The organism is Streptomyces sp. NBC_00457, from assembly GCF_036014015.1.
In the GTDB taxonomy this organism is placed as follows: domain Bacteria; phylum Actinomycetota; class Actinomycetes; order Streptomycetales; family Streptomycetaceae; genus Streptomyces.
This window is the reverse complement of the sequence record NZ_CP107905.1, coordinates 5,442,259-5,497,783: the sequence shown is the minus strand read 5'-3', so window position 1 is coordinate 5,497,783 and position 55,525 is coordinate 5,442,259. Positions and strand designations below refer to the sequence as shown.

Sequence of the window (55,525 nt, the reverse complement as noted above, 5' to 3'; positions counted from 1 at the left end):
GTGGGTGTCGGTGTCGCCTTGGACGTGAAGGAGGAACGGGTGGTTCCCGTGGTGCCTCCGGCCTCGCCCTCGCCGGTCTTGGAGTTGTTCTCGCTCTGGGTCGCCTGCTGCTCGGACCGCTTCTTGCACGCGGACGCCTGCACGGCCAGTTCGTCGATCTTCTTCTGGGCCTGTTTCAGGTCGCCCTCGGCGATCGTGCCCTCGACGAGCTTCTGCTGGTACGGCGGCAGGTACTTGAGTTCGATCTCGGGGTGGTCCTTCTCCACGTCCGACAGCGAGACCCAGGCCAGGTCCTGGCTGATGCCGCGGTACAGGGCGACATGCTCGTCGTTGACGCCGACGTAGTACTGCGTCTGCGTCCAGCGCCAGCCGCCGTAGAGCCCGCCGCCGATGACGGCGAGCGCGAGGACGCCGTAGAGGGATCTTTTCAGCCACCTGCCGCGCCGCCGCGGCTTGATGAAGTCGTCGTCGGTGTAGTCCCCGAAGCTGCCCTCGGGGATGTAGCCGGTGGTGTCGCCGGAGCCGGGCGGGCCGAACTCGCCGCCGCCCTGGCCGGGGACCTGACGGCCGAGTCCTGAGGCGCGTCCGGCCGGGGTCTGCATGATGCCGTTGTCGTGCAGCTGATGCTGGTTCTCGGCGACCGCGCCGACCACGACCGGGGTGTCGGAGAGCTGCCCGGCGAGGGTGTCGCCGGTGTCCAGGTCGAGGACATCGGCGACGATGACGGTGATGTTGTCGGGGCCGCCGCCGCGCAGCGCGAGCTGGATCAGCTCCTGCACGGTCTCCTGGGGGCCCTGGTAGCTGGCGAGGGTGTCCTCGAGCGTCTGGTGGGAGACGACGCCGGAGAGGCCGTCGGAGCAGATCAAGTAGCGGTCGCCCGCGCGGACTTCGCGGATGGAGAGGTCGGGCTCGACGTGGTCGCCGCTGCCCAACGCCCGCATCAGCAGGGAGCGTTGGGGGTGGGTGGTGGCTTCCTCTTCGGTGATGCGGCCCTCGTCGACCAGCCGCTGCACCCAGGTGTGGTCCTGGGTGATCTGAGTGAGGACGCCGTCGCGGAGCAGATACGCGCGCGAGTCGCCGACGTGGACGAGACCGAGCCGCTGCCCGGTCCACAGCAGGGCGGTGAGGGTGGTCCCCATGCCCTCCAGCTGCGGGTCTTCTTCGACCATCGCGCGCAGCTGGTCGTTGGCGCGCTGTACGGCCGTACCGAGCGAGGTGAGGATGTCGGAGCCGGGGACGTCGTCGTCGAGGGCGACGATCGTGGAGATCGCCTCGGAGGAGGCTACCTCGCCGGCCGCGGCGCCGCCCATGCCGTCGGCGATGGCGAGCAGCCGGGGACCGGCGTATCCGGAGTCCTCGTTGCCTTCCCGGATCATGCCTTTGTGCGATCCGGCGGCGAAGCGCAAAGACAGACTCATGCGCACCTCGCCCGTCGGCTCCGGGTACATCCGCACGGTGCCCACCCTCCGGTCGGGAGCGCGCCGGGGTCCGGGGTGTGGACCGCCGCTGCGTGCTCGCTCCGCTCGCTCATTGTCGTACTACTTCCGCAGCTCGATGACGGTCTTGCCGATGCGGATCGGCGCGCCCAGCGGGATCGGTGTGGGGGTCGTCAGCCGGGACCGGTCCAGGTACGTGCCGTTGGTGGAGCCCAGGTCCTCGACGATCCACTGGCCGTCGCGGTCCGGATAGATCCTGGCATGGCGGCTGGAGGCGTAGTCGTCGTCCAGCACGATCGTGCTGTCGTGCGCCCGGCCCAGGGTGATGGTCTGGCCCTGCAGCGCGACGGTCGTGCCGGTGAGGGTGCCCTCGGACACGACGAGCTTCGTCGGGGCGTTACGGCCCCTGCGACCGCCGGTGGCGGGTTGCTGGCGCTGCTGCGGAGGCGCCGCCTGACGGGCGGCGGCCTGCTGCTGCCGGCCCGCTTCCCGCCGTGAGCCGCGCTGCGTGACACGCGTTCCGAACAGGTCGCTGCGGATGACCTGCACGGCCACGATCACGAACAGCCACAGTACGGCCAGGAAACCCAGCCGCATGACCGTGAGGGTCAGCTCTGACATTGCCCCCGCTTCACCCTTCGGCTTGCCGGTAAATGATGGTGGTACTGCCCACGACGATCCGCGAGCCGTCGCGGAGCGTAGCGCGGGTGGTGTGCTGCCCGTCCACCACGATGCCGTTGGTGGACCCGAGATCCTGGATCGTCGAGGGCGTTCCGGTCCGGATCTCGCAGTGCCGGCGGGAGACGCCGGGGTCGTCGATCCGCACGTCGGCCTCGGTGCTGCGGCCCAGCACCAGCGTCGCGCGGGAGATCTGATGGCGGGTGCCGTTGATCTCGATCCAGTAGCGGGTGCGGCCGCCGGCCGCGGGGGCGGCGGGACGCTGGCCGCCCGCGGGCTGCGGGTAGCCGTAACCGCCGGGGCGGCCGCCGGGCGGCGGCGCGGCCGGCATGGGCGGGGCGCCCGCGGGCGCGGCGGGCTGCGGGTAGCCGTACCCGCCGCCGGGGCGTCCGGCGGCCGGCGGGGCCGCGGGGGCGCCTGCCGGGGCCTGCTGGTCGGTGGAGGACGCGAGCGTACGGCTGCGCACCCGGTACAGACCGGTGTCGAGGTCGTCCGCCTTCTCCAGGTTGACCTTGATGGGGCCCATGAAGGTGTAGCGCTGCTGCTTGGCGTAGTCGCGCACCATGCCGGCGAGCTCGTCGCCGAGCTGGCCGGAGTAGGGGCTGAGCCGCTCGAAGTCGGGCGTGCTCAGTTCCACGATGAAGTCATTGGGTACGACGGTGCGGTCGCGGTTCCAGATGGTGGCGTTGTTGTCGCACTCGCGCTGGAGCGCGCCCGCGATCTCCACGGGCTGCACCTCGGACTTGAAGACCTTGGCAAAGGTGCCGTTGACCAGACCTTCGAGACGCTGCTCGAACTTCTTCAGGACTCCCATGGGGCACCTCCTCCTAGGCTGTCGTCCTGTGTACTGCTTCTTACCTGGTACTGCTTACTGATCGTATCCACGCGCCGGTGAATCGGCTGGTTCCCCCTGTCGGCCCAGTCGGCGGTTGTCGACGCCTGACGAAGTTCCCTCCTCAGGTCCCCTTCGAACTCCCTCGGGGACACAGTCCTGACAAGGATCGTAGAGGCGGCCGCAGACAAGTGTCCCGCACCTGACTGTGGACCCCGACCGGCTCCTGGGGAGACGGCCGGTACCGGTACGAGGTTGATACGTGAACCGGTACACGTTGATACGTAGCCCGGGGTTCGGAGGTTTGCCGCCCGGTCCGGCCGACGGCACAGACGTCGCTGGTCGGCGGCTTCCCCGGGATAAGGGATGTGAACCCACCCTGGCCGGCGTGCTAATGTTCTGCGTGTCGGAGGGCGCCAAACCCCATGGGGGAAGGGCCCGAGGACACACCCAATGCGCGGGTGGCGGAATAGGCAGACGCGCTGGATTCAGGTTCCAGTGCCCGCAAGGGCGTGGGGGTTCAACTCCCCCCTCGCGCACATCAGACAAAAGCCCCGCAGGTCTCGGACCTGCGGGGCTTTTGCGTTCCCCGGACGGGCGGGACGAGGGGCCGCGGGTGAGAGGACAATCACACCGCGGACTCACCCTGTGGACGCCCTCGAAGGCTGTTACGCGGCGAAGCGCTGCGCCAGCCTCTTGGCCTTGGCGGCGGCGTCTTCGAGGGCGCGTTCGCGGGAGGCCTCGAAGAGGGGGACCAGCTCGGCCATCGCCGGGTTGTGCGGGGCCATGGTGAGCTCCGGGACGATGAAGTCGAGGTCCATGGCGAGGGTGTCGGCGAAGATCGCCGACAGGTAGTTCTGTACATACTCGGAACCCGCGCGCGGGGTGCCCGGAGCGTAGGAGCCGCCGCGGCTGGCGACCACGGTGACCGGGGTGCCCTTGACCTTCGAGTCCTCGGTGGCCGAGGTGCGGCCCATCAGGATCACATGGTCAAGCCAGGCCTTCAGGGTGGACGGGATCGCGTAGTTGTACATCGGGGCGCCGATCAGCACGGCGTCCGCCTGCTCCAGCTCCTCGATCAGCTGCAGGCGCTCCGCGAACGCGGCTTCCTGCTCGGGGCTGTGCGCGGCCGGGTCGGCGAAGCCGGCGGTGTGGGCGTCGGCGGTGATGTGCGGCACGGGGCTCACGGAGAGATCGCGGTAGATCACCGTGCCCTCGGGGTGCTGTTCCTCCCAGGTCGTGCGGAAGGCGTCCGTGACGGCGCGGGACGCGGAGGCGCCGCTGGGGAACACGGACGAGTCGATGTGGAGCAGCGTGGCCATGGGGTCTCCAAGGAGAGCGGTGCCCGCACGGGAACGGCGGGCTAAGTTTTCGTACTCAACTATGGATAACACAGGTACTTACTTTTTTTCATCCCCGTACGTCGGGGCAGTACCCTGAACCCATGGCGGGTGAGCGGATTCACGACGAATCGATGTGCAAGCAGGTGGACGGCGGCATCAGCCGTGTCTTCCAGCTGCTCGGCAAGCGCTGGACCGGCCCGATCGTGTCCGTGCTGGTGGAACAGCCCACGCACTTCGCCGATCTGCGCCGGGCCGTCCCCGGGATCAGCGAGCGCATGCTCTCCGACCGGCTCACCGAACTCGGCGCCGCGGGACTCCTGGTGCGCGAGGTCGACGAGGGCCCGCCGCTGCGGGTGTCGTACCGCCTGACGGAGGCAGGAGCGGCGCTGGGGCCCGCCCTGCGGGAGCTCGGCGAGTGGGCGGAGAAGCATCTGCCGGAGGGCGAGCGGGGCGGCGGCTGTTAGCCCCGGGCGCGGATGACGGGTTTTCCACAGCTGTGGAGTTGTCCACAGGGTCTGACGCGTTCTGGCTGCCGGTTGTACGGTCGGCACGAGTTGATGTTCGTGCGCGTGCGGGGGAGGCGGTCGTTGTGACCCAGGTGGATGCGGGTATGGCTGAGGCGGTCCAGGGGGCTGCCGTGGAGGCCGGGGCGGTGCGCCGGCTGCCGCGCGTGCGGGGTTTCGGCCAGTGGTCCGCCGCGGGGACTCAGTCGCCGAAGGAAGAGGGCAAGGCGCTGCGCAGGCTGGTTCCGCGGAGCACACACGCCGCGCTCGACCTGGACGGCTCCCGCCCCGACGCGGTGAGCGCGGTCGAGGAGTCCAGCCGCGGCCGGCTTCCCGAACTCACGCCGCTGCGGATCGGCCGCATGGCGGCGACCCCCTTCGCCTTCCTGCGCGGCTCCGCGGGCCTGATGGCCTACGACCTGGCCCGCACCCCCATGACCCGGATCCGCGCCCAGATCTGCGGCGACGCCCACGCGGCCAACTTCGGGCTCTACGGCGACGCGAGCGGCCGCCTGGTCATCGATCTGAACGACTTCGACGAAACCGTCCACGGCCCCTGGGAGTGGGACCTCAAGCGGCTCGCCGCCTCGCTGGTGCTCGCGGCCCGGGAGGCGGGCGCCGACGAGGACACCTGCCGCAAGGCGGCGCACGACACGGTGGGCTCCTACCGCCGCACCATGCGGCTGCTGGCCAAGCTCCCGGTCCTGGACGCGTGGAACGCCATCGCGGACGAGGAACTCGTCTCCCACACCGACGCCCATGACCTGCTCGGCACGCTGGAGCGGGTCTCCGAGAAGGCACGTGCCAACACCAGCGGGCGCTTCGCGGAGCGGTCGACGGTGCCGACCGAGGACGGCGGACGGCGGTTCGTCGACGCCCCTCCGGTGCTGCGGCAGGTGCCGGACGCGGAGGCGGCAGCCGTGGCGGTGTCCTTGGAGGAGTATGTGACGACGCTCTCCGAGGACCGCCTCCCCCTGCTGGCCCGGCACACGGTGCACGACGTGGCCTTCCGGGTGGTCGGCACGGGCAGCGTGGGCACGCGGTCGTACGTCGTCCTGCTGCTGGACCACCGGGGCGAGCCGCTGGTGCTGCAGGTGAAGGAGGCCAGGGCCTCGGTGCTGGTTCCGCACCTGGTGACGGCGGGGTTCGAGGCGCCCCAGGTGGACCACGAGGGCCGCCGTGTGGTGCTGGGCCAGAAGCGGATGCAGGTCGTCAGCGACATCCTGCTGGGCTGGACGACGGTCGAGGGCCGCCCCTTCCAGGTACGCCAGTTCCGCAACCGCAAGGGCAGCGTCGACCCCGCCGCCCTCTCCACCGACCAGATAGACGACTACGCCCGTATGACCGGCGCCCTCCTGGCCCGCGCCCACTCCCACAGCGCCGACCCCCGCCTCATCTCCGGCTACTGCGGCAAGAACGAGGAACTGGACGAGGCGATGGCGACGTTCGCGGTGGCCTACGCCGACCGCACGGAGGCGGACCACGCGGAGCTGGTGGCGGCGGTGCGGGCGGGGCGGCTCAAGGCGGAGACAGGGGTGTGACCGCGCCCCGCAAGGGGCGCGGGGCTGTGTCGATATGCGGCTCCGCCGCGATGGGGGCCCCGCTCGAGCGAAGCCGAGAGTGGGGGAGCGACCAGCCCCCACCATCCCGCGGCGAACGAACCGCATATCCAGCGGAGCGCTGAGGCCGTCGGGGTCGGTCGAGGCGTGGCCTACGCTGGTCGCGTGACGAGGTCGGAAGCTGAGCAGGGTGGCGTCGCCGGAGAGGCGGGCGTGACGCCGGACGACGGCCTGCCCGGGGCCGAGGACAGTGCGGCCGGGCTCGAAGACGCCGGTGCCGCGTCCGAAGACACTGGTGCCGCGTCCGAAGATGCCGCTCCCCGCCCCGAGGAGCGGCTGGAGCGGGCCGTGCGCGCTGCTGAACAGGCGCTCATCGAGTATGAGATCGCGGTGGAGACCTTCCGGGTGGAGGTGGAGAACTTCTCGCGGCTGCACCATCAGAGGCTCGGCCCGATGTACGCCCGGCTCGACGAACTGGACGCACAGATCGCCGAGGCCGTGGCCGCCCGCACCGGCGACCCCGAGGACGTGCGCAAGGCGGACGAGGCACGGGCGCGCGTCATGCCGATGCCGGGCGTCGAGGAGCTGTTCCACGGCTGGATGGACGGGGACGGGCTGTCCCCGGAGGCCACCGCGATGCTCACCGAGCAGCCGGTACGGCCCCCGCAGCGGGTGCGCCCCAGCGACGAGGCCCGCAAGCTCTACCGCGAGCTGGCCCGCAAGGCCCACCCCGACCTGGCGCAGGAGGAGGGCGAGCGCAAACGGCGTGAGGAGTTCATCACGCGGGTCAACGCCGCCTACGGCCGTGGCGACGAGGCGCTGCTGCGGGAGCTGGCCGCGGAGTGGGCCGCCGGGCCGGTCCCCGAGGAGCGGCAGGCGAGCCCCGCCGAGGAGCTCTACGCCCGCCTCGAATGGCTCGCCCAGCGCAAGGAACTGATCGCGGTCGTCGCCCGCGAACTGGAGGAGAGCGCGATCGGCGCCATGCTCCGGATCGCCCCGGACGACCCCGACCGCCTTCTGGAGGAGGTCGCCGAGCAGCTGCTGGCCCAGGTCGCCGAGCGCGAGGCGAAGCTGGTGGAGCTGCTGCGGTAGCCGCGTCGGGCCGTGCGGGCGGTCCGGTAGCGTCGGGGGCATGAGTTTCGGAGCTGGTGTGCCCACGGTCGAGGTCTCAGACCTCAAGGACGGCGACTTCCTGCTGGACGTCCGCGAGGACGACGAGTGGCAGGCGGGTCACGCCGAAGGGGCACTGCACGTCCCCATCAGCGAGTTCGTGGCCCGGTACGGCGAGGTGACCGAGGCGGCGCCGCAGGACGGCAGGGTCCATGTGATCTGCCGTTCCGGCGGGCGTTCGGCCCAGGTCACGATGTACCTCGTCCAGCAGGGCATCGACGCCGTGAACGTCGACGGCGGCATGGAGATGTGGGCCCACACGGGCCGACCGGTCGTGACGGACCAGGGACAGCCTGGGTACGTCCTCTAGGGGCTGGCCTGCAGGAACGGGCGCTGGGGCTGCGGGCCCTCGGGTTCCTGGCCTTCGGGTTCCTGGCCTTCGGGCTCCCGGCCCTGAGTTCCGGGCCCTCAGGCTCCGTGACGTGGGCGCGGGCCTTCGGGCTCCGTGACGCGGGCGCGGCGGTCGTCCTGGTATCGCTGCCCGGGCTGCCCTCGCCAGGGCTCTGCGCTCGGGCTGTGGCCGCCATGGCTGTGCGGCACCGTCGGCGGTCGCCGGGGCTTTGCGGCTCGGGCGGCCGTGTCGGCGTGTCAGCCCAGCGGATGCGCCGCCAGCAGATCGCCCAGTGCCTCCTCGTGTGCCGCCGCCGGGCCGAGCGACAGCTCCAGGTGCTTGGCCCAGGCGTGATACCGGTGCAGCGGATAGTCGGTGTCGGCACCGAAACCGCCGTGCAGATGCTGCGCGGTCTGCACGATGCGCCGTACGCCGTCCCCCGCCCAGATCTTCGCGACGGCCACGTCCCCGGCAGCAGGCAGTGCCCCCGGCGCCCCCGACGCGATCCGCCATGCGGCCTGCCACAGCGTGGCCTCCATCGCGCGCAGGTCGATATAGCGGTCGGCGGCCTGCACGGCGACCGCCTGGAACGTGGCCACCGGGAAGCCGAACTGCTCGCGCTTGCCCGTGTATTCACTGGTCATCCGCAGTACCTGGGAGCCGAGCCCGAGGGCCAGCGCGCAGGTCCCGGTGGTCAGGAGATCGCGCAGCCACTCCCAGGCGCCGTCGGCGTCGATGACATCGCGGGCCGCGATCCGCGCGGAGTCCAGGCGCAGTTCGGCCAGCCGCTCCCCGTTCGTGGAGAACTGCTCGGCGAGCACGACCCCCTCGTGGAGCCGGGGCACCACCGCGAGGACGGTCCGGTCGGCGTCCGTCCGGGCCGGTACGAGGATGAAGTCCGCGTTGTATGCCCAGGGCACCGCCGTCTGCAGCCCGTCCAGCGTCCAGTGGTCGCCCTCCTGGCGTGCGGTGACGGCGAGTTCGGCCGGGTCGTGCCCGGTACGGCCGGCGGCGGCGACGGTCAGGACCACCTCACCCCGCCCCGCCCGCGCCGGCAGCTCGGACCTCAACTCCTCGCCGCCATAAGCCTGTACGGCCGCGGCGGCCGCGCAGCTCTCCAGCAGCGGCACCCTCGCCAGCACCTTCGCCGACTCCCGCAGGACGAGGCACAGCGCGACGGCGTCGAGGCCCGCCCCGCCGTACTCCGGGGCGAGGAGCAGGCTCAGCAGGTCCGCGTCGGCCAGCCTCGCCCACAGCTCCCGGTCGAAGTCGTCGGCCACGGCGCCCAGGGTGAGCGCCGGGCTGGGCACGGCATCCGGCGCGACCCCGCCGAACACTCCCCGCGCCGCCTCGGCCGCCGCCTGCTGCTCCTCGGTGAAGGTGAAGTCCACAGTCCCTGTCCCTCCGGCGCATCCGCTGACCTGACGGTGCGTCAAGATAGAACAGGTTCTAGGAGAAGGGAACGGGTGGGTGGCGCCGGGTAAGGGTGACGGCCCTGACGAAGGAACGGCCGGGCAGCGCCCGACACAGCCGGCGGAGCGCTCAGCGGTCGAAGTCCAGCTCCACCTTCTCCGTCACCGGATGCGACTGGCACGCCAGCACATACCCCGACTCCGTCTCCTCCGGCTCCAGCGCGAAGTTGCGGTCCATCCGCACCTCGCCGGAGACCAGGAAGGCCCGGCATGTCCCGCACACCCCGCCCTTGCAGGCGTAGGGCGCGTCGGGCCGGTTGCGCAGGACCGTCTCCAGCAGGGACTCGCCGTCCTGGACGGGCCAGGTTCCGCCGCGGCCGTCGAGCCGTGCCGTCACGGCGCTGTGGGCGGGGGCCGGGACCTGAGTCGCGAGGGTGGTCAAGGGGTCCACGTGGAAGATCTCCTCGTGGATGCGGCTCCGCGCCACTCCGAGTCCGCGCAAGGCCCGCTCGGCCCCCTGCACCAGCCCGTACGGCCCGCACAGGAACCAGCCCGCCACGTCGTCCACCGGCAGCAGCGCCGGCAGCAGCCCGGTGAGCCGGTCCTGGTCGAGCCGCCCGGACGGCAGACCCGCCTGCTGTTCCTCCCGGGAGAGCACCGTCACCAGCTGCAGCCGCTCGGGGTAGCGGTCCTTCAGGTCGGCGACATCCTCCAGGAACATCGTCGAGGCGGACGTACGGTCGCTGCGGATCAGGCAGAACCGGGCCGCGGGCTCACGCGCCAGCAGCGTCGAGACGATCGACAGGACCGGGGTGATGCCACTGCCGCCGACGATCGCGGCATACAGACCGGGCGCGGGCTCCAGCGTGAAACGGCCGGCCGGGGTCATCACCTCCAGCTCGTCACCGACGTTGATCTCCTTGAGCGCGTACGTCGAGAAGGCCCCGCCCTCCACCAGCCGCACCCCCACCCGCAGGGTCCGTGGACCCTCGGGGCCGGGCGCCGGGGAGCAGATCGAGTAGGTGCGCCGTATCTCCGTACCGTCGGCCCTGCGGCGCAGCGCGAGATGCTGGCCCGGGGAGTGGCGGTACTCCTCCTGCAGTTCCGGCGGCACGGTGAGGGTGAGGGTCACCGAGTCGTCGGTGAGCCGGTCGACGGCGGCCACCGGGAGCGTGTGGAAGCGGGCCATCACAACTCCTTGAAGTGGTCGAACGGTTCGCGGCAGGACAGACACCGTCGCAGCGCCTTGCACGCGGTGGAGGAGAACCGGCTGAGCAGCTCGGTGTCCGCCGATCCGCAGTGCGGGCAGAGAACGGGATCCGTGGTGCGGGTCGGGCCCAGCTCGATCAGCACCGGCTCGGACGCCTCCCGCACCCGCGGCGGTGCGATGCCGAACTCCCGCAGTTTGCGGCGCCCTTCGGCCGAGATGTCGTCCGTCGACCAGGCGGGCGAGAGCACCGTACGGACCGACACCTGCCCTATGCCGTGCTCGTGCAGCGCCCGCTCTATGTCCAGGGACATCGCCTCGATCGCCGGGCAGCCGGTGTACGTCGGGGTCAGCTCGACCTCCACCGAGTCCGTGCCGCGCACGTGCACCGCGCGCAGGACGCCCAGCTCCTGGAGGGTGAGCACGGGCAGTTCGGGGTCGGGCACCGCACCGGCGACCTCGAGGAGTTCTGCCTCCAGGGCAGTGAGGGTCACCATGACGCCCCCGGGTGGCTGCGGTGCAGATGCTGCATCTCGGCCAGCATCCGCCCGAAGGGCTCGGTGTGCAGGCCCTGACGGCCCGCCCCGGCGGTCCACGCACCGGACCGCGGCCCTTCCGGCACGATCAGGGTGGCGCGGTCGAGGATGCTCGACACGGACTTCAGCCAGGCGGCCTGCAACTCCTCCGCGTCCACATCCAGGCCCTCGACCGGCCGGAACATCTCGCCGGTGAACCGCCACAGCGCCTCGCACGCGCGCTGCGTCCGCTCATGGCTGACCTCTGTGCCGTCGCCGAGCCGAAGCGTCCACTGCTCGGCGTGGTCGCGGTGGTAGGCGACCTCCTTGACGGCCTTCGCGGCGAGCGGCGCGAAGGGGCCGTCCGCGGTGGCGAGGCGGGCGTAGAGCAGGTGCTGGTAGGTGGAGAAGTACAGCTGGCGGACGATGGTGTGGGCGAAGTCGCCGTTCGGCTGCTCGACCAGCTGGAGGTTGCGGAAGGCGCGCTCCTCGCGCAGATAGGCCAGCTCGTCCTCGTCGCCGACCATCGACAGCAGGACCCGGGCCTGGCCCAGCAGGTCGAGGGCGATATTGGCGAGGGCGACCTCCTCCTCGAGCACGGGAGCGTGGCCCGCCCACTCGCCCAGGCGGTGGGAGAGCACCAGCGCGTCGTCGCCGAGGGCGAGCGCGGCCGTGGTGGGAACGGCGACGGTCACAGGTGCTTCACCCCTTCCGGGATCTCGTAGAACGTCGGGTGCCGGTACGGCTTGTCGGCGGCCGGCTCGAAGAACGGGTCCTTCTCGTCCGGTGAGGACGCCGTGATCGCGGACGACGGCACGACCCAGATCGAGACTCCCTCGCCGCGCCGGGTGTACAGATCGCGCGCGTTGCGCAGGGCGAGCTCCGCGTCCGGCGCGTGCAGGCTGCCGGCGTGGGTGTGCGAGAGGCCGCGGCGGGAGCGTACGAAGACCTCCCACAGGGGCCAGTCGGTGTTCGTCATGCGTGTGCCGCTCCCGTCTCATGGGCGCGCGAGGAAGGGGCCGTGTGCTTGGCCGCGTACGCCGCGGCGGCCTCCCGGACCCATGCGCCTTCGTCGTGCGCCTGCCTGCGCTGGGTGATGCGCTGTTCGTTGCACGGGCCGTTGCCCTTGAGGACGGCCCAGAACTCCGACCAGTCGATCGGGCCGAAGTCGTGGTGCCCCCGCTCCTCGTTCCACCTCAGGTCCGGGTCGGGGAGCGTCAGGCCCAGGGACTCGGCCTGGGGCACGCAGATGTCGACGAAGCGCTGGCGCAGCTCGTCGTTCGAATGGCGCTTGATCTTCCACGCCATCGACTGCGCGGAGTGCGCTGACTCGTCGTCGGGCGGGCCGAACATCATCAGGGACGGCCACCACCAGCGGTCCACCGCGTCCTGCGCCATGGCGTGCTGCTCCGGGGTGCCGCGGCCGAGGGCGAGCAGCAGCTCGTACCCCTGGCGCTGGTGGAAGGACTCCTCCTTGCAGATGCGGACCATCGCGCGCGCGTACGGGCCGTATGAGCAGCGGCACAGGGGAACCTGGTTGGTGATCGCGGCGCCGTCCACCAGCCAGCCGATCGCGCCGACGTCCGCCCAGGTCAGAGTGGGGTAGTTGAAGATCGAGGAGTACTTCTGGCGGCCGGTGTGGAGCTTGTCCAACAGCTCGTCGCGGCCGGTGCCGAGGGTCTCGGCCGCGCTGTAGAGATACAGGCCGTGCCCCGCCTCGTCCTGGACCTTGGCCATCAGGATGGCCTTGCGGCGCAGGGACGGCGCGCGCGTGATCCAGTTCGCCTCGGGCTGCATGCCGATGATCTCGGAGTGCGCATGCTGGGCGATCTGCCGCACCAGCGTCGCGCGATAGGCGTCCGGCATCCAGTCGCGCGGCTCGATGCGCTCGTCGGCGGCCACCGCGGCGTCGAAGGCGCGCTCGTACGCCGCCGTGCCGACGGTGCCGTCTTCTGCGCCGTACGCCTGTGTGCCGGCCGTCTGCTGCGCGGCTGCTGTCGCCATGGGGCCCCCTCGACCTTGGGCTCTGCCTGGAACCTGCTCCCGACCGATCGTTCGGTTCGTGCGATTCCATGGTGTGACGGCCGCCGTAAGGTGTCAACCGCTGTGGATAACCTGCCGGGACCACCTGTGGACAACCGGCCCGACCGGCGGACGGGCCGATGGGGGTGTGCCGGGCGCGCGGGGCTGAGTACCGTTCCCGTCCAGACGGCCGGAAGACTGAGCGGAATCGGGAACGGGGCGGAATGGACGACGCGTACGACGGTGGCTCGAACGCCCCGGACGGGGCGGGCGGGGTGGTCGAGCCGGACGGGCGCGAGACGTCCGGCGAACCGGCCGCCGGCCCCCGCACCGCTGTCGCCGCGCTCTCCCTCCGCTACCAGATCGGTGTCGCGCTCGCGCTCGCCTGTGTCGCGGTCGCCGTCTGTGTCCACATCGGCATGGTGTTCCTGCACGTCGCCCCGTCGAACACGGTCACCAAGCAGCACGGCCGCGCGATAGACGACTGGATCTACCCCGAGTTCGAGCAGAACTGGAAGCTCTTCGCGCCCAACCCGCTGCAGCAGAACATCGCCGTCCAGGTCCGCGCCCAGATCGGCAGGCCGGACGGCGGCAGGGAGACCACCGGCTGGTACGACCTGTCCGCTCAGGACGGCCGGGCCATCGACGGCAATCTGCTGCCGAGCCACACCCAGCAGAACGAACTGCGCCGTGCGTGGGACTTCTTCCTCGCCACCCACGACGCCGAGAACCGCCCGTCGGGCCTGCGCGGCGCCCTCTCGGAGACCTATCTGCGCCGGATCGTGCTGCTGCGCCTCGACCGCGATGACGTGGCCGGGCGGGGCGAGACGATCGAGCGGGTGCAGCTGCGCTCCCGCACCACCAACGTCCGCCCGCCCGAGTGGAGCACGGAGCAGGTCTCCGACCAGCCGGTGCTCCGGGTGCTGCCCTGGTGGTCGGTCTCGGCCGGCGACCTCGAGGGAGGCGCCCGGTGAACCGCTACGCGCAGGCCGTCGCGGGCGGCATCGCCCGTGTCACCGGGGCCGCCCTCGGCCCGTACCAGACCGCTGTGATCCGTATCGGGTTCAGCGCGACCTGGCTGCTCTTCCTGCTGCGGGAGCTGCCCCACCGCCGGGAGCTGTACGGCCCCGACGGCCCCTGGGCATTCGGCCTCGCCGAGCAGCTGATCTCGACGAACGGCGCCTTCACGGCCCTGATGTGGTCCGACGGCCGACTCTGGTTCGAGGCCGTGTACGCGCTCGCCGTCCTCACGAGCGTCCTGCTGCTGCTGGGCTGGCGCACCCGCACCATGTCCGTGCTCTTCATGGTCGGCGTGCTCTCGCTGCAGAACCGCAGCATCTTCATGGGCGACGGCGGCGACAACGTCCTGCACCTGATGTGCATGTACCTCGTCTTCACGCGCTGCGGCCAGGTGTGGTCGCTGGACGAGCGCCGGGAACGGCGTGCGCGTGCGGCACGCGCGCGTGGAGAGCGTGTGGTGGACCGGGTGGGGCCCGCCCTGTGGGGGGTGCTCGGGCTGGTGCTGGTCGTGGTGACCGCGGCGGGCAAGCTCGACGGCGACCGGACCGTGCCGGTGATCATCTGGGCTGTGTGGGTGGCCTTGGCCGTGTGGTGGGTCGTCGGACGCCTGGCCAGGAGCGACGAGCCGCGGATCATGCTCGATGTGGTCGGCAACATCGTCCACAACGGCGCCCTGCTCGTGATCATGGCCGAGGCTTGTCTGATCTACGCGACGGCAGGCTGGTACAAGATCCAGGGCTCCCGCTGGCAGGACGGCACCGCCGTCTACTACCCCCTGCACCTCGACTACTTCTCACCCTGGCCCGCCCTCGCCGACCTGCTGTCGGCCAGCGGCACGGCGGTGATGCTCGTGACGTACGGGACCGTGGCCGTCCAGGTCGCCTTCCCGTTCACGCTGTTCCATCGACGCGTCAAGAACGTCCTGCTCGCCGCGATGATCACCGAGCACGCCGTGATCGCCGTCGTCCTCGGACTGCCCTTCTTCTCCCTGGCGATGATCGCGGCGGACGCGGTCTTCCTGCCGACGTCGTTCCTGCGCCGGCTGGGCGACTGGGCCGCACGCGCGCGTGGACGCGTGTTCCGGGGCAAGGACGGCCCCAAGGTGCCGGGCCAGCGGACCGGGGACGCGTCGGCCCCGGACACCCCGGAGAACCCCGAGCACACGCACGTAGGCTTCACGGCATGACCGCCGCCGATCCCGTGACCTCCTGGCACCGGCTCGCCGACGCCTCCGTCCTGCTCGACGGCTTCCACGCCCTCAAGCACGCGGTGCGTTTCAAAGCCGCTGTCCCGGTCGCGGTGGCCGTCGACCGGGCGGCGACGCTCGCCCTCGCCGACGAGCTGGCTCCGGACGTACGAGACACCCTGGACGCCCTGCTCACGGAGGTCCCGGAGCCGACGTACAGGTCCCTCGTGCCCCGCCCGCATCCGACCGCGGTGGCGGCCCTGGCCGTACGACCGCCCCGTGCCGCCAACCTCGAGAAGCTGGCGCACTCTCCCCGCACCGCACCCGTCGTCGTCCTCGACAACCCGCGCAACCTCGGCAACGTGGGCGCCGTCATCCGTCTGGCCGCCGGTTTCGGCGCGACCGGAGTGGTCACCACCGGCACCCTCGACCCGTGGCACCCCACGGTCGTACGCGGCGGAGCGGGCCTGCACTTCGCGACCGCCGTGGAGCGGCTGACCGTCGACGAACTGCCGTCCGGGCCGCTGTTCGCCCTGGACCCCGAGGGCGACGACATCCGGGGCGTGAAGCTCCCGGACGACGCCGTCCTCGCCTTCGGCTCCGAGCGCAGCGGCCTGTCGGCCGACCTACGCGCGCGTACCGACCATCTGCTGTCCCTGCCGATGCGCCCGCAGGTCTCCAGCTACAACTTGGCGACGAGTGTTGGAATGACCCTTTACCACTGGAGCACGGCCACTGGAGCGCCCCTCTAGGGGCGCGGGGAACTGCGCGACCAGCCACAACGCACCGGTAGCCGCGCAATCACCGCACCCCCCGAGCTCTCAGGCTTCCCGACGGACCTCAACAACCCGGAACCGGCTAGCGACAAACGCCCCATCACACAACGCGGCGTTCGCTGCCGGGTTGCCCCCCGACCCGTGGAAGTCGGAGAACGCGGCCGTCTGGTTCACATACACCCCACCCGTGAGGTTCAGCGACAACTGCGCCGACTCCTCCAGGCAGACCTCGACGACCGCCTGCTCGACCTCCTCGTCAGAGGTGTACGCACCGACGGTCATCGCACCCTTCTCGCGGATCGTCCGCCGCAGCAACTCCACCGCGTCGGACGCCGAGTCGACCGCGACGGCGAAGGAGACGGGCCCGAAGCACTCGCTCATGTACGCGGCCTCGGCGTCCGGCTTGGCTCCGTCCAGCTTCACGATCACCGGCGTACGGACGACCGCGTCCGGGAACTCCGGGTTGCTGATCTCCCGTGAGGCGAGGGCGACTTCGCCGAGGCTCGCCGCCGCCTCCAGCCGAGCCTTCACATCGGGATTGACGATCGCGCCGAGCAGCGCGTTGGCGCGCGCGTCGTCGCCGAGCAGGCCGTCGACCGCGCGGGCGAGGTCGGCGACGACCTCGTCGAAGGTCCGCGGGCCCTCCTCGGTGCGGATGCCGTCGCGCGGGATGAGCAGGTTCTGCGGGGTGGTGCACATCTGGCCGCTGTACAGGGACAACGAGAAGGCCAGGTTGGACAGCATCCCCCTGTAGTCGCCGGTCGACTCCACGAGCACCGTGTTGACGCCCGCCTTCTCCGTGTAGACCTGCGCCTGGCGGGCGTTGGCCTCCAGCCAGTCACCGAAGGCCGTCGAACCGGTGTAGTCGATGATCCGGATCTCCGGGCGCACGGCCAGGGTCTTGGCGATGCCCTCGTCCGGGCGCTCGGCGGCGAGCGCCACCAGGTTCGGGTCGAAGCCCGCCTCGGTCAGCACCTGGCGGGCGACCTGCACGGTGAGCGCGAGCGGCAGCACGGCGCGCGGGTGGGGCTTGACCAGGACCGCGTTTCCGGTGGCCAGGGAGGCGAACAGGCCCGGATAGCCGTTCCACGTCGGGAAGGTGTTGCAGCCGATCACCAGGGCGATCCCGCGCGGGACCGGCGTGAACTGCTTGGTGAGCGCGAGCGGGTCGCGCTTGCCCTGGGGCTTGGTCCACTCCGCGGTGTCGGGGGTGCGGACCTGCTCCACATACGCGTACGCCACCGCCTCCAGGCCACGGTCCTGCGCATGCGGGCCGCCCGCCTGGAACGCCATCATGAAGGCCTGGCCGGAGGTGTGCATGACCGCGTGCGCGAACTCGTGCGTCCGGTCGCTGATGCGCTTGAGGATCTCCAGGCAGACCACGGCCCGGATCTCCGCGCCTGCGTCCCGCCAGGCGCGCTGGCCGGCCTTCATCGCGGGCAGCAGGACCTCGATGTCCGCGTGCGGGTAGGTGACGCCCAGCTCGATGCCGTACGGCGAGACCTCGCCGCCCGTGAAGCCGTCCGTGCCGGGCTGGCCGAGGTCCAGGCGGGTGCCCAGAACGGCGTCGAAGGCGGCCTTGCCGGCTGCCGCGTCCAGACTGCCCTGCTCGCCGTAGGCCTTGGGGTGCTCGGGGTGCGGAGACCAGTACGCGCGCGTGCGGATCGCTTCCAGCGCCTGGTCGAGGGTGGGCCGGTGAGCGGCGATCAGCTGGTGCGCGGTGAGTTCGGCGGCCATACGGGACCAACTCCTCGTCTCAAGAACTCTTCTTTGAGCTCATGACCTGGGCGGAAACAGCCGGACAGAGTTAGAGTAACCGAACGATCGGTCGGGACAAGGGGGTCCGCCGCATCTGTGGAAAACCCCGTGCGGGAGGATCGCGCACATGACAGCACTCGACCTCAGCAGCCCCGTGGCCGTCGTCGGCACCGGCACCATGGGCCAGGGCATCGCCCAGGTCGCGCTGGTCGCCGGCCATCCCGTGCGGCTGTACGACACCGTCCCCGGACGGGCCCAGGAGGCGTCCGCCGCGATCGGCGCCCGCCTCGACCGGCTCGTCGAGAAGGACCGGCTCACCGCCGCCGACCGGGACGCGGCACGCGCGCGTCTGCTGCCCGCCCAGAGCCTCACCGACCTCGCGGACTGCGCCCTGGTCGTCGAGGCCGTTCTGGAGCGGCTCGACGTCAAGCAGGACCTCTTCCGCGAGCTGGAGGGCATCGTCGGCGAGGACTGTCTGCTCGCCACCAACACCTCGTCCCTGTCGGTGACGGCCATCGGCGGCGCGCTCGGCAACCCCGGCCGTCTCGTCGGCCTGCACTTCTTCAACCCGGCCCCGCTGCTGCCACTGGTCGAGGTCGTCTCCGGGCATGCCACCGACGTCACGATGGCCACGCGCGCGTACGAGACGGCGCGGGCCTGGGGCAAGACCCCGGTCGCCTGCGCCGACACCCCCGGCTTCATCGTCAACCGCATCGCACGGCCCTTCTACGCCGAGGCCTTCGCGGTCTACGAGGCCCAGGGCGCCGACCCCGCCACGATCGACGCGATCCTGCGCGAGTCCGGCGGCTTCAAGATGGGCGCCTTCGAGCTGACCGACCTCATCGGCCAGGACGTCAACGAGTCGGTCACGCACTCCGTGTGGCAGTCCTTCTTCCAGGACGTGCGCTTCACGCCCTCGCTCGCCCAGCGGCGCCTGGTCGAGTCGGGCCGGCTCGGCCGCAAGACCGGACAGGGCTGGTACGACTACCGGGAGGGCGCCGAGCCCGCCGAGCCGCACACCGCGGAACGCGCCCGGCCGCCCGCGTACGTCGTCGCCGAGGGCGATCTGGGGCCCGCCGCCGAACTGCTCGCGCTGATACGCGAGGCGGGCATCGCCGTCCGCGAGGAGGACGAGGACCACGGCACCCGCCTGGTGCTGCCGGGCGGCGGACAGCTGGCGCTCGCCGACGGCCAGACCTCCGTGGAGTTCCGGGACGTCGTCTACTTCGATCTCGCGCTCGACTACCGCAGGGCCACCCGTATCGCCCTGTCCGCCTCCCAGGACACCGCCTCGCAGACCCTCACCGAGGCGATCGGCCTCTTCCAGGCGCTCGGCAAGGACGTCAGCGTCATCGGCGACGTACCCGGCATGATCGTCGCCCGCACGGTCGCGCGGATCGTCGACCTGGCGCACGACGCCGTCGCCAAGGGGGTGGCCACCGAGGAGGACATCGACACCGCGATGCGGCTGGGCGTGAACTATCCCCTGGGCCCCTTCGAATGGAGCCGCAGACTCGGCCGCAACTGGGCGTACGCCCTGCTCGACGACCTGCACATGCGCGAGCCCTCGGGACGTTACGCGCCCTCGCTCGCGCTCTACCGCCATGCGTACGCCTCGGACAAGCGGGAGGGCAGCACGTCATGACCACCGCGAAGCGGGACACGTACACCCCGGAGTCGCTGCTCACCGTCGCTGTGCGGGTCTTCAACGAGCGTGGCTACGACGGCACCTCCATGGAGCACCTCTCCAAGGCGGCCGGCATCTCCAAGTCGTCGATCTACCACCACGTCGCCGGCAAGGAGGAGCTGCTGCGCCGCGCGGTGAGCCGGGCGCTGGACGGGCTCTTCGGGATCCTCGACGAGGAGCACGCGCGCGTGGGGCGTGCCGCCGAGCGCCTGGAGTACGTCGTGCGGCGCATGGTCGAGGTGCTGATCGCCGAACTGCCGTATGTGACGCTGCTGCTGCGCGTGCGCGGCAACACGGACACCGAGCGGTGGGCCCTGGAGCAGCGCCGCGACTTCGACCACCGGGTCGCCGAGCTGCTGAAGGCGGCGGCCGCCGACGGGGACGTGCGCGGTGATGTGGAGGTGCGCCTGGCGACCCGGCTGGTCTTCGGGATGATCAACTCGATCGTCGAGTGGTACCGGCCGGACGGGCGCGGCATGAACGAGCGCGAAGTGGCCGACGCGGTCGCGCAGCTGGTGTTCGGGGGACTGCGCAAGTCCTCCTAGTGTCCTGCGCCAGAGATCCGTCGGCAGAGGCGGGCGAGGGAGTCGAGGATCTCTTCGGCGGTCTTGGTCCAGATGAACGGTTTAGGGTCTTCGTTCCAGTCCTTGACCCAGGCGCGGATGTCGGCCTCGAGGGCTTGGATGTTCTTGTGTGCGCCGCGGCGGATCATCTGGTGCGCGAGGTAGCCGAACCACCGCTCGACCTGGTTGATCCACGAGGAGCCGGTCGGGGTGAAGTGCAGCTCGAAGCGCGGGTGTCTCGCCAGCCAGGCCTTGATCGCTGGAGTCTTGTGGGTGCCGTAGTTGTCCACGATCAGGTGGACCTGCAGCTGTGCGGGCACCTCCTTGTCGATCCGGATCAGGAACTTCTTGAACTCCGCAGCCCGGTGCCGACGGTGCAGGGCGGTGATGACTTCACCGGTGGCGACGTCGAAGGCAGCGAAGAGGGTGGTCAGCCCGTTGCGCACGTAGTCATGGGTGCGCCGCTCGGGCATGCCCGGCATTATCGGCAGCACCGGCTGGGACCGGTCCAGGGCCTGGATCTGCGACTTCTCGTCCACCGACAGCACCACCGCCCCCTCGGGCGGGTTGAAGTACAGGCCCACGACGTCGTAGACCTTCTCCACGAACAACGGGTCGGTCGACAACTTGAAGGTGTCCGCCAGATGCGGCTTGAGCTGGAACTGCCGCCAGATCCGGCCGACCGTGGACTTCGACAGGCCGCTGTGTTGCGCCATCGATTTCCGCGACCAGTGGGTGGCGTTCTTGGGCAGTTGTTCCAGCGTGGTGACCACGACGGCTTCCACCTGATCGACGCTGATGGTGGGCGGCCGGCCCGGTCGGGGCTCGTCGACCAGTCCGTCCAGCCGCTGGGTGAGGAAGCGCCGCCGCCACTTGCGGACCGTGTCCGCGGCCACCCGCAACTCGCGGGCGACCGCGACAATCGGCGGTACTTCCGGCCCCGCGCACGCCAGCACGATCCGCGCTCGCAGGGCCAGGGCCTGGGCCGATGTTGCCCGACGCGTCCACCGCTCCAACACCGCCCGCTCGTCATCAGACAGCAGCAACGGCTGCAGCTTCGGGCCCCGACGAGGAACTGACGCACCAGCAGTAGAAGTCACACACCAACTAACGATCAACTACTGGCGCAGGACACTAGCCGGACGCCAGGGTCAGGCCTGCGGCTCCAGGTCCTCCTCCTCGAACACCAGCAGCGTGCGAGTGCTGAGTACCTCGGGGATCGCCTGGATGCGGGTCAGTACCAGCTCCCGCAGGGCCCGGTTGTCGGACGTGTGGACCAGCAGCAGCACGTCGAAGTCTCCGCCCACCAGGGCGATATGGGCTGCCCCGGGGAGCTGCTTGAGCTGCTCGCGCACCGTGCGCCAGGTGTTCTGGACGATCTTCAGCGTGATGTATGCCGACGTCCCCTGGCCCGCGCGTTCATGGTCCACGCGGGCCCCGAAGCCGCGGATGACGCCGTCCTCGATGAGGCGGTTGATGCGCGCATAGGCGTTGGCGCGCGAGACATGGACCCGTTCGGCGACCGACCGTATCGACGCGCGGCCGTCCGCCTGGAGCATCTGCAGGATGTCCTGATCGATGGCGTCGAGGGGCCGCGCGGGCGGCAGGGGGCTGCCCTCGGGACCTTCGGCCATTTGTTCAGGTGCCATGTCCCCCCGCCTCTCTACCATGGACGTACTGCGTCCATCTCAGGCTGTGGAGAACCGTTTGTCCACAGCCTGAAGGTGCCTGTAGCCAAATTGTGCCGACGACCGAACAATCGGTAGGTGAGGCGCATCACATCCGACGCGCCTCTCCAAGCCACTCCCATGAGGAGGTGCCGTGATGACGGTCATGGAGCAGCGGGGCGCATATCGGCCAACGCCGCCGCCCGCCTGGCAGCCCCGTATGGACCCCGCGCCGCTGCTGCCCGACGCGGAGCCGTACCGCGTGCTCGGCACGGACGCCGCCGCGAAGGCCGACCCCGCCCTGCTGCGCCGGCTCTACGCCCATCTCGTGCGCGGACGTCGGTACAACGCGCAGGCCACCGCCCTCACCAAGCAGGGCCGCCTCGCCGTGTACCCCTCCAGCACCGGCCAGGAGGCCTGCGAGGTGGCCGCCGCACTCGCCCTCGAGGAGCGCGACTGGCTCTTCCCGAGCTACCGCGACACGCTGGCCGCCGTCGCCCGTGGCATGGACCCCGTCCAGGCTCTGACGCTTCTGCGCGGTGACTGGCACACCGGCTACGACCCGCACGAGCACCGCGTCGCCCCCCTGTGCACCCCGCTCGCCACCCAGCTCCCGCACGCCGTGGGCCTCGCGCATGCCGCCCGCCTCAAGGGCGACGACGTGGTCGCGCTCGCGCTGGTCGGCGACGGCGGCACCAGCGAGGGCGATTTCCACGAGGCGCTCAACTTCGCCGCCGTATGGCAGGCCCCGGTCGTCTTCCTGGTCCAGAACAACGGCTTCGCGATCTCCGTCCCGCTCGCCAAGCAGACCGCGGCCCCGTCGCTGGCCCACAAGGCCGTCGGCTACGGCATGCTCGGCCGCCTGGTCGACGGCAACGACGCGGCCGCCGTGCACGAGGTCCTCAGCGACGCCGTACGGCACGCGCGCGCGGGCGGCGGTCCGACGCTGGTCGAGGCGGTGACGTACCGCATCGAGGCCCATACGAACGCCGACGACGACAAGCGCTACCGGGCCGACACCGAGGTCGAGACCTGGCGCGCACACGACCCGATCGCCCTCCTGGAGCGGGAGTTGACCGAGCGGGGCCTGATCGACGAGGACGGCATCCGGCACGCGCGCGAGGACGCCGAGCGGCTCGCCGCCGACCTGCGCGAGCACATGAACCAGGACCCGGCGCTCGACCCCATGGACCTGTTCGCCCACGTGTACGCCGAGCCCACACCCCAACTGCGCCAGCAGCGGGAGCAGTTGGCGGCGGAGCTGGAGGCCGAACGGGAAGGGACGCACCCATGACCACCGTCGCCCTCAAACCCGCCACCATGGCGCAGGCCCTCACGCGCGCACTGCGCGACGCCATGGCCGCCGACCCCGCCGTGCACGTCATGGGCGAGGACGTCGGCACCCTCGGCGGGGTCTTCCGGGTCACCGACGGCCTCGCCAAGGAGTTCGGCGAGGACCGCTGCACGGACACGCCCCTTGCCGAGGCGGGCATCCTCGGCACGGCCGTCGGCATGGCGATGTACGGCCTCAGGCCGGTCGTGGAGATGCAGTTCGACGCCTTCGCCTACCCCGCGTTCGAGCAGCTGATCAGCCATGTGTCCCGGATGCGCAACCGCACGCGCGGGACGATGCCGCTGCCGATCACCATCCGGGTCCCCTACGGCGGAGGCATCGGCGGCGTCGAGCACCACAGCGACTCCTCCGAGGCGTACTACATGGCGACTCCGGGGCTCCATGTCGTCACGCCCGCCACCGTCGCCGACGCCTACGGCCTGCTGCGCGCCGCCATCGCCTCCGACGACCCGGTCGTCGTCCTCGAACCCAAGCGGCTGTACTGGTCCAAGGATTCCTGGAACCCCGAGGAGCCGACGGCCGTTGAACCGATAGGCCGCGCGGTGGTGCGGCGCTCGGGCCGGAGCGCCACGCTGATCACGTACGGGCCGTCCGTACCTGTCTGCCTCGAAGCCGCCGAGGCGGCGCGGGCCGAGGGCTGGGACCTCGAAGTCGTCGACCTGCGCTCCCTGGTGCCGTTCGACGACGAGACGGTCTCCGCTTCGGTGCGGCGGACCGGGCGCGCGGTGGTCGTGCACGAGTCGGGCGGGTTCGGCGGACCGGGCGGGGAGATCGCGGCCCGTGTCACGGAGCGCTGCTTCCACTACCTGGAAGCGCCGGTGCTGCGCGTGGCCGGGTTCGACATCCCCTACCCGCCGCCGATGCTGGAGCGTCACCACCTGCCTGGCGTGGACCGGATCCTGGACGCCGTGGGGCGTCTGCAATGGGAGGCCCAGAGCTGATGGCACAGGTGTTGGAGTTCAAGCTTCCCGACCTCGGCGAGGGGCTCACCGAGGCGGAGATCGTGCGCTGGCTGGTCCAGGTCGGCGACGTGGTCACCGTCGATCAGCCGGTCGTCGAGGTCGAGACGGCCAAGGCGATGGTCGAGGTGCCCTGTCCGTACGGCGGCGTCGTCACGGCCCGGTTCGGCGAGGAGGGCACGGAACTTCCCGTCGGGGCGCCGCTGTTGACGGTGGCCGTGGGGGCGGCGGCCTCCGGCGGTCCGGCCACGGGATCGGGATCGGGCGATGGCTCGCGTGAGGACGCGCACGTGGGTTCCGGTGAGGGCTCAGGCAACGTGCTCGTGGGTTACGGCACCGGCGCCGCCCCGGCCCGCCGCCGGAGGGTACGGCCGACGGCTCGCACGGCTTCGACGGATCCGTCCGCTCATACGGCTGCGGCTGAGGCTCCGGCCTCGCCGATGCCCGACGTCCCCGATATCGCCCACGCCACCCCCGACATCGCGCCCGATTCCGGCAACGGCCACCGGGCCGACGGTCCCGTCCCCGTGATCTCGCCCCTGGTGCGGCGGCTCGCTCGGGAGAACGGGCTGGATCTGCGGGAGTTGACGGGCTCGGGACCGGACGGGCTGATCCTGCGGGCCGACGTGGAGTACGCGCTGCGGGCGGCCGCCGCGTCGTCCGCCCGGCCGTCGCCGCATGCCTCCATGCCGTCCGCCACCACACCTTCCTCGGCCGCCCCGACGGCCGCCGCCCCGTCCGCCCCCACCGACTCCCCGCTCGCCCCGGTCACCCCCCTCGTTCCCACGCCCGCCGAATCCCTCGTCGCCCGGGTGACGCACGCGCCCGCCGGGGCCCCGGTCACCTCCACGCCCGGCGGCACCCGTATCCCCCTCAAGGGCATCCGGGGCGCAGTCGCCGACAAGCTGTCGCGCAGTCGGCGGGAGATACCGGACGCGACCTGCTGGGTGGACGCCGACGCGACGGAGCTGATGCGGGCGCGCGAAGCGATGAACGGTGCCGGAAGGACGAAGATCTCCCTCCTCGCCCTGCTGGCACGCATCTGCACGGCCGCCCTCGCCCGGTTCCCCGAGCTCAACTCCACGGTCGACGTCGAGGCCAGGGAGATCGTCCAGCTCGACCACGTCCACCTCGGCTTCGCCGCGCAGACCGAGCGCGGGCTCGTCGTGCCCGTCGTACGGGACGCACACGCGCGGGACGCCGAGTCGCTGACCGCGGAGTTCGCCCGGCTGACCGAGGCGGCCCGGACGGGGACGCTGACGCCCGCGGAACTCACGGGCGGGACCTTCACGTTGAACAACTACGGGGTGTTCGGCGTCGACGGCTCCACGCCGATCATCAACCACCCCGAGGCCGCCATGCTCGGCGTCGGCCGTATCGTCCCCAAGCCCTGGGTGCACCAGGGCGAGCTGGCGGTGCGGCAGGTCGTCCAGCTCTCGCTCACCTTCGACCACCGGGTGTGCGACGGCGGCACGGCCGGCGGCTTCCTGCGCCATGTGGCGGACTGCGTGGAACAGCCGGCGGTGCTGCTGCGCACCATGTGAGAAAGGCACGTGGTGAGAAAGGCACGTGGCCGTTCCCTCCGATCATGACGGCACGCATACTCGGGGAGTGACCGCGTACGAGCCCTCCAGCGATCCCGGCGCCGCGTACGACGCCGTCGTCCTCGCCGGCGGCGCCGCACGCCGGCTCGGCGGTGTGGACAAACCCGGTGTGCGGGTCGGCGGGCGGGCGCTGCTCGACCGGGTGCTGACGGCCTGCGCCGGGGCACGGAACACCGTTGTCGTCGCCGATCCCCGCCCCACTGCGCGGCCCGTGACATGGGCCCGCGAGGACCCGCCCGGCGGCGGACCGCTCGCCGCGCTCGACGCCGGGCTGCGGCACACCACGGCTCCGTACGTCGTCGTACTCTCCGCCGATCTGCCGTTCCTCGGCGAGCGGACCGTCGGGCGGCTGCTGGCGACGCTGTGGGACGGCTCCGCCGACGGCGCGGTCCTGACCGACCCCGACGGCCGCGACCAGCCGCTGGTGGCGGCCTACCAGGCGCGGGCGCTGCGCCGTGGGCTGGCCACGCTCACCCGGGAGCACGGCGGCCTCACCGGTCTGCCCCTGCGCCGGCTGACCGGCGGGCTCGACCTCACCCGCGTCCCCGACCCCGTCGCGTCCTTCGACTGCGACACCTGGGACGACATCGCCACTGCCAGGGCACGTATCAGGGAGCATGGGCACGTGTTGGATGAATGGATTTCCGCAGTCAAGGACGAGCTGGGCCTCGACCTCGACGTCGACAAAGGCGTCCTGCTCGACCTCGCGCGCGACGCCGCCCACGGAGTGGCCAGGCCCGCGGCGCCGCTGACCACCTTCCTCGTCGGCTACGCGGCGGCGCAGGCCGGAGGAGGCCCCGAAGCCGTCGCGGAGGCCGCCCGCAAGGCCGCCGCACTGGCCCTGCGCTGGGCCGAAGAGGCCGAGACAGACGCCGCGAAGGATGCCGTCGAGCCCGGGAGTACCCCGACCGCCGCCGAACCCGACCCCACTCCGACCGCCGCCAAGCCCGACCGCACCCCGGACGCCGGATGACCGCCCGCTCCGTCCGGACCGGCGACGACGCCGAGGACTTCGACGTCGAGGAGGTGCTGGCCCTCGTGAAGGAAGACAGCGGTCGGGAGGACCACGCCGTGCCCGCCCCGCAGAGTGCCCCGGCATCCCCGGCACACCCTCGCCACCAGGCCACACCTTGGGCCGAGGCTCGGAGGATCGCCGAGCGTGCGGGCCGCTCGGGGGCCCGCCGCGCCCCCGTCTCCGTCACCCTCGACGCCGCCCTCGGCCTCACCCTGGCCGCTCCCCTCACCGCCCTCACCGACCTGCCCTCGTTCGACACCTCCGCGATGGACGGCTGGGCGGTCGCCGGGCCCGGACCCTGGGACGTACGCGACGAGGGCGTGCTGGCCGGGCACGCCGAGCCCGAACCGCTCACCGACGGCGAGGCCGTCCGGATCGCCACCGGTGCCCGCATCCCCCTGGACACCACCGCCGTCATCCGCAGCGAGCACGGCCGCACGGACAGCCAGGGCCGCCTGCACGCGACCCGCGAGGTGGGCCACGGCCAGGACATCCGCCCACGCGGCCAGGAATGCCGTACCGGCGACCAACTCCTCCCCGTCGGCACCCTGGTGACCCCGGCCGTGCTCGGGCTCGCCGCGGCGGCCGGATACGACACCGTCACCGCGGTCCCCCGCCCCCGCGCCGAAGTCCTCATCCTCGGCGACGAGTTGCTCACCGAAGGGCTGCCGCACGACGGGCTGATCCGGGACGCGCTCGGCCCGATGCTGCCGCCCTGGCTGCGAGGGCTCGGCGCCGAGGTCATCGCGGTGCGCCGGCTCGGCGACGACGCCAAGGCCCTGCGCAAGGCCATCACCTCCTCCAAAGCCGACCTCATCGTCACCACCGGCGGCACCGCCTCCGGCCCCGTCGACCACGTCCACCCCACACTGGGCCGTATCGGCGCGGAGCTGCTAGTCAACGGCGTCGAGGTGCGCCCCGGCCACCCCATGCTGCTGGCTCGCGTCAAGGACGACCAGCACCTCGTCGGCCTGCCCGGCAACCCCCTCGCGGCCGTCTCCGGCCTGCTCACGCTCGCCGAACCGCTGCTGCGCACCCTCGCCGCCCGCCCGGCCCCCGAACCGCTGGCGTTGCCGCTCCAGGACGCGGCGCACGGTCATCCGTACGACACCCGGCTCATCCCCGTGGCGCTGCGCGTCGACAGTGCCGTTCCGCTGCACTACAACGGCCCGGCGATGCTGCGGGGCATCGCGGCGGCCGATGCGCTGGCCGTCGTACCACCGGGCGGTGCCCGGCCGGGGCAGGAGGTGGAACTGCTCGATCTGCCCTGGGCGTTCGCCGGTATCGAGGTGTGTTTCACGTGAAACAACCGGGCCATGATGTGATCGCCCGCGAGGCGGGTGAACATCTGACAACCCATCGGGTGAGACTTCCGCGGAAGGTGGTGACGCACCCCTTCCGGCAGGTCGCCAAGCGGTTGGCGTTGGCCCTGCTGGTCCTGGTGGTGACCGCGCTGCTCGTCTATGCCGACCGCGGGGGCTACAACGACAACTCCGACGGTTCCGTCGACTTCCTCGACGCCTGGTACTACGCGACCGTCACCCTCTCCACCACCGGATACGGCGACATCACCCCGGTCAGCGATGCCGCTCGGCTCACCAATATCTTCGTCGTCACGCCACTGCGCGTGATGTTCCTGATCATCCTGGTCGGCACCACCCTCGAGGTCCTCACCGAACGGACCCGGGACGAATGGCGCCTGACCCGCTGGAGGTCCGCCTTGCGTGATCACACTGTTGTCGTCGGATTCGGGACGAAGGGGCGCTCGGCGATCCAGACCGTGTGCGCGTCGGGGGTCAAGGCGGAGCAGGTCGTCGTGGTCGACCCCAGCTCCAAGGCGATCGACGCCGCGACGGCCGAGGGGTATGCGGGGATCGTGGGCGATGCGACGCGCAGCGATGTGCTGAAGCGGGCCGAGGTGCACAAGGCGCGGAAGGTCATCATCGCGACGCAGCGCGATGACACAGCCGTCCTTGTCACGCTGACGGCCCGGCAGCTCAACCGCGCTGCCAAGATCGTGGCCGCGGTGCGGGAGGAGGAGAACGCACCGCTGCTGAAGCAGTCCGGCGCCGACGCGGTCATCACCAGCGCCAGCGCGGCCGGTCGGCTGCTCGGCCTCTCCGTGCTCAGCCCCGCCGCCGGCATGGTGATGGAGGACCTCATCCAGCAGGGCAGCGGGCTCGACATCATAGAACGGCCCGTCATAAAGGCCGAGGTGGGCAAGAGCCCACGGCAGACGGAGGACCTGGTGGTGAGTGTCGTACGCGGGCATCGGGTGCTCGGATACGACGATCCGGCCGTCGGGAAGCTGGAGCTGACGGACCGGCTGATCACCATCGTGCGGGCGACGCCGGGTACGCATGTCGCACCCGACGTCCGCCCGCTGCCGCAGGACTGAATCGCCCCTCGAAACGGCTCACTTGCGGTTGTACAGCCGCATCGTGATCGGCCCGAAGACCAGCAGGAACAGGCCCGCCCAGCCCAGTGACCAGGCGACCTCGCCGGTCGGCCAGTCGCCCGCCATCAGGCCGCGCACCGCCGACGAAAGGTGGGTGATGGGGCTGTTGTTGACGAAGGCCTGGAGCCAGCCCGGCATGGTGCTCGGGTCGACGAAGACATTGGACAGGAAGGTCAGCGGGAAGATCACCATCATGCTGACGCCCATCACCGACTTCTCGGAGCGCAGCATCAGCCCGAACATCGTCCAGATCCACGAGAACGCGAACGAGAAGGCGACCAGCAGGGCGATCCCGGCGATCACACCGCCGACCCCGCCGTCCGGCCGGTAGCCGAGGATGATGCCGACGGTGAGCATCACGATGGAGGCGATGGTGTAGCGCAGGGCGTCGCCGAGCAGATAGCCGACCATCACCGACGGCCGCCAGATGGGCAGTGAGCGGAAGCGGTCGAAGACACCCTTCTCGATGTCCGTGTTCACCGAGATGCCCGTGTACATCGTGATCATCACGACCGACATCACCAGGATGCCGGGCAGCAGGAACTGGATGTACTCCTTCGGGGACCCGGCCAGGGCGCCCCCGAACAGGTACGTGTACATCAGCACCATCATGATCGGGAACGCGGTGACGTCGAAGAGCTGCTCGGGAACGTGCTTGATCTTGAGGATCGCCCGCCAGCCGAAGGTGAGGGAGGCCGACAGGGCGCTGGGCCTCGGCGGCCGTTCGCCGGCGACGAGCAGCGCGGCCAGCGATTCGGCGCTGACGGGGGCGAGTTCCTTGGTCTCGGGGGTGGTCGCGGTGCTCATGCTGACACCTTGTCCTTCGGCTCGTGGGTGTCGTGTCCGGTGAGGGCGAGGAAGACCTCGTCCAGGCTGGGCTGGCCCAGCGAGAAGTTGTCGACGATGACGCCGCCGCGGGCGAGCTCGGCGAGTGCCCGGGCCGCCTGCTCGGCGGCGCCCTGTCCGTTGGCCGCGCCGCCGCCCACGCGCGCGGTCAGCGCCACCGGATCGGGCTCCAGCTGCACGTCCGCGTCCAGGGCCAGCCGCAGCACCTGCTCGGCCTGCGGGCGCTGTGCCGCGTCGCGCAGGCGCAGATGGACGGACCCGGCGCCGACGGACGCCTTCAGCTCGCCCTTGGTGCCCTCCGCGATCACCTTGCCCTTGTCGATCACGGCGATCCGGGACGCCAGCTGGTCGGCCTCGTCCAGATACTGCGTGGTCAGCAGCACGGTCGTGCCCTGAGCGACCACCGCGCGGATGATGTCCCAGACCTGGTTGCGGCTGCGCGGGTCGAGCCCGGTCGTCGGCTCGTCGAGGAAGAGCAGCTCGGGGGTGTTCAGGATGGACGCGGCGATGTCGATACGGCGCCGCATGCCGCCCGAGTAGTTCTTGACCTGCTTTCCGGCCGCGTCCGTCAGCCCGAAGGCCTCCAGAAGCTGCGCGGCCCGGTCCCGGGCGGCCTTCTTGTGCTGCCCGAGAAGACGGCCGAGCAGAACCAGGTTCTCGGTGCCGGTGAGGTCCTCGTCCACGGACGCGTACTGACCGGTGAGGCTGACCCGGCCGCGCACCTCGTCGGCCTCGTGCACGACGTCGTGCCCGAAGACATGGGCCTGGCCGCCGTCGGGCCGCAGGAGGGTGGCGAGCATCTTCACAGTGGTGGTTTTGCCGGCGCCGTTAGGACCGAGGACGCCGTAGACCGTGCCGGCGGGGACGGCGAGGTCGACGCCGTCCACGGCCCTGGTCTCGCCGAACGTCTTCACCAGGCCCGCGGTCTCGATGGCCAGGCCTGAGCTCTGCTGGCTCATGGTGGTTTCCTTCCGCGTTCGTGGGCTACGCATGGGGAGACCTTTACCGTCCCTCAAACTCATCGGTGCCGCACAGGGATTTCCCGGCGGACCGGTCGAAGGACCGAAGCGGACCGGTCCAGCGACGTAGGCGCACCGGTCCGGGGACGTAGCGGCAGAGGGCCGGAGCCCGAGGAAGAGAGGAAGAAGGGGAGTAGCGTCCTGCCCATGTACGCGATCACGATTCCCGAACCCGGTGGGCCCGAGGCGCTGGTGTGGCACGAGGTCCCCGATCCGGTGCCCGGCGAGGGTGAGGTGCTGGTCGAGGTGGCGGCCGGCGCGGTCAACCGGGCCGACATCCTGCAACGCCAGGGCTTCTACAACCCGCCGCCCGGCGCCTCCCCCTACCCCGGCCTCGAATGCTCCGGGCGGATCACCGCGGTCGGCCCCGGCGTCTCCGGCTGGGCGGTCGGCGACGAGGTGTGCGCGCTGCTCGCGGGCGGCGGCTACGCCGAGAAGGTCGCCGTCCCGGCCGGTCAGCTGCTGCCCGTGCCGCAGGGCCTCGACCTGGTACAGGCCGCCGCACTGCCCGAGGTGACGTGCACGGTCTGGTCGAACGTCTTCATGATCGCCCACCTGCGTCCCGGCGAGACCCTCCTCGTGCACGGCGGCTCCAGCGGCATCGGCACCATGGCGATCCAGCTCGCCAAGGCCGTCGGCGCCAAGGTCGCCGTCACCGCGGGCACCGAGGAGAAGCTGCGGCGCTGCGCCGAACTGGGCGCGGACATCCTGGTCAACTACCGCGAGCAGGACTTCGTCGAGGAGGTCAGGAAGGCCACAGACGGCGCGGGCGCGGACGTCATCCTCGACAACATGGGCGCCAAGTATCTCGACCGCAACGTCCAGGCCCTCGCCGTCAACGGCCGGCTCGCGATCATCGGCATGCAGGGCGGGATCAAGGGCGAGCTGAACATCGCCGCACTGCTGGGCAAGCGCGCCGCGATCAGCGCGACCTCGCTGCGCGCCCGCCCGCTCGGCGAGAAGGCGGCGATCGTCGCGGCCGTACGCGAACACGTCTGGCCCCTGCTCGACGCCGGCCACGTCCGCCCGGTCGTCGACCGGGCGATCCCGATGAGCGACGCGGCCGCCGCCCACCGGGTGGTCGAGGAGAGCGGCCACGTCGGAAAGGTGCTGCTCGTAGTGGCGTAGCACCGGTACGCCGGACAGCCGCAGCCGCAGCCGCAGCCGCAGCCGTAGCACCGGTGTGCCGGACAGGCTCAGCCCCGCCGCAGCCGCAGCCCGAGAAACGCGAGCCCCAGCCCGAGCCCGATCAGGACCAGCCCGCTGCCCAGCGGCATGATCCGCAGCACGGGTTCGGCGGGGCTCTCGGCCTCGGCGGCCTGCTCCACCGGCTGCCGCCGCGTGGAGGGCGACGCGGTGGGCTCCGGGGGCTGCCTAGGCTGCCGGGTCGTCCGAGGCACCTCCTCCACCGGCTCGGCCACACCCTGCCGCCCCGGCCGCTCCCGCCCCTCACCGGCCCGGCTTCCGGCCCGGGACGGCTGATCGGAAGGGGAGGGCGAGGCGGAGGCGCTGACCTGGATGTCGTACGACGAGACAGCCCCGTACGACAGGACGGCCGCGGACGAGACACCCCCGAACGGCAGCAGAACCAGCCCCGCCACCAGCCCCGGAAGCACCCGCCACCACGGAATCACGGAACAAGCCTCACATCGCCGCACTGTTCCGGCACTCCGGATTCCACCGAAGGGTCGAAAGCGGGCATACCGATATCAGGCGCACCGGAAGCCGAAGCCGGTGCACCGGAAAACGGTGGATCAGCTGTCACCGGGGGCACCTCAGTGGTGAGGTGTACGGGTGCGAGAGAATGGCGGCATGGAGATGCCGAGGAACGAACGGTCGCCCGAGAACCCGCAGATCCTGGTCGTGGGCCAGGACGGCATGGCGCTCGGTGGCGGCAACGGGGACGAGGACTCCCGCGAGATCCCGGTGACCGAGATGGTCGAGCAGCCGGCGAAGGTCATGCGGATCGGCAGCATGATCAAGCAGCTGCTGGAGGAGGTGCGCGCCGCACCTCTCGACGAGGCCAGCCGGGTCCGGCTCAAGGAGATCCACGCGAGCTCGGTGAAGGAGCTGGAGGACGGCCTGGCGCCCGAACTGGTCGAGGAGCTGGAGCGGCTCTCCCTGCCGTTCACGGACGAGGCGACCCCCTCCGACGCGGAACTGCGGATCGCGCAGGCCCAGTTGGTCGGCTGGCTGGAAGGTCTCTTCCACGGGATCCAGACCACCCTGTTCGCCCAGCAGATGGCCGCACGCGCCCAGCTGGAGCAGATGCGCCGAGCCCTCCCACCGGGCGTCGGCGGCCATGAGCCGGGCGAGGACGGCCAAATGGGGGGCCGTTCGGGAGGTCCGTACCTGTAGGACGCCCCATCCACAACAACAGAAGGAGCCCGGCACCCAGGTGCCGGGCTCCCTTTACGGCTGCCTCGTACCGATCCCGTTCCGGTCAGTAGTAGATGTTGCCGTCCCACGAGGACTCATCGCAGCCCAGGGCCGTGTTCCCTTCGAAGACGCAGGCCTGGATGCGCAGTGCCCAGATGCCGCGGGTGTCCGTCAGGGAGGTCAACCACGTGCCGGCCGTGCCGGCGCCGGTGGTTACCGAGCGCCAGGCGTAGCTGGTCACCTCACGGTTCGGCGTAAGGGACTGCACTCGGATGCGGACGTGGTGTCCGTCGGCCGCACGGTCGATCAGCTCGAGGTATATGTGTTCGGCGCGGGTCTTGCTCGTGTAGTGGAATTCTCCGCTGCCACTTGCCCCAGCGTTCGACGCGCCGACCGTACCCGCAGACGCCGGGCTCGCAGTGAAAGCGAGAGCGCCGAGGGCGGCGGCACCCACGGTTAGGGTGCGGCTGAGCTTCTTCTTCATAGGGATCCCCCCTGTCCAAGATCGGTCGCCTTGACCAGCGGGATCATAAGAGGGGCATGCTCATGCCACCAAGTGATCGGCCAGGAGTGATGGGGATAACCGCGTGGGTAGGACCCGGACAGCGCTCGGTTGCTAGGACGGGTTGCCGGTCGAGACCTCGAACGTGAACGTCGGTGGGTTCTCCGGGTCGAAGTCCGTACGGGCCTCGGGCGTCTGCCGCATGATCGTGCCCTGGCCGTACGTGTTCTCGTTGATGTCGACCTTCTTGTACTTCCACTCGGCCGCGTCGAGGCACGCGACGACCGACGGCCAGTACTTGAACGTCAGGTCCGGCATCTGCACCTGGTCGGGGTCTCGGTTCGACTCCCGCGGCTCGGTGCACTCGGTCGTATCGACGGTCTTGGAGCTGTCGCCTTCCCGGTACCCGGCGGCCTTCGTCACCGACTCCGAGGCCGACGCGCCGCCGCTGCCGCCCGCGTCGTCGTCGGTGCCGCCGTTGTTCAGTGTCAGGGCCACGATCAGGCCGACCACCGCGGCGATGGACACGACGACCGAGCCGATGATGACCGGCCGGTTGCTCCCGCCGCCGCCCGAAGTGGTCTGCGGCTGGGGCGACATGGTGTACGGCGGCGGGGTCGAGTGGCCCGGCTGCGGGGAGTACGCCGCCTGCTGCGGTGTCGGGTAGCCGGACTGCTGCGGGTAGCCGTACGCCGGCGACGGCATCGACGGCGGCGGGGTGCTGTACGGGTTCGAGGTCTGAGGCTGCTGGTACGGCGTCTGGACGGGGGCCGACTGCGGGGGCGTCTGGCCGACCGGCGGGAACACCGAGGCGCCGACGCCCTGGCCGCTCTGCGTCTGCGCGCCCGGCACGATGCTCGGCGGGGCCGGCTGGAGAGACGCGGCCACCCGCAGGCACTCGTCGCGCATGGACTCGGCGCTGGGGAAGCGCTCGTTCGGGTTCTTCTTCAGCGCGCGGGCGACCAGCGCGTCCACGGCCGGAGGCAGGGCGCGGTTGATCGAGGACGGAGCCACCGGCTCCTCCTGCACATGCGCGTACGCGATGGCCAGCGGCGAGTCCGCGTCGAACGGCAGCCGCCCGGTGACCAGTTGGAACAGCATGATGCCGACCGAGTACAGATCGGAGCGGGCGTCCACGGACCGGCCCAGCGCCTGTTCCGGCGAGAGGTACTGGGGGGTGCCGACGACCATGCCGGTCTGTGTCATCGACGTCACACCCGACTGCATGGCGCGCGCGATGCCGAAGTCCATGACCTTGACGACACCGCGCTTGTTCATCATCACGTTGCCCGGCTTGATGTCGCGGTGGACCAGCCCCATCTCATGGCTGATCTCCAGCGCCGCCAGCACATCCGCGGTGATCTTCAGCGCCTTGTCGGCGGGCACCGCGCCGAACTGCCGGACGTCCTCGTCGAACACCGAGCTGAGCGGGCGGCCCTCGATGTACTCCATGACGATGTACGGCGTCGTCACGCCGTCGACATCGTCCTCGCCGGTGTCGAAGACCGAGACGATATTGGTGTGCGTGAGCTTCGCCACGGCCTGGGCCTCGCGGCGGAAGCGCTCCCGGAACGCCTGCTCGCGGCCCAGCTCGGTGTGGAGCGTCTTGACCGCGACCTGCCGGTCGAGCACGGAGTCGTACGCGAGGTGCACCGACGCCATGCCGCCCGTGCCGAGCAAGTCGCGCAGCTGATAGCGGCCACCGGCCAGCGCCCGCCCCGCGTACCGGCCCTGTGCGCCGTCCTGGCTCATGTTCTGCGTCCCCCATCGGCGCCGGCGGCCGGAAGTCAGTGATCCAATGTCCTGTTCCCGGCCCAAGTCTGCCCCGCGGCACTGACAGGTCAAGCGCGGTGCCCGTTCCGTGACCGTACGCGAAAGAAGCGTCGCGGAAGCGTTACAGCGGCCGTACTGCCGGTACACAGAATTTGCACGACACCGTGGAGTACGGGTTTGATGGCCGGTCCGTCTCGTGCCGGTCCGGGAGCCCGTACCGGACCGGAGGCTTGCGTGGAGGCTGTAGCGTGGCCGACGGAGACCGTAACAACACCGCGCGCACCGCGGGCAGAAACGACGGCGAGGACTGATGGCACAGCAGCAGCGCGCTCAGGGCCCGTCCGACCCCGAGGCGACTGGCGGCGGTATGTCAGATGCGCCGGAGCTGTGGGGTAATGGCGGGCTGGTCGGCGATGGCCGGTATCGGCTCACCCACAGACTCGGCCGGGGCGGTATGGCCGAGGTGTTCGCGGCCGAGGACGTGCGCCTGGGCCGCACGGTGGCGGTGAAGCTGCTGCGCTCCGATCTCGCCGAGGACCCGGTCTCCAAGGCCCGCTTCACACGCGAGGCCCAGTCGGTGGCCGGGCTCAACCACCACGCGATCGTCGCCGTGTACGACTCCGGCGAGGACTTCGTGGGCGGCCAGTCGGTGCCGTACATCGTGATGGAGATCGTCGAGGGCCGCACCATCCGCGACCTCCTCATCAACGCCGAGGCGCCCGGGCCCGAGCAGGCCCTGATCATCGTCTCCGGCGTCCTGGAGGCGCTCGCCTACTCGCACCAGCACGGCATCGTCCACCGCGACATCAAGCCCGCGAACGTCATCATCACGCACAACGGCGCCGTGAAGGTGATGGACTTCGGCATCGCCCGCGCGCTGCACGGCGCGTCCACGACGATGACGCAGACCGGCATGGTCATGGGCACGCCGCAGTACCTCTCCCCTGAGCAGGCGCTCGGCAAGGCCGTCGACCACCGCTCCGATCTGTACGCGGTGGGCTGCCTGCTGTACGAACTCCTCGCGCTGCGGCCCCCGTTCACCGGCGAGACACCGCTGTCGGTGGTCTACCAGCACGTCCAGGACATCCCGACGCCGCCGTCCGAGGCCTCCGACGCCTGTCCGCCGGAGCTCGACGGCCTTGTCATGCGCTCGCTGGCCAAGGAGCCGGACGACCGGTTCCAGACGGCTGAGGAAATGCGCGGGCTCGTCCAGTACGGCCTGCAGATGCTGTACGACCAGGGCGGCCACACCGGCACCTGGAACACCGGCCCGGTCACGGCCCACGACGGCCGGCAGACCCCGGCCGGCGGCTTCGCGGGCACCACCGTGATGCAGCACCACAGTGACGGCTCCAGCACTTCGCAGATCCCGCAGCAGATCCTGCCGTCCGGATACGGCGGCGGGGACGACGGCGGCTTCGAGGGGAACGGCAACAGGGGCAGCGGCCGCGGCAAGCTGTGGATCCTCGCCGTCCTCGCGGTGATCGCCATCGCCGCGGGCGTCGCGCTGGCGCTCAACAGCGGTGACGGGAGTGGCGGCGGCGGTGGCACCAAGCAGTCGCCGACCACCTCGCAGACCACCGAGGACCAGAAGACCAGCGAGTCGCCGAGCGACGAGGCGAGCAACGAGCCGACCGACACGGAGACGGACAGCGACTCGGACACGAGCGGCGGTTCGAACTACACGCCGTCGTACGAGCCCTCCTACACGCCGTCCCAGACGGCGTCTTCGGAGCCGTCCTACACGCCGTCCGACGAGCCGACCGCGTCCGGGGAGCCGACGCCGTCCTTCACGCCGTCCGAGGAGCCGACCCCGTCGTCGGAGCCGACGGGCACCGACGGTGGTGACACCACGGGCGCCGAGGGCTGACCCGGCACGCCGGAAGACAGCGTTCACGCGCGCGTACGGCCCGGAAACGGGCTGCACGCGCGCGTGCTGCTTTGTGCGGCGGAGGCCAGGACGTCAGCCGCTGAACGCCTCGCACACCGCGTCGTACTCCCGTGTCCACCACACGGCGAGGGCCGAGGCGGCCGGGAACTGGGGATCCGCGCGCGTGTCGCCCCGCTCGTAGTGCCAGCGCAGCATCCAGAAGTCGTTGAGACGCTCCCACCACACGCGGTGCACGGCCGCCGCGAGCTGGGAGGGCGTGGCGCCGGCGGTGCGCCGGTACGCGCGCGCGTACGCCCGCACCTTGGGCAGGTCGAGGGTGCCGACGGGACGGACGAAGAAGATCGCGGCGGCTCGTACGGCCTCCTCCGCGCGGGGCTGTACGCCGAGCCGGTCCCAGTCGACGATCGCGGCGGGCGCGTCCTCCTGGTAGAGCAGGTTGAACGGGTGGAAGTCGCCGTGCACCCAGCCGACACAGCCTCCGCGCGGCGGGCGCCGGTCCGCGTGCCGCTCCAGGAGCACGCGCCGCTCCCGCAGCCGGTGCCGGGCCAGTTCGTCGAAGGAGTCGGCGGGGCGGTGGCGGCGTACGCAGGCGAGCAGGTCGTCGATGAGGGCGAAGGTGTCGATGGGGTCGGCGCTGCGGGGAGGCTCCGTACGTCCCCGCCTCCGCACCGGCATCACACGCTCCAAGCCGGCATGCACCACCCCTAACAGCGCCCCCAGCCGTCCGCACTGCTCCGCGCTGAGCTGGCCGCCGTGCCGGTGCCGGCCCTCGACCCACGGGTGCAGGGCGTAGGCGTGGCCGCCGACCACCGCCACCGTGCGCCCGTCGCGCGCGGCCACGGGGGGTGCCACCGGGACGCCGAGGTCGGCGAGGCGCTGGGTGGCGCGGTGCCGGCGTTCGATCGCCGTCGGGTCGGCGGTCTCGGGGTCGAAGTGGCGCTTGAGGAAGTAGCGGCCGCGGGTCGTGCGCAGCCGGTAGCCGCGGTTGAGGAGCCCTTCGTCGACGGGTTCGCAGGCGACGGCGGAACCGGCGGCGTACTGGCTAAGCAGGGCGCCCAGCGGGGGCGCGTGGGGCACGAGGGGTGGTACACAGGGGCCGGCACGCGCCAGATGCTAGGGCACCGGCCGAGCCCATGAGCTGGGCGTTGTCACAGCACGTCGTCAGTGGTCGCTTTCGGTCACAGGAAGTCCTCGAAGTGGCGTTCCGGGCTCCGCCTGTATCCGCGCTACATACACGGCGGAACACAAACCCTTCCGGTGACCTGGGTCGGCGGGATAACGTGCCGTTGCTCCGGCCTCCTGCAAGGCTGTGACCAGTACCCCTTCGGGCTCTTCCCGATTTACTTGGAAATCCAAGCAAAATCGCAGGTCAAATGGGGTTTCCCAGAAATGTGGAGCACTGGGTAACGTGATGGTTGCAGGGCGCTCGCCGGGGCACCTGTCACGCCTGTTCCGGCCGAGTGGCACCCACCCCGTGCACGGGTGTCGGACCAGGTGAGCCGCACTGGTCAACCCGGCAACCCCGGGGGGCCGGACCGACGGAGGAGCACACGTGACCGTGGAGAGCACTGCCGCGCGCAAGCCGCGACGCAGCGCCGGGACCAAGAAGTCCCCGAGCACCAAGCCCGAGCAGGTTCAACTGCTGACACCCGAGGGCAAGCGCGTCAAGAACGCCCAGTACGACCCGTACGTCGCCGATGTCACCCCCGAAGAGCTGCGCGGCCTGTACCGCGACATGGTGCTCACCCGCCGCTTCGACGCCGAGGCCACTTCCCTGCAGCGCCAGGGCGAGCTGGGCCTGTGGGCCTCGCTGCTCGGCCAGGAGGCCGCCCAGATCGGCTCCGGCCGGGCCACCCGCGAGGACGACTACGTCTTCCCGACCTACCGCGAGCACGGCGTCGCCTGGTGCCGCGGCGTCGACCCGGCCAACCTGCTCGGCATGTTCCGCGGCGTGAACAACGGCGGCTGGGACCCCAACAGCAACAACTTCCAGCTCTACACGATCGTCATCGGCTCGCAGACGCTGCACGCGACCGGCTACGCGATGGGCGTGGCCAAGGACGGCGCCGACAGCGCGGTCATCGCCTACTTCGGCGACGGCGCCAGCAGCCAGGGCGACGTGGCCGAGTCCTTCACCTTCTCCGCGGTCTACAACGCCCCGGTGGTCTTCTTCTGCCAGAACAACCAGTGGGCGATCTCCGAGCCGACCGAGAAGCAGACCCGCGTGCCTCTCTACCAGCGCGCACAGGGCTACGGCTTCCCGGGCGTCCGCGTCGACGGCAACGACGTACTGGCGTGTCTGGCCGTGACGAAGTGGGCGCTGGAGCGGGCCCGCAGCGGTGAGGGCCCGACGCTCATCGAGGCGTACACGTACCGCATGGGCGCGCACACCACCTCCGACGACCCGACCCGCTACCGGGGCGACGACGAGCGGCTGTCCTGGGAGGCGAAGGACCCGATCGCCCGCCTCCGCGCCTATCTCGAGGCCTCAAACCACGCGGACGAGGGATTCTTCGCGGAACTTGAAGCGGAGAGCGAAGCGTTGGGCAGGCGAGTGCGTGAGGCGGTCCGTGCCATGCCGGACCCGGACCACTTCGCCATCTTCGAGAACGTGTACGCGGACGGGCATGCGCTCGTCGACGAGGAGCGAGCCCAGTTCGCCGCCTACCAGGCGTCGTTCACGGACGGAGAGGGGGCCTGATCATGGCAGCGGAAAAGATGGCTTTGGCCAAGGCGATCAACGAGTCGCTGCGGCGCGCTCTGGAGTCCGACCCCAAGGTCCTGATCATGGGCGAGGACGTCGGCAAGCTCGGCGGAGTCTTCCGGGTGACGGACGGCCTGCAGAAGGACTTCGGCGAGAGCCGGGTCATCGACACCCCGCTCGCCGAGTCCGGCATCGTCGGCACGGCGATCGGCCTGGCCCTGCGCGGCTACCGTCCGGTCGTGGAGATCCAGTTCGACGGCTTCGTCTTCCCGGCGTACGACCAGATCGTCACCCAGCTCGCCAAGATGCACGCGCGCGCGTTGGGCAAGGTCAAGCTCCCGGTCGTCATCCGCATCCCGTACGGCGGCGGGATCGGCGCGGTGGAACACCACTCGGAGTCCCCGGAGGCCCTGTTCGCGCACGTGGCGGGCCTCAAGATCGTCAGCCCGTCGAACGCCTCGGACGCGTTCTGGATGATGCAGCAGGCCATCCAGAGCGACGACCCGGTGATCTTCTTCGAGCCCAAGCGGCGGTACTGGGACAAGGGCGAGGTCAACACAGAAGCGATCCCCGGCCCGCTGCACAAGGCGCGCGTGGTGCGCGAGGGCACGGACCTGACGCTTGCCGCCTACGGCCCGATGGTGAAGCTCTGCCAGGAGGTCGCCGACGCGGCCGCCGAGGAGGGCAAGAACCTCGAGATCCTCGACCTGCGCTCGGTGTCTCCGCTCGACTTCGACTCCATCCAGACGTCGGTCGAGAAGACCCGCCGCCTGGTCGTCGTCCACGAGGCACCGGTGTTCTTCGGCTCGGGCGCCGAGATCGCCGCCCGGATCACGGAGCGCTGCTTCTACCACCTGGAAGCCCCGGTGCTCAGGGTCGGCGGCTACCACGCCCCGTATCCGCCGGCCCGCCTGGAGGAGGAGTACCTGCCGGGCCTGGACCGGGTGCTCGACGCCGTCGACCGCGCCCTGGCGTACTGAGGAGAGGGTCGTGACGACGATGACTGAAGCGTCCGTACGCGAGTTCAAGATGCCCGACGTGGGCGAGGGGCTCACCGAGGCCGAGATCCTCAAGTGGTACGTGCGGCCCGGCGACACGGTGACGGACGGCCAGGTGGTCTGCGAGGTCGAGACGGCCAAGGCCGCGGTCGAGCTTCCCATCCCCTACGACGGCGTGGTCCGCGAACTCCACTTCCCCGAGGGCACCACGGTGGACGTGGGCACGTCGATCATCGCGGTGGACGTGGCGGGCGGGGCAGCACCGTCTCAGGTGGCGCCGGTCGCGCCACCACCCGCGGAAGAACCCAAGCCGCAGAGCACGGGCTCGGGCCGCACGCCGGTGCTGGTGGGCTACGGAGTCGCCACGTCCTCGACCAAGCGCCGCCCCCGCAAGGGGCCGGAGGTCCCGGTCCAGGCGGCGTCGGCGGCGATCCAGACAGAGCTGAACGGACACGGGGCAGCCGCGCCGCAGCCTGCGGCTCCGGCGGCGCCTTCCTCCGCGGCTCCTCAGGACCGTCCACTGGCGAAGCCGCCGGTGCGCAAGCTGGCCAAGGACCTGGGCGTGGACCTGGCCACGGTCACCCCCTCCGGCCCGGACGGCATCATCACGCGCGAGGACGTCCACGCGGCGGTGGCCCAGCCGAAGGCTCCGGAGGAGGCGCCCTCGCCCGCTCCGGTGATCGCCCCGCCCCCCACGCCGACATACGACACGTCCCGCGAGACCCGTATCCCCGTCAAGGGCGTCCGCAAGGCGACGGCGGCGGCGATGGTCGCCTCGGCGTTCACGGCGCCGCATGTCACGGAGTTCGTCACGGTCGACGTGACCCGCACGATCAAGCTCGTCGAGGAGCTCAAGCAGGACAAGGAGATGGAGGGCCTGCGGGTCAACCCGCTCCTCCTGATCGCCAAGGCCCTGCTGGTCGCGATCAAGCGTCACCCCGAAGTGAACGCGTCCTGGGACGAGGCGGCCCAGGAGATCGTCCAGAAGCACTACGTCAACCTGGGCATCGCCGCGGCCACCCCCCGCGGCCTGATCGTCCCGAACGTCAAGGACGCGCAGGACAAGACGCTTCCCCAACTGGCCGAGGCGCTGGGCGAGTTGGTATCGACGGCGAGGGAAGGCAAGACCTCCCCCGCCGCCATGCAGGGCGGCACGGTGACCATCACCAACGTCGGCGTCTTCGGCGTCGACACCGGCACGCCGATCCTCAACCCCGGAGAGTCCGCGATCCTCGCCGTCGGCGCGATCAAACTCCAGCCGTGGGTCCACAAGGGCAAGGTCAAGCCCCGCCAGGTGACGACACTGGCGCTCTCCTTCGACCACCGGCTGGTGGACGGGGAGTTGGGCTCGAAGGTGCTGGCGGATGTGGCGGCGATTCTGGAGCAGCCGAAGAGGTTGATCACCTGGGCGTGACGGTGCGGGGCGGTATAGGTTGAAAGCCGAAGGGACGGCCGCAATTTCGGTTTGCGGCCGCCCCTTCAGTTGTGAGGTCGGTCAGGAACCCTCGAGTACGTAGATCGGTTCCTACTCCTCATTTGCCCCGCGCGGGAGTGGATGCAGGCGTGCTTCCGCAGCAGGCGCAGGCATTCCTTGGCACGGTGCACCGGCAGTTCCGTACGGACCGCGATCGAAGCCGGCGGCTGGCGTAGTTCGCCCCGCTCGACCAGAACCGGCGCGATCATCACCGCACCGCTCAGACGTCCAGCGTCCCGAACAGCCGCTGCCGCCAGTCGGCCAGTACGGCTTCGATGGTCGGCTGCGCGGAAAGGCTCGCAGTGGGTACTGGGCGGTCGAGGGTCAGGCCGTCGAGTCGGTCCGCAATGCGTTCCATGACTTGGGCGATGGCCTGTTGCGCGGTGAGCGTCGCCCGCTGAACCTCCAGCATCTCTCTCTGCACTGCGAGCGATTCGCGTTGGGCGACCGCAATCCCCTCGTCCACCTGAAGGCTGTGCGCCGCAAGCCGGGTGATGGCTCCCGCGACCTGCTCCGGCATCGCGTACGCGATCTGAGCACCCGGACCGGCACACTGCACCTCGGTCTCGTCAAGGGAGTAGGAACCCTCGCGTTGAACGGTCTCGATCACCTCGGCGACCCACTGCTTGAAGGGGGCACTGGCGGGCTTGGTGCAGTTGATGATGAGAAGGGCCAACCCTCGGGAGTCGATGAGATTCAGGTCTCGGCGCCACTCTCTACCTGCGGGAATGCTCAGACCGTAAGCTCCACTGACGGTCTCGAGGTTTTCTCGGTGCTCCGCGGGAACATGGTCGGCGAGTGCCTTCTTTGGGTTGGTGAGCCCCAACTCCTTGCACACATCCACCGCCGGAAACCAATGCGCCCCGTCCGGCATGGTCAGTCGGCGTACCCGGGCTCCCGTGGCCGCGTACACGAAGTCGCTGATGTTGATCGCTTCGTGCCGTGGCACTGGGTCGGGTTCGTGCTTGCTGGGTTCGATCATGTGAACCACCTCCGTCGCGGAATCTAGGACGGAGGAAATCGAATATGCCAACCCGCGCAAGGATGTTCACGATTGCGAGGGAAAGATCGCCAATTCCGCTGTGCAGCCTTGTTGGTAGATGTACTACGGGTCACCTACGCGGCGGCTCCAGCCCCAGTACGCGATCCTTCAATGCCGGGAACTGTTCGCGGGTCACGCCCACCTTCCCGGGATCGAACTCCACCGCGAGGACCTCCTCCCCGGCACCCGCCTCCGCGAGGACCTCCCCCCACGGATCGACCACGATCGAGTGACCGGCCTGTGGAACCCCGGCATGGGTCCCGGCCGTTCCACAGGCGAGCACGAACGCCTGGTTCTCCACCGCCCGCGCCTGAGCCAGCAGCGTCCAGTGCGCCCGGCGCCGCTCCGGCCAGCCCGCCGGGACGACGAAGGTCTCGGCACCGGCGTCGACGAGAGAGCGGAAGAGTTCGGGGAAACGGAGGTCGTAGCAGGTGCCCACGCCGATGGTCGTCTCCGGCAGGCGAACCGTCACCAGTTCCTCGCCCGCGCCCATCAGCACCGCCTCGCCCTTGTCGAAACCGAAGCGGTGGATCTTGCGGTAGGCGGCGGCGAGGTCACCGGAGGGAGAGAAGACGAGAGACGTGTTGTAGAGCGGCCCGTCAGGGTCCCGTTCCGGAATCGAGCCCGCGTGCAGCCACACGCCGGCGTCGCTCGCGGCCTTCGCCATCACCTCGTACGTCGGCCCTTCGAGCGGCTCGGCCTCGGTGCCGAACTCCTCGTACGCGAAGGCCCCCGTCGTCCACAGCTCCGGCAGTACGACGAGATCCGCGCCCGCCTGCTCCCGTACCAGAGAAGCGATGCGCCGTCGGCGCGATTCGATCGATTCGCCCTCGTTCACCGCGATCTGGAGCAATGAGGCGCGCACGCTACCACCGTCCTGGCATTCGAGCCGTACACACGGCCTACGATCGTCACACGAAAGCACTGCCGGGGTGCCTCACAGCAGCGTAACTTAGCGTTCCAAGACACCCGCCGACAGCAGCCACCTCCCACTGGCAACGCCGCCACAACCAAGCCTGTACCGACCGCCGAGGGGTCCCGTTCCGTGAGTCTGCATCCCACTCTCCAGCCCTACGCCGACGCCTGGACCCACTCCATCGAAGCGATATCCGAGCTGGTGCAGCCCCTTGTGGAGGGCGAGTGGAACCGGCGGACACCGTGCCCCGGCTGGTCGGTCCGTGACGTCGTCTCCCATGTCATCGGCCTGGACTGCGAGATGCTCGGCGACCCGCGCCCCATCCACACGCTCCCGCGCGACCTCTTCCATGTCACGAACGACCACCAGCGCTACATGGAGATGCAGGTCGACGTACGCCGCCACCACACGGGGCCCGAGATGACCTCCGAGCTGGAGCTGGTCACCATCCGGCGCAACCGCCAGCTGCGGAACGAGTCCCGCGATCCGGGGACGAAGGTGCGCGGTCCGCTCGGCAGCGAGATCACGCTCGAAGAGTCCATGCGCCATCACGCGTTCGACGTCTGGGCCCACGAACAGGATCTCCGTGTCGCCCTCGGCCGCCCCGGAAACCTCGACTCGCCCGGCGCGCATGTGGCCCGTGACGTCCTTCTCGACGCCCTCCCCGACATCGTCGCGAACAAGGCGAACGCGCCTCGCAGCTCGGCGGTCGTCTTCGACGTCCACGGCCCCATCGAGTTCCTGCGCACCATCCGCGTCGACATCCAGGGCCGCGGCACCCTCGAAACGGCGCCTGCCCTCGGCCCCGCCGCCACCCTCACCCTCGACTGGGAGACCTACATCCGTCTGGCCTTCGGGCGCGTGACGCCGGAGTCGGTCGCCGACCGGATCAAGGCCGAGGGCGATGTGGATCTGACGGCGGCGATTCTGCGGAACTTCACGGTGACGCCGTAGCCGGGGAGACCGGGGCCGGCCGGCGAAGGCCGGCCACGCGTCGGGTCCGTCGGCTCAGCGGTCTTCCGTGACCGTCGTGGCGATGCCGTCCTTTATCTCGACCTCGGCGGAGACGCCCTTCTTGGCGGCGCTCTCCAGCTGGGTCAGGGTGCACTGCGGCGTCTCCTCGGACTGGGGGGTGCCGCAGATGGTGCCGGCGCCGTACACCCGCGTGCTGTCGGAGACGAAGAACGCCTGCTCGACGCCCTTCATGTCGGAGACGGTGAACTTGCCCGGTGCGAGGTAGGCGACGTTGCCGAACCAGGTGCCGTTGACGCCCGTCGTGCCGGTGCCGTTCTCGACGTCGTGGCGCTCGCGTACGACGGTGGCGATGCCGTCCTTGAGTGTCACGTCCGCGGTGACGGCCGCCTTCTTGGTGGCCGTCTCCAGCTGGTCGAGCGTGCAGCTCGGGCCGGCCTCGGACCCCGGGCTCCCGCAGATCGCGCCCGCGCCGTGCACCGCGGTGTCGTCGGCGACGAAGAACGCCTGGTCGGTCTTTCCGGCCACGTGGACGGTGTACTTGCCCGGGGCGAGGTAGCTGACGGTGCCGCCGGCGAACGTGCCGCTCACCCCCTGCTGGGAGGAGCCCGCCGCGTTCTGCGCGGACGCGCCGGTCGACGTCGAGTCCTTGGAGGTGTCGGAGTCCTTGGATGTCCCGGTCTTCTTGGACGAGGACTTGTGCTGGGAGCTGCCGGTGCTCGAGGAACCGTCGCTACCGGAGCCGTTCTGACAAGCGGTCATCGCGAGCCCGGCGGCGAGCGCGGCGGTGACGAGGACGGCCTGGCGCAGGTGGCGGTTCATCACGGAATTCCCTTCGGAGGCGCGGAGTTCGTTCGATGACTATGAGGGCCCGACAGCCCCTCAGGTCACGCCCGTCCCCGCCTCACGACACCGTTGTCACACCCCTATGACAGAGCAACACCTCAGCCGCAAAGGTCAGCTGCGGTGAACCGTCACGCCGGCACATGCACCGTCGCCACCCGGCTCGCCACCAGCCGCTCCCGCTCCCGCCGAGCCGCCCGCTTCCGCAACCGCAGAATCTGGCTCACGCCCAGCGCCTGGAGCACGAACACCGACGAGAACGCCACCGTGTAGTCGTCCCCGGTCGCATCCAGCAGCACCCCGACCGCGAACAGCGTGGTCATCGAGGCGACGAAGCCGCCCATGTTGGTGATCCCGGACGCCGTGCCCTGCCGCTCGGGCGGATTCGCCGGCCGGGCGAAGTCGAACCCGAGCATCGAGGCGGGACCGCACGCTCCGAGTACCGCGCACAGCATCACCAGCAGCCACATCGGCGCGTGCTCCCCGGGATACGCCAGCACGGCCGCCCACATCAGCGCCGTCGCCCCGACGGTCCCCAGCGCGAGCGGAAGCCGCGCCGCGTGATGCCGGGCGACGACCTGGCCGTACACCAGACCCACCAGCATGTTCGACAGCACGACGAGCGTCAGCAGTTCCCCGGCGGTCGCCCGCGACAGCCCCTGCGCCTCGACCAGGAACGGCAGCCCCCACAGCAGCAGGAAGACCATCGCCGGGAACTGGGTGGTGAAGTGCACCCACAGCCCCAGCCGTGTCCCCGGCTCCCGCCACGAGGCGGCGATCTGCCGGCGGACGTAGGCCGCGCCCTGATGCGGGAAGGGCTCGGGCTCGTGCCCCTCGGGGTGGTCCTTCAGGAACAGCAGGAGCAGCACCAGCACCACCACGCCCGCGAACGCGCTCCCCGCGAAGGCCGTGGTCCAGCCCACGCCGTGCAGCAGCCGCGCGAGCACCAGCGTCGAGACGAGGTTGCCCGCCATGCCGGCCAGCCCGGCGAGCTGCGCCACCATCGGCCCGCGCCGGGCCGGGAACCAGCGGCTGCCGAGCCGCAGCACGCTGATGAACGTCATCGCGTCACCGCAGCCGAGCAGCGCACGGGAGGCGAGGGCCATGCCGTACGACGGTGAGAACGCGAACCCGAGTTGCCCCGCCGTGAACAGAACCACGCCGATCGTCAGCACCTTCTTCGTGCCGAGCCGGTCGACCAGCAGGCCCACGGGTATCTGCATGCCCGCGTACACGAGCAGCTGGAGGATCGAGAAGGTGGACAGTGCGGAGGCGCCCACGTCGAACCGCTCGACCGCGTCGAGGCCGGCGACCCCCAGCGACGTACGGAAGATCACGGCGACGAAGTAGACGGAGACGCCGATGCCCCAGACGGCGATGGCCTTGCGGCCGCCGGGCGGGTCGCCGGGGAGGGCGACGGCGCTCATCGGACCTCACCCCGCGCGAGGTGCGAGAACCAGCCGACGTGCCGGTGGACGACATCGACGGCCGCCTGCGCGTCCCCGGAGCGCAGCGCCTGAAGGATCTCCTCGTGCTCGGCGAGGGTCTTGGCGATCCGGTCGGGGTGGGAGTGCATCACGGCGACGCCCATGCGCAGTTGCCGGTCGCGGAGTTGGTCGTAGAGCCGGGAGAGGATCGCGTTGCCGCCGCTGCGGACGATCTCGGCGTGGAAGCAGCGGTCGGTGACGGCCGCCGCGGCGAGGTCGCCGGCGGCGGCGTGCGCCTTCTGCTCGGCGAGCAGTTCCTCCAGCCGGGTGATCAACCGCGGACTGGCGGGTACGGCCTTCCGCGCGGCGTGCTCCTCGACCAGCAGCCGGGTCTCCACCACGTCCGCGATCTCCTGCGCGGAGACGGGCAGGACCAGCGCGCCCTTCTTCGGATAGAGCTTGATCAGCCCCTCGACCTCCAGGCGGAGCAGCGCCTCGCGCACCGGAGTGCGGGAAACCCCTACAGCCTCGGCGAGTTCGCCCTCGGTGAGGAGGATGCCGCCCTCGTAACGCCGTTCCAGGACGCCCTGCTTGACGTGGGCGTAGACGCGGTCGGCGGCAGGCGGTTGCTTGACGGGTGCGGGCGGGGCTGAGGGCATGCCCACAGCTTAGATACAACACGTACGCATGAGGCTGATCGTTCCAGCATGCGGACGCGCCGAAATCCGCCCCACGCACCGCGCAACCATCTGTGCTGGTTACATGTCCCACGTATGCGGCCTGCCTGTTTCGCCATTCAACTCGGCCGCATCTCAGGGGCATTCGACGTATTCGGGGTATATCAGTTGATAACTGCCACCAAGGGCATCCGTGTCCGCAGAGCCGCCGCCGTCGTCGTCACGACAGGTGCGATGCTGGCCACCGGAGCCCTCACCGCGGCACCGGCGCAGGCCGTGACGGCGCCCACCATCACCGCCAAGGGCGGATTCCTGATGAACGGTGCCACCGGCGCGACGCTCTTCTCCAAGTCGCCTGACACCAAGCGGCTCACCGCCTCGACCACGAAGATCATGACCGCGAAGGTCGTGCTCTCGCAGTCGAATCTGGACCTGAACGCCAAGGTCACGATCAAGAAGGCGTACAGCGACTACATCGTCGCCAACGGCGCCTCGTCGGCCCGGTTGATCGTCGGTGACAAGGTCACGGTCCGTCAGCTGCTGTTCGGGATGATGCTGCCGTCCGGCTGCGACGCCGCGATGGCGCTCGCCGACAAGTTCGGTTCCGGCTCGACGGTCTCGGCCCGCACCAAGAACTTCATCGGCAAGATGAACACCATGGCCAGGACCCTGGGCATGGCGAACACGCACTTCGACTCGTTCGACGGCATAAGCCGCGGCTCGAACTACTCGACGCCGAAGGACCTGACGAAGCTCGCCCGCAGTGCGATGAAGACGTCCATGTTCCGGGGCGTCGTGAAGTCCAAGTCGTACACGGCGAAGACCATCACCAAGACCGGCTCCACCCGCACGATGGCAGCCTGGAAGAACACGAACACCCTGCTCGGCTGGAACGGCACGCTCGGCATCAAGACCGGCTCCGGCACCGAGGCCAAGTACTGCCTCGTCTTCAGCGCGACGAAGAACGGCGAGACGGTCGTCGGCGCCGTCCTCACCGCCTCCTCGGAGGCCAACCGCACGACGGACGTGAAGAAGCTCATCAACTACGGCTACGCACGCATCAGCTGACGCCGACTCACCGAAGGGGCCTGCCGCGATCGAACGCGGCGGGCCCCTTCGCCGTTCAACGGTGGCCGTTCTGGGTGCGGGGTCGAGGTCGGTCAGCGCGGTGTCGTCAATGCTCCAGCGGCTGCTCCGTCCAGATCACCTTCCCGCCCCCCGAATACCGCGTCCCCCACCGCTCCGCGACCTGGGCCACCAGGAACAGCCCCCGTCCGCCCTCGTCCGTCGTGGCCGCGCGTCGCAGGTGCGGGGCCGTGCTGCTGGCGTCGGAGACCTCGCAGATCAGGGTGCGGTCGCGGATGAGGCGGACGTGGATGGGGGCGGTGGCGTGGCGGAGGGCGTTGGTGACGAGTTCGCTGAGGATCAGTTCGGTGGTGAAGGCCTCGTCGGACAGGCCCCAGGACTGGAGGGTCCGGGTGGCCGCCGCCCGGACGCGGCCGACCGCTGCGGGGTCGGGCGGTACGTCCCAGGACGCGGTGCGGTCGGCGGCGAGTCTGTGGGTGCGGGCGACGACCAGGGCGATGTCGTCGCGCTGCCGGTCGGGCCGCAGGGCGTCGAGGGTGGCGTCGCAGGTCTCCTCCGGGGTGCGGCCGGGGCCGGTGAGGGCGCGGCGGAGCAGTTCCAGGCCCTCGTCGATGTCACGGCGCTGGTCCTCCACCAGGCCGTCGGTGTAGAGCACGAGGCCGCTGCCTTCCGGCAGTTGCACCATCGTCACCTCGAAGGGGAGCCCGCCGCCCAGACCCAGCGGAGGGCCGCCGGGGACGGTGACGAACTCCGCCTCGCCGTCCGGACGGACGAGCACCGGTTCGAGATGGCCCGCGCGGGAGAGGGTGCAGACGCCGGACGCGGGGTCGTAGACGGCGTACAGGCAGGTCGCCCCGGTGACCGGCGCGTTCTCGTCCTCGCCGCCGCCCTCGTCCCCTTCCTCGTCCTGGTCGATGCGTGCCACCAACTCGTCCATGTGCCACAGGAGTTCGTCGGGCGGGAGGTCCAGGGTCGAGAAGTTGTGGACGGCGGTCCGCAGCCGGCCCATCGTGGCCGCCGCATGCAGGCCGTGCCCCACCACGTCGCCCACGACCAGCGCCACCCGCGCGCCCGGCAGTGGGATGACGTCGAACCAGTCGCCGCCGACGCCGCCCTGCGCGGCCTGCGCGGGCAGATAGCGGTAGGCCACGTCCAGGGCGCTCTGGTCGGGCAGGGCCCGCGGCAGCAGGCTGCGCTGCAGGGTGACGGCCATGTCGTGCTCGCGGGTGTAGCGGCGGGCGTTGTCGATGCTGACGGCGGCGCGGGCGACGAGTTCCTCGGCGAGGGAGATGTCGTCCCGCTCGAAGGGTTCCTGCTGGTCGCCACGCCAGAAGGTGGCCACGCCCATGATGACGCCGCGGGCGCGCAGCGGTACCGCAAGCATCGAGTGGATGCCGAACGCGACGATGTTCCGGGCCCGTTCGGGCTCCTGCACCTGCCAGCCGGAGAGCGTGGTCAGATCCTCCTCGAGCACCGGCTCACCGGCGAGGAACCCGGCGGCCTGCGGGGTGGTCGCCGCGAAGTGGATCAGCTTGCCGGGCGCGTAGAGCGGGCTGCCCTCCTTCACGCCCTGGAACGCGACGCGGCGCATGTCGGTGATGCCCGCCTTCGGCTCCCCGCCCCGCAGCACGGGATCTGCCACGTCGACGGTGACGTAGTCGGCGAACCGGGGGACCGCGAAGTCCGCCAGCTCCTGCGAGGTGCGGGTCACGTCGAGGCTGGTGCCGATCTCCAGCCCGGCGTCGTACAGCAGCCGCAGCCGCTGCTGAGCCACCTCCGCCCGGCCGGTGAGGGCCTGCAGCTCGGTGGTGTCGCGCAGGGTGGCGACGCTGCCGGGCGGCCCGCCGTCCCACGCGGTGGACCGCCGGCTGACCGCCAGCAGCCGGCCCCGCGACAGCTGCACCTCGTCGGTGGCGTCCCGGCCGGACGCCAGCAGCCGGGCCAGGTCGCGGTCGATGCCCAGGTCCTGGATGAGCCGGCCCTCCGCGTACGGACCCAGCCCGAGCAGCCGCCGCGCCTCGTCGTTGGCCAGCGCCAGCCGCCCGTCCCCGTCCATGATCAGCACGCCTTCCCGTACGGAGTGCAGGACCGCGTCGTGATGCTCGTACATCCGGGTCATCTCGGTGGGCCCCAGCCCGCGCGTCTGGTGCCGCAGCCGCCTGCTGACCAGGGCGGTCCCGCCGGTGGCGACGGCGAGGGCGACCCCGGCCGAGGCGAACAGCACGGGCAGCTGGTGATCGACCACCCCGCCCACGCTGGCCAGCGTCACGCCGGCGGCGACCAGGCCGATGACCTTGCCGTCCGCGTCCTCCACGGGCACGACGGCACGCACGGAGGGGCCCAGCGTGCCGGTGAAGGTCTCCCGTACGACTCCGCCCGCCGCGGCCGGGGCGATGTGGCCGATGTAGTGCTTGCCGATCTGGGCGGGGTTGGGGTGGGTGTAGCGGATGCCCTGCGGGGTCATCACCACGATGAAGTCCACGTCGGACGCCTTGCGCGCCGCCTCCGCGCGCGGCTGGAGCACCGCGGACGGGTCCGGCGACTCCAGGGCCGCCACGACGCCCGGCGCGTTCGCGAACGTCTCGGCCACGGCGAGGGAACGGTTGCGGGCCTCGCGCTCGCTGTCGCCGCGCACCTGCAGCACCACGGCGATCACGGCGGCGACCACGAGCAGCACGACGATCGCCGCCTGCAGGATGAAGACCTGCCGGGCGACGGTACGGATGCTTAGCGCCCGGCGCATGCGACCGAGGAGTCCGGCCATGACTCTTTTGTCTCACAAGTGCGGCGACTGGGATACCGATGCGCGCTCCGGGGTGCCGAGGTTGGCCGTCGGGCGGCTGCGGGGCCGTCGTGGCTGGTCGCGCAGTTCCCCGCGCCCCTATGGGGCGCTATTCAGTCCCCCTCGCGTTCCCTCTCCGCCAGATGGATCACGCACACCGTCACCGCGATCAGCAGTGCCGGGTCCGCGTCGCCGCGTACGACGTCGACGCCGTAGGTGTCGCGGATGTGGAGCCAGCGCCGGGAGATCACGGCGAGGAGTTCGCCGTCGTACTCGACGGCGAATTCGCGGTCGAGGATCTTGCCGCTGACGTCGAGTTCGGTGCCGTCGACGAGGGAGACCCGGTAGTGGTTGCGCAGGAGGGACATCCGCTTGCGCTTGATGCGGGCCAGGGGGTCGCCGTTGCGCTCGATCACCATCGTGTCCCGCAGGGCGAGCATCTTCTGGTGGATGTCGATGAGGACGCGCCCCTGGGTGTCCTTCAGCTCGAAGGTGTCCCGCAGCCGCATCGCCTTGCCGTCGACGAGGTACACCTTGTTGCCGCTGTCGTCCTCGATCCAGTAGTCGTCACCGAAGCCGAGGAGCCTGTCGCGTACGAGGAATCTCATGACATCAGGACTTCCACGCCATCGGCCCCGAAACGCCGCCGGTAGGCCGACGGGCTGAGCCCGGTCTCGCGCCGCAGCCGCGCCCGCAGATTGGCGGCGGTGCCCAGGCCGCTGCGCGCGGCGACCACGTCGAGCCGTTCCTCCCCGCGCTCGATCATCCGGCACGCCAGCGCGACCCGCTCCCCGGTCAGCCAGGCCAGCGGGGTCGTCCCCAGCTGGGCGCGGAAGCGGCGGTGCAGGGTGGCCGGGCTGACCGCCGCCCGCGCCGCGAGGTCCGCCACCGTCAGCGGCTCGCCCAGCCGTGCCTGCGCCCATGCCAGCAGGGGCCCCAGCGATTCGTCGGGCACGTCCGGCAGCGGCCGTTCCACGAACTGCTTCTGCCCGCCGTCCCGGTGCGCGGCGAACACCAGCCGCCGGGAGACGGCATTGGCGATGTCGGCGCCATGGTCACGCCGTACGACGTGCAGGCACAGGTCGAGCGCGGCGGCGCTGCCCGCGGCGGTGAGGATGTCGCCCTCGTCGACGAAGAGCACGTCCGGTTCCAGCAGCACCTTCGGATGCAGTTCCCGGAAGGTGTCGGCCCAGCGCCAGTGCGTGGTGGCCCGGCGTCCGTCGAGCAGTCCGGCCTCGGCGAGCGCGAAGCTTCCGGTGCACAGGCTCATGATCCTGGCCCCGCGCGCGTGGGTGCGGCGGATGGCGTCGAGGACGGCGGCGCCGCGCGGTACGACGTTGTCGGGGCGGCCGGGGACGACGAGGGTGTCGGCCGCGTCGACGGCCTCGAGGCCGGGCACGCCGGTGAGGGTGAAGAAGCCGTGGTTCATCCGGACTTCAGGGGTGGGCGTGCACAAGGTGACGTCGTAGAGAGCGCCAGGGAGCCCCAGCTCGGGCCGTGGCAGCCCGAACAGCTCGGTGGCGACGCCGACTTCGAACGGGTTGGTGCCCTCGTCGACGATCACGGCGACCCTATGTGTACGCGGCTGAGAGGATCCTTGCGCCATGTGCGATTCCTAGCACTCGCACGCGCTCCCGGCCACCCGCACGATGGGCGCATGGAACCCATCTCGCTGGAAAAGGCCCTCTCCTCCTTCACCGAAACGTGGAGCCCCCGCATCGTGACGGCCGTCAACGACTACGACGTCCGCGTGGCCAAGGTCGACGGCGACCACGTCTGGCACGTCCACGACCACACCGACGAGTTCTTCCTGGTCCTGGACGGCGAGCTGCACATCTCACTGCGAGAGGCACAGGGCGAACGCACGGTCGTCCTGCCGAAGGGCTCCGTCTTCACGGTCCCCCGCGGCACGGAACACAAGCCGTACGCCCCCGCCCCCGCCGCCATCCTGATGTTCGAACCCACCGGCACCCTCACCGTGGGCGACCGCCACGACGAGGTGCCGGACCATGTGGACGCCACGACGGGGCATGCCCTGACCTGATGTCAGCGGCCGTATCCGTCGTGGTAGTGGTGCCGTTCCTCTTCGATGACCGGCGTCGAGGGTGGCACCACGACCCGCCGGCGCCGTGCGACGCTGCTGAACGTCACCACTCCGATCAGGCCGACGATCATCAGGATGACGCCGACCAGGTCGAGGTTGACCCCCTCCATGTGCCAGTCGGTCGCGAAGGAGAGGATGGCTCCAACGGCGATGAGGATGATGCATCCGCCGAGGCCCATGAGCTGTTCGCCTCCCTGTCCGGTCCGGTCGTTCCGGTCTTCCGGTCGGGGGCGAGTACCCGGCGGAGCGTCAGTTACCCCTCCAGGAAGGCCACCATCGCGTTCGCCAGCAGATGCGGATCGTCCACCCCGCACAACTCCCGCGCACTGTGCATCGACAGGATCGCCACGCCGATGTCGACGGTCTTGATGCCGTGCCGGGCCGCGGTGATCGGGCCGATGGTCGTGCCGCACGGCATGGAGTTGTTGGAGACGAAGGACTGGAAGGGGACGTGCGCCTTCTCGCAGGCCGCGGCCCACACCGCGCGGCCCGAACCGTCCGTCGCATAGCGGTTGTTGACGTTCACCTTCAGGATCGGCCCGCCGTTGACGCGCGGGTGGTGCGTCGGGTCGTGCCGCTCCGCGTAGTTGGGGTGGACGGCGTGGCCGGTGTCGGAGGAGAGACAGACGGTGCCCGCGAAGGCGCGCGCCTTGTCCTCGTACGATCCACCGCGCGCGAACACCGAACGCTCCAGCACGCTGCCGAGCAGCGGCCCGTCCGCGCCCGTGTCGCTCTGCGAGCCGTTCTCCTCGTGGTCGAAGGCGGCCAGCACCGGGATGTACGGCAGCCCCGCGCCGCCGGCCGCCACCGCGGCCAGTGCCGCCGTGGCCGCGTGCACGGAGAGCAGGTTGTCCATGCGCGGGCCCGCGAGCAGTTCCTTGTCGCGGCCCAGATAGGCGGGCGGTTCCACGGAGTGGACCATCAGGTCCCAGCCGGTGACCTCGCCCGCGGCCAGACCGCTCTCCGACTCCAGGAACGCGATCAGGTCGCCGTCCCGCACGGTGTCGCTCAGGCCCCAGACCGGCTGGAGATGGC

The 55,525-nt window shown here is 70.6% G+C and carries 53 protein-coding genes and 1 tRNA gene (2 of these 54 running past the window's edge); 25 read left to right on the top strand and 29 right to left on the bottom strand.

The genetic code is table 11. The features are described from left to right. The 3 genes from OG828_RS24970 to OG828_RS24960 all read right to left on the bottom strand — a co-directional run. A protein-coding gene (locus OG828_RS24970) for a Stp1/IreP family PP2C-type Ser/Thr phosphatase (protein ID WP_328360958.1) crosses the window boundary here: on the bottom strand, positions 1-1,418 show its 5' portion. The gene continues 121 nt to the left of window position 1, outside the view; the window shows 1,418 of its 1,539 coding nt (coding positions 1-1,418); it begins with the start codon at positions 1,416-1,418; the stop codon falls past the left edge of the window. Positions 1,419-1,538: 120 nt separating this feature from the next. Then, the gene (locus OG828_RS24965) at positions 1,539-2,057 is read right to left on the bottom strand and encodes an FHA domain-containing protein FhaB/FipA (protein WP_210573385.1); all 519 of its coding nucleotides are present in this window, start codon (positions 2,055-2,057) and stop codon (positions 1,539-1,541) included. Positions 2,058-2,067: 10 nt separating this feature from the next. Continuing rightward, positions 2,068-2,928: an FhaA domain-containing protein gene (locus OG828_RS24960; protein ID WP_210573383.1), complete on the bottom strand. Its 861-nt coding sequence runs from the start codon at positions 2,926-2,928 to the stop codon at positions 2,068-2,070. 473 nt (positions 2,929-3,401) lie between these two features. Between OG828_RS24960 and OG828_RS24955 the strand changes: the two genes are divergently transcribed. Further along, a tRNA-Leu gene (locus tag OG828_RS24955) sits at positions 3,402-3,485 on the top strand. Positions 3,486-3,614: 129 nt separating this feature from the next. Here the strand turns inward: OG828_RS24955 and OG828_RS24950 are convergent. Beyond that, a complete protein-coding gene (locus OG828_RS24950) occupies positions 3,615-4,268 on the bottom strand; it encodes an FMN-dependent NADH-azoreductase (protein ID WP_328360947.1) in 654 nt (217 codons plus the stop codon). Between the two features lie 122 nt (positions 4,269-4,390). Between OG828_RS24950 and OG828_RS24945 the strand changes: the two genes are divergently transcribed. The 4 genes from OG828_RS24945 to OG828_RS24930 all read left to right on the top strand — a co-directional run bounded on the left by OG828_RS24945 (position 4,391) and on the right by OG828_RS24930 (position 7,831). Beyond that, entirely contained in the window at positions 4,391-4,753 is a 363-nt protein-coding gene (locus tag OG828_RS24945) for a winged helix-turn-helix transcriptional regulator (protein ID WP_328360944.1), read from the top strand. Between the two features lie 146 nt (positions 4,754-4,899). Next, the gene (locus tag OG828_RS24940) at positions 4,900-6,333 is read left to right on the top strand and encodes a DUF2252 domain-containing protein (protein WP_328502386.1); all 1,434 of its coding nucleotides are present in this window, start codon (positions 4,900-4,902) and stop codon (positions 6,331-6,333) included. A gap of 183 nt (positions 6,334-6,516) precedes the next feature. Further along, positions 6,517-7,443: a hypothetical protein gene (locus OG828_RS24935; RefSeq protein ID WP_443062431.1), complete on the top strand. Its 927-nt coding sequence runs from the start codon at positions 6,517-6,519 to the stop codon at positions 7,441-7,443. Between the two features lie 58 nt (positions 7,444-7,501). Continuing rightward, positions 7,502-7,831, top strand: a complete 330-nt coding sequence (locus OG828_RS24930; protein WP_328442399.1) for a rhodanese-like domain-containing protein — start codon at positions 7,502-7,504, stop codon at positions 7,829-7,831. 278 nt (positions 7,832-8,109) lie between these two features. Here OG828_RS24930 and OG828_RS24925 read toward each other — a convergent pair whose 3' ends face one another. The 6 genes from OG828_RS24925 to paaA all read right to left on the bottom strand — a co-directional run bounded on the left by OG828_RS24925 (position 8,110) and on the right by paaA (position 12,990). Next, positions 8,110-9,243 carry an acyl-CoA dehydrogenase family protein gene (locus tag OG828_RS24925; protein ID WP_328502385.1) on the bottom strand — a complete coding sequence of 378 codons (1,134 nt, stop codon included), beginning with the start codon at positions 9,241-9,243 and terminating at the stop codon, positions 8,110-8,112. A 151-nt stretch (positions 9,244-9,394) separates the two neighbouring features. After that, complete coding sequence (locus OG828_RS24920; RefSeq protein WP_328502384.1) at positions 9,395-10,453, bottom strand: 2Fe-2S iron-sulfur cluster-binding protein; 1,059 nt, start codon at positions 10,451-10,453, stop codon at positions 9,395-9,397. Next, the gene (paaD, locus tag OG828_RS24915; RefSeq protein WP_328502383.1) at positions 10,453-10,968 is read right to left on the bottom strand and encodes a 1,2-phenylacetyl-CoA epoxidase subunit PaaD; all 516 of its coding nucleotides are present in this window, start codon (positions 10,966-10,968) and stop codon (positions 10,453-10,455) included. Before paaD ends, OG828_RS24920 begins: the two co-directional genes overlap by 1 nt. After that, positions 10,962-11,681, bottom strand: coding sequence for a 1,2-phenylacetyl-CoA epoxidase subunit PaaC (paaC, locus tag OG828_RS24910; protein ID WP_328502382.1), 720 nt, complete (start codon positions 11,679-11,681; stop codon positions 10,962-10,964). Before paaC ends, paaD begins: the two co-directional genes overlap by 7 nt. After that, positions 11,678-11,965: a 1,2-phenylacetyl-CoA epoxidase subunit PaaB gene (paaB, locus tag OG828_RS24905; RefSeq protein ID WP_073944895.1), complete on the bottom strand. Its 288-nt coding sequence runs from the start codon at positions 11,963-11,965 to the stop codon at positions 11,678-11,680. The genes paaC and paaB overlap by 4 nt, the downstream gene beginning before the upstream one ends. Next, positions 11,962-12,990, bottom strand: coding sequence for a 1,2-phenylacetyl-CoA epoxidase subunit PaaA (gene paaA, locus OG828_RS24900; RefSeq protein WP_328502381.1), 1,029 nt, complete (start codon positions 12,988-12,990; stop codon positions 11,962-11,964). Before paaA ends, paaB begins: the two co-directional genes overlap by 4 nt. Positions 12,991-13,232: 242 nt before the next feature. On the opposite strand from paaA, the gene OG828_RS24895 reads away from it, so the two are divergent. Genes OG828_RS24895 through OG828_RS24885 form a run of 3 tightly spaced genes read left to right on the top strand, consistent with a single transcriptional unit; the run spans position 13,233 to position 15,966 of the window. Then, entirely contained in the window at positions 13,233-13,982 is a 750-nt protein-coding gene (locus OG828_RS24895) for a DUF5819 family protein (RefSeq protein ID WP_328502380.1), read from the top strand. After that, entirely contained in the window at positions 13,979-15,214 is a 1,236-nt protein-coding gene (locus tag OG828_RS24890; protein WP_328502379.1) for an HTTM domain-containing protein, read from the top strand. Before OG828_RS24895 ends, OG828_RS24890 begins: the two co-directional genes overlap by 4 nt. After that, a complete protein-coding gene (locus OG828_RS24885) occupies positions 15,211-15,966 on the top strand; it encodes a TrmH family RNA methyltransferase (protein WP_328502378.1) in 756 nt (251 codons plus the stop codon). The genes OG828_RS24890 and OG828_RS24885 overlap by 4 nt, the downstream gene beginning before the upstream one ends. Before the next feature lie 69 nt (positions 15,967-16,035). Here OG828_RS24885 and paaN read toward each other — a convergent pair whose 3' ends face one another. Next, positions 16,036-17,727: a phenylacetic acid degradation protein PaaN gene (gene paaN, locus OG828_RS24880; protein ID WP_328502377.1), complete on the bottom strand. Its 1,692-nt coding sequence runs from the start codon at positions 17,725-17,727 to the stop codon at positions 16,036-16,038. Between the two features lie 148 nt (positions 17,728-17,875). Between paaN and OG828_RS24875 the strand changes: the two genes are divergently transcribed. Both OG828_RS24875 and OG828_RS24870 read left to right on the top strand, forming a co-directional pair. Continuing rightward, entirely contained in the window at positions 17,876-19,393 is a 1,518-nt protein-coding gene (locus OG828_RS24875) for a 3-hydroxyacyl-CoA dehydrogenase (RefSeq protein WP_328502376.1), read from the top strand. Further along, a complete protein-coding gene (locus OG828_RS24870) occupies positions 19,390-19,980 on the top strand; it encodes a TetR/AcrR family transcriptional regulator (RefSeq protein WP_210573340.1) in 591 nt (196 codons plus the stop codon). The genes OG828_RS24875 and OG828_RS24870 overlap by 4 nt, the downstream gene beginning before the upstream one ends. On the opposite strand, the gene OG828_RS24865 is transcribed toward OG828_RS24870, so the two are convergent. Both OG828_RS24865 and OG828_RS24860 read right to left on the bottom strand, forming a co-directional pair. Then, the gene (locus OG828_RS24865; RefSeq protein ID WP_328499797.1) at positions 19,977-21,098 is read right to left on the bottom strand and encodes an IS630 family transposase; all 1,122 of its coding nucleotides are present in this window, start codon (positions 21,096-21,098) and stop codon (positions 19,977-19,979) included. The two genes, OG828_RS24870 and OG828_RS24865, sit on opposite strands and share 4 nt — an antisense overlap. 51 nt (positions 21,099-21,149) lie before the next feature. Beyond that, positions 21,150-21,632: an Lrp/AsnC family transcriptional regulator gene (locus OG828_RS24860; RefSeq protein WP_328372158.1), complete on the bottom strand. Its 483-nt coding sequence runs from the start codon at positions 21,630-21,632 to the stop codon at positions 21,150-21,152. 190 nt (positions 21,633-21,822) lie between these two features. On the opposite strand from OG828_RS24860, the gene pdhA (OG828_RS24855) reads away from it, so the two are divergent. The 6 genes from pdhA (OG828_RS24855) to OG828_RS24830 all read left to right on the top strand — a co-directional run bounded on the left by pdhA (OG828_RS24855) (position 21,823) and on the right by OG828_RS24830 (position 28,995). Continuing rightward, complete coding sequence (gene pdhA / locus OG828_RS24855; protein ID WP_328502375.1) at positions 21,823-22,959, top strand: pyruvate dehydrogenase (acetyl-transferring) E1 component subunit alpha; 1,137 nt, start codon at positions 21,823-21,825, stop codon at positions 22,957-22,959. After that, positions 22,956-23,960 carry an alpha-ketoacid dehydrogenase subunit beta gene (locus OG828_RS24850; RefSeq protein ID WP_328360903.1) on the top strand — a complete coding sequence of 335 codons (1,005 nt, stop codon included), beginning with the start codon at positions 22,956-22,958 and terminating at the stop codon, positions 23,958-23,960. Before pdhA (OG828_RS24855) ends, OG828_RS24850 begins: the two co-directional genes overlap by 4 nt. After that, positions 23,960-25,522, top strand: coding sequence for a dihydrolipoamide acetyltransferase family protein (locus OG828_RS24845; RefSeq protein ID WP_328502374.1), 1,563 nt, complete (start codon positions 23,960-23,962; stop codon positions 25,520-25,522). Before OG828_RS24850 ends, OG828_RS24845 begins: the two co-directional genes overlap by 1 nt. Before the next feature lie 67 nt (positions 25,523-25,589). After that, positions 25,590-26,555, top strand: coding sequence for an NTP transferase domain-containing protein (locus OG828_RS24840; RefSeq protein ID WP_328502373.1), 966 nt, complete (start codon positions 25,590-25,592; stop codon positions 26,553-26,555). Continuing rightward, complete coding sequence (locus OG828_RS24835; RefSeq protein WP_328360893.1) at positions 26,552-27,901, top strand: molybdopterin molybdotransferase MoeA; 1,350 nt, start codon at positions 26,552-26,554, stop codon at positions 27,899-27,901. The genes OG828_RS24840 and OG828_RS24835 overlap by 4 nt, the downstream gene beginning before the upstream one ends. Next, positions 27,898-28,995 (top strand): potassium channel family protein, encoded by a 1,098-nt coding sequence (locus tag OG828_RS24830; RefSeq protein WP_328360890.1) that lies wholly within the window; start codon positions 27,898-27,900, stop codon positions 28,993-28,995. Before OG828_RS24835 ends, OG828_RS24830 begins: the two co-directional genes overlap by 4 nt. 18 nt (positions 28,996-29,013) lie before the next feature. Here OG828_RS24830 and OG828_RS24825 read toward each other — a convergent pair whose 3' ends face one another. Then, a complete protein-coding gene (locus OG828_RS24825; protein ID WP_328360887.1) occupies positions 29,014-29,862 on the bottom strand; it encodes an ABC transporter permease in 849 nt (282 codons plus the stop codon). Further along, positions 29,859-30,860, bottom strand: coding sequence for an ATP-binding cassette domain-containing protein (locus OG828_RS24820; protein WP_328360884.1), 1,002 nt, complete (start codon positions 30,858-30,860; stop codon positions 29,859-29,861). Before OG828_RS24820 ends, OG828_RS24825 begins: the two co-directional genes overlap by 4 nt. Positions 30,861-31,067: 207 nt before the next feature. On the opposite strand from OG828_RS24820, the gene OG828_RS24815 reads away from it, so the two are divergent. Continuing rightward, positions 31,068-32,048, top strand: a complete 981-nt coding sequence (locus OG828_RS24815) for an NAD(P)H-quinone oxidoreductase (protein ID WP_328502372.1) — start codon at positions 31,068-31,070, stop codon at positions 32,046-32,048. A 68-nt stretch (positions 32,049-32,116) separates the two neighbouring features. Here the strand turns inward: OG828_RS24815 and OG828_RS24810 are convergent, their stop codons facing one another. Continuing rightward, positions 32,117-32,554 carry a hypothetical protein gene (locus OG828_RS24810; protein WP_328502371.1) on the bottom strand — a complete coding sequence of 146 codons (438 nt, stop codon included), beginning with the start codon at positions 32,552-32,554 and terminating at the stop codon, positions 32,117-32,119. A 178-nt stretch (positions 32,555-32,732) separates the two neighbouring features. On the opposite strand from OG828_RS24810, the gene OG828_RS24805 reads away from it, so the two are divergent. Next, positions 32,733-33,278: a bacterial proteasome activator family protein gene (locus tag OG828_RS24805; RefSeq protein ID WP_328360876.1), complete on the top strand. Its 546-nt coding sequence runs from the start codon at positions 32,733-32,735 to the stop codon at positions 33,276-33,278. 85 nt (positions 33,279-33,363) lie between these two features. Here OG828_RS24805 and OG828_RS24800 read toward each other — a convergent pair whose 3' ends face one another. Continuing rightward, on the bottom strand, positions 33,364-33,783 hold the full coding sequence (locus tag OG828_RS24800) for a hypothetical protein (protein WP_328360873.1): 420 nt from the start codon (positions 33,781-33,783) through the stop codon (positions 33,364-33,366). Positions 33,784-33,915: 132 nt separating this feature from the next. After that, on the bottom strand, positions 33,916-35,553 hold the full coding sequence (locus OG828_RS24795) for a Stk1 family PASTA domain-containing Ser/Thr kinase (protein WP_328502370.1): 1,638 nt from the start codon (positions 35,551-35,553) through the stop codon (positions 33,916-33,918). A gap of 331 nt (positions 35,554-35,884) precedes the next feature. On the opposite strand from OG828_RS24795, the gene OG828_RS24790 reads away from it, so the two are divergent. Further along, positions 35,885-37,444 carry a protein kinase domain-containing protein gene (locus OG828_RS24790; RefSeq protein ID WP_328439628.1) on the top strand — a complete coding sequence of 520 codons (1,560 nt, stop codon included), beginning with the start codon at positions 35,885-35,887 and terminating at the stop codon, positions 37,442-37,444. A gap of 93 nt (positions 37,445-37,537) precedes the next feature. Here the strand turns inward: OG828_RS24790 and OG828_RS24785 are convergent, their stop codons facing one another. Further along, the gene (locus OG828_RS24785; protein WP_328502369.1) at positions 37,538-38,542 is read right to left on the bottom strand and encodes a phosphotransferase; all 1,005 of its coding nucleotides are present in this window, start codon (positions 38,540-38,542) and stop codon (positions 37,538-37,540) included. Between the two features lie 475 nt (positions 38,543-39,017). On the opposite strand from OG828_RS24785, the gene pdhA (OG828_RS24780) reads away from it, so the two are divergent. The 3 genes from pdhA (OG828_RS24780) to OG828_RS24770 are packed head-to-tail and all read left to right on the top strand — an operon-like array spanning position 39,018 to position 42,581. Continuing rightward, positions 39,018-40,166: a pyruvate dehydrogenase (acetyl-transferring) E1 component subunit alpha gene (pdhA, locus tag OG828_RS24780; RefSeq protein WP_328360861.1), complete on the top strand. Its 1,149-nt coding sequence runs from the start codon at positions 39,018-39,020 to the stop codon at positions 40,164-40,166. Between the two features lie 2 nt (positions 40,167-40,168). After that, positions 40,169-41,149 carry an alpha-ketoacid dehydrogenase subunit beta gene (locus tag OG828_RS24775; protein ID WP_328360858.1) on the top strand — a complete coding sequence of 327 codons (981 nt, stop codon included), beginning with the start codon at positions 40,169-40,171 and terminating at the stop codon, positions 41,147-41,149. Between the two features lie 10 nt (positions 41,150-41,159). Then, the gene (locus OG828_RS24770) at positions 41,160-42,581 is read left to right on the top strand and encodes a dihydrolipoamide acetyltransferase family protein (RefSeq protein WP_328502368.1); all 1,422 of its coding nucleotides are present in this window, start codon (positions 41,160-41,162) and stop codon (positions 42,579-42,581) included. A 280-nt stretch (positions 42,582-42,861) separates the two neighbouring features. Here OG828_RS24770 and OG828_RS24765 read toward each other — a convergent pair whose 3' ends face one another. Next, positions 42,862-43,623, bottom strand: coding sequence for a BRO-N domain-containing protein (locus tag OG828_RS24765; protein ID WP_443060179.1), 762 nt, complete (start codon positions 43,621-43,623; stop codon positions 42,862-42,864). 130 nt (positions 43,624-43,753) lie between these two features. Next, positions 43,754-44,548, bottom strand: a complete 795-nt coding sequence (locus OG828_RS24760; protein WP_328502367.1) for a carbon-nitrogen family hydrolase — start codon at positions 44,546-44,548, stop codon at positions 43,754-43,756. Positions 44,549-44,728: 180 nt separating this feature from the next. On the opposite strand from OG828_RS24760, the gene OG828_RS24755 reads away from it, so the two are divergent. Beyond that, complete coding sequence (locus OG828_RS24755; protein WP_328439625.1) at positions 44,729-45,553, top strand: maleylpyruvate isomerase family mycothiol-dependent enzyme; 825 nt, start codon at positions 44,729-44,731, stop codon at positions 45,551-45,553. A 54-nt stretch (positions 45,554-45,607) separates the two neighbouring features. Here the strand turns inward: OG828_RS24755 and OG828_RS24750 are convergent, their stop codons facing one another. The 3 genes from OG828_RS24750 to OG828_RS24740 all read right to left on the bottom strand — a co-directional run bounded on the left by OG828_RS24750 (position 45,608) and on the right by OG828_RS24740 (position 48,500). After that, positions 45,608-46,393, bottom strand: a complete 786-nt coding sequence (locus OG828_RS24750) for a hypothetical protein (RefSeq protein WP_328502366.1) — start codon at positions 46,391-46,393, stop codon at positions 45,608-45,610. 152 nt (positions 46,394-46,545) lie between these two features. Next, positions 46,546-47,841 (bottom strand): MFS transporter, encoded by a 1,296-nt coding sequence (locus OG828_RS24745; RefSeq protein WP_328502365.1) that lies wholly within the window; start codon positions 47,839-47,841, stop codon positions 46,546-46,548. Further along, entirely contained in the window at positions 47,838-48,500 is a 663-nt protein-coding gene (locus OG828_RS24740) for a GntR family transcriptional regulator (RefSeq protein WP_328439622.1), read from the bottom strand. The genes OG828_RS24745 and OG828_RS24740 overlap by 4 nt, the downstream gene beginning before the upstream one ends. A 186-nt stretch (positions 48,501-48,686) precedes the next feature. Between OG828_RS24740 and OG828_RS24735 the strand changes: the two genes are divergently transcribed. Continuing rightward, positions 48,687-49,586 carry a D-alanyl-D-alanine carboxypeptidase family protein gene (locus OG828_RS24735; protein ID WP_328360838.1) on the top strand — a complete coding sequence of 300 codons (900 nt, stop codon included), beginning with the start codon at positions 48,687-48,689 and terminating at the stop codon, positions 49,584-49,586. 106 nt (positions 49,587-49,692) lie between these two features. Here the strand turns inward: OG828_RS24735 and OG828_RS24730 are convergent, their stop codons facing one another. From OG828_RS24730 to OG828_RS24720, 3 genes are all read right to left on the bottom strand, one after another. Further along, on the bottom strand, positions 49,693-52,368 hold the full coding sequence (locus tag OG828_RS24730; RefSeq protein WP_328502364.1) for a SpoIIE family protein phosphatase: 2,676 nt from the start codon (positions 52,366-52,368) through the stop codon (positions 49,693-49,695). Between the two features lie 131 nt (positions 52,369-52,499). Next, positions 52,500-52,994: an LURP-one-related/scramblase family protein gene (locus OG828_RS24725; protein WP_328502363.1), complete on the bottom strand. Its 495-nt coding sequence runs from the start codon at positions 52,992-52,994 to the stop codon at positions 52,500-52,502. Then, positions 52,991-53,992, bottom strand: a complete 1,002-nt coding sequence (locus OG828_RS24720; RefSeq protein ID WP_328502362.1) for a helix-turn-helix domain-containing protein — start codon at positions 53,990-53,992, stop codon at positions 52,991-52,993. The genes OG828_RS24725 and OG828_RS24720 overlap by 4 nt, the downstream gene beginning before the upstream one ends. Positions 53,993-54,043: 51 nt before the next feature. Between OG828_RS24720 and OG828_RS24715 the strand changes: the two genes are divergently transcribed. Then, a complete protein-coding gene (locus OG828_RS24715; protein WP_328360826.1) occupies positions 54,044-54,430 on the top strand; it encodes a cupin domain-containing protein in 387 nt (128 codons plus the stop codon). 2 nt (positions 54,431-54,432) lie between these two features. Here the strand turns inward: OG828_RS24715 and OG828_RS24710 are convergent, their stop codons facing one another. Together OG828_RS24710 and OG828_RS24705 are read right to left on the bottom strand one after the other, a co-directional pair. Beyond that, on the bottom strand, positions 54,433-54,669 hold the full coding sequence (locus OG828_RS24710) for a DUF6458 family protein (RefSeq protein WP_328360823.1): 237 nt from the start codon (positions 54,667-54,669) through the stop codon (positions 54,433-54,435). 74 nt (positions 54,670-54,743) lie between these two features. Beyond that, positions 54,744-55,525, bottom strand: the 3' portion of a protein-coding gene (locus tag OG828_RS24705) for a M18 family aminopeptidase (protein ID WP_328360820.1). Its footprint extends 517 nt past the window's final position; only the last 782 of its 1,299 coding nucleotides appear in the window; the start codon falls outside the window, past its right edge; it ends in the stop codon at positions 54,744-54,746.

Coding starts and splice junctions, on each gene's coding strand:
- OG828_RS24745 (WP_328502365.1), bottom strand. CDS start 47,841: ATGAGCGCCGTCGCCCTCCCCGGCGACCCGCCCGGCGGCCGCAAGGCC.
- OG828_RS24795 (WP_328502370.1), bottom strand. CDS start 35,553: ATGAGCCAGGACGGCGCACAGGGCCGGTACGCGGGGCGGGCGCTGGCC.
- OG828_RS24835 (WP_328360893.1), top strand. CDS start 26,552: ATGACCGCCCGCTCCGTCCGGACCGGCGACGACGCCGAGGACTTCGAC.
- OG828_RS24800 (WP_328360873.1), bottom strand. CDS start 33,783: ATGAAGAAGAAGCTCAGCCGCACCCTAACCGTGGGTGCCGCCGCCCTC.
- OG828_RS24885 (WP_328502378.1), top strand. CDS start 15,211: ATGACCGCCGCCGATCCCGTGACCTCCTGGCACCGGCTCGCCGACGCC.
- pdhA (WP_328502375.1), top strand. CDS start 21,823: ATGACGGTCATGGAGCAGCGGGGCGCATATCGGCCAACGCCGCCGCCC.
- OG828_RS24940 (WP_328502386.1), top strand. CDS start 4,900: ATGGCTGAGGCGGTCCAGGGGGCTGCCGTGGAGGCCGGGGCGGTGCGC.
- OG828_RS24965 (WP_210573385.1), bottom strand. CDS start 2,057: ATGTCAGAGCTGACCCTCACGGTCATGCGGCTGGGTTTCCTGGCCGTA.
- OG828_RS24920 (WP_328502384.1), bottom strand. CDS start 10,453: ATGGCCCGCTTCCACACGCTCCCGGTGGCCGCCGTCGACCGGCTCACC.
- OG828_RS24845 (WP_328502374.1), top strand. CDS start 23,960: ATGGCACAGGTGTTGGAGTTCAAGCTTCCCGACCTCGGCGAGGGGCTC.
- OG828_RS24875 (WP_328502376.1), top strand. CDS start 17,876: ATGACAGCACTCGACCTCAGCAGCCCCGTGGCCGTCGTCGGCACCGGC.
- OG828_RS24790 (WP_328439628.1), top strand. CDS start 35,885: ATGGCACAGCAGCAGCGCGCTCAGGGCCCGTCCGACCCCGAGGCGACT.
- OG828_RS24960 (WP_210573383.1), bottom strand. CDS start 2,928: ATGGGAGTCCTGAAGAAGTTCGAGCAGCGTCTCGAAGGTCTGGTCAAC.
- OG828_RS24860 (WP_328372158.1), bottom strand. CDS start 21,632: ATGGCCGAAGGTCCCGAGGGCAGCCCCCTGCCGCCCGCGCGGCCCCTC.
- OG828_RS24805 (WP_328360876.1), top strand. CDS start 32,733: ATGGAGATGCCGAGGAACGAACGGTCGCCCGAGAACCCGCAGATCCTG.
- OG828_RS24850 (WP_328360903.1), top strand. CDS start 22,956: ATGACCACCGTCGCCCTCAAACCCGCCACCATGGCGCAGGCCCTCACG.
- OG828_RS24710 (WP_328360823.1), bottom strand. CDS start 54,669: ATGGGCCTCGGCGGATGCATCATCCTCATCGCCGTTGGAGCCATCCTC.
- OG828_RS24815 (WP_328502372.1), top strand. CDS start 31,068: ATGTACGCGATCACGATTCCCGAACCCGGTGGGCCCGAGGCGCTGGTG.
- OG828_RS24870 (WP_210573340.1), top strand. CDS start 19,390: ATGACCACCGCGAAGCGGGACACGTACACCCCGGAGTCGCTGCTCACC.
- OG828_RS24895 (WP_328502380.1), top strand. CDS start 13,233: ATGGACGACGCGTACGACGGTGGCTCGAACGCCCCGGACGGGGCGGGC.
- OG828_RS24730 (WP_328502364.1), bottom strand. CDS start 52,368: ATGGCCGGACTCCTCGGTCGCATGCGCCGGGCGCTAAGCATCCGTACC.
- paaB (WP_073944895.1), bottom strand. CDS start 11,965: ATGACGAACACCGACTGGCCCCTGTGGGAGGTCTTCGTACGCTCCCGC.
- paaN (WP_328502377.1), bottom strand. CDS start 17,727: ATGGCCGCCGAACTCACCGCGCACCAGCTGATCGCCGCTCACCGGCCC.
- OG828_RS24750 (WP_328502366.1), bottom strand. CDS start 46,393: ATGAACCGCCACCTGCGCCAGGCCGTCCTCGTCACCGCCGCGCTCGCC.
- OG828_RS24720 (WP_328502362.1), bottom strand. CDS start 53,992: ATGGCGCAAGGATCCTCTCAGCCGCGTACACATAGGGTCGCCGTGATC.
- OG828_RS24725 (WP_328502363.1), bottom strand. CDS start 52,994: ATGAGATTCCTCGTACGCGACAGGCTCCTCGGCTTCGGTGACGACTAC.
- paaD (WP_328502383.1), bottom strand. CDS start 10,968: ATGGTGACCCTCACTGCCCTGGAGGCAGAACTCCTCGAGGTCGCCGGT.
- OG828_RS24945 (WP_328360944.1), top strand. CDS start 4,391: ATGGCGGGTGAGCGGATTCACGACGAATCGATGTGCAAGCAGGTGGAC.
- OG828_RS24950 (WP_328360947.1), bottom strand. CDS start 4,268: ATGGCCACGCTGCTCCACATCGACTCGTCCGTGTTCCCCAGCGGCGCC.
- OG828_RS24775 (WP_328360858.1), top strand. CDS start 40,169: ATGGCAGCGGAAAAGATGGCTTTGGCCAAGGCGATCAACGAGTCGCTG.
- OG828_RS24765 (WP_443060179.1), bottom strand. CDS start 43,623: ATGATCGAACCCAGCAAGCACGAACCCGACCCAGTGCCACGGCACGAA.
- paaA (WP_328502381.1), bottom strand. CDS start 12,990: ATGGCGACAGCAGCCGCGCAGCAGACGGCCGGCACACAGGCGTACGGC.
- OG828_RS24820 (WP_328360884.1), bottom strand. CDS start 30,860: ATGAGCCAGCAGAGCTCAGGCCTGGCCATCGAGACCGCGGGCCTGGTG.
- OG828_RS24825 (WP_328360887.1), bottom strand. CDS start 29,862: ATGAGCACCGCGACCACCCCCGAGACCAAGGAACTCGCCCCCGTCAGC.
- OG828_RS24715 (WP_328360826.1), top strand. CDS start 54,044: ATGGAACCCATCTCGCTGGAAAAGGCCCTCTCCTCCTTCACCGAAACG.
- OG828_RS24740 (WP_328439622.1), bottom strand. CDS start 48,500: ATGCCCTCAGCCCCGCCCGCACCCGTCAAGCAACCGCCTGCCGCCGAC.